This window comes from Brachybacterium sp. (assembly GCF_036379615.1).
Lineage (GTDB): Bacteria > Actinomycetota > Actinomycetes > Actinomycetales > Dermabacteraceae > Brachybacterium.
The window spans coordinates 1-56555 of sequence record NZ_DASVGJ010000074.1 but is presented as its reverse complement, the minus strand read 5'-3'; the positions used below and the strand labels follow the sequence as shown (position 1 = coordinate 56555).

Sequence of the window (56555 nt, the reverse complement as noted above, 5' to 3'; positions counted from 1 at the left end):
GGACTTCAGGCCCGCCTCCTCCGCGTAGGAGGTGTCCATGACCTTGGCGGCGTGGCCGTGGCGCTCGGCCCAGCGCAGATACATGCGCATGAGCATCTCGGCGAAGTCCGCGGCGTCGACACCGCCGGCGCCGGCGCGGATCGTCACCACCGCATCACGCTCGTCGTACTCCCCGGCCAGCAGCGTGCGCACCTCGAGCTCATCGAGGGTCTTGTGAATGCTGACCAGCTCGTTCTCGGCCTCGGTGAGGGTGTCGGCGTCATCTTCCTCGGCGGCCAGCTCCACCATCACCTCGAGGTCCTCGATGCGGGAGGAGAGCTCCGCGATGCGGCGCCGCTCGGACTGCGCGTGCGAGAGGGCGGAGGAGACCTTCTGGGCGTTGTCGACGTCGTCCCAGAGATCCTGCGCCGAGGCCTGCTGCTCCAGATCGGCGATCTTGGCGTCGAGCGCCTCGACGTCCGTCACCTGCTCGATGGAGGACAGGGTGGAACGGAGCCGGGGGATCTCTACGGAGAAGTCGATGGAAGCCACGATGCGAGAGTCTACGGCAGGACTCTCCGGCGCACGCTCAGGCGGCTCTCCCCCGGCGGCCTCACACGGGCTCCGCGCCGTGCCTGGATCGTGCCGGAACCGTTCAGGACGGCGCGGTGACCGCGTCCGTGACGGCGGCGAGCCAGGAGCCGAGGTCGCGGCCCACCTCGACCAGCAGCTGCTCCCCCTCCTCGAGCGCCCGACGGGTCGAGCCGGCGCGGGAGGTGAGATCCCACGCCCGGTCGATGCCGGCCGCCGCGAGCTGCTCTTCGGTGAGGGTCAGCGCGCCGGCGACGGCGGCGACGGGCAGGCCCCGCTCACGTGCCCGACGGGCGACCTCGGCGGGACCCTTGCCGTGCAGGGTCTGGGCGTCGAGCTTCCCCTCGCCGGTGACGACCACGTCCGCCTGGTCCAGGAGCGCCTCGACGTCGAGCAGTTCGAAGACGGCGTCCGCGCCGGAGCGCTGGACCGCGCCCAGCAGCGCCAGAGCGAAACCGGTGCCGCCGGCGGCACCGGCACCGGGCAGCTCACTGCGGGTGCCCGCCGGGTCGAGGATCCCCGCGGCGGTGGCGAGCGATGCGTCCGCCGGGTCGATCTCCTCGGCGCGCAGTCCCTTCTGCGGTCCGTAGACGGCGGCGGCACCCTCCGGGCCGAGCAGCGGATTGGTGACGTCGTTCGCCGCGACCAGGGTGATGCCCTCCAGAGCGTTCAGCGCAGGGGTGAGGTCCGCGCTCGCCAGTGAGGTCAGGCCCTCGAGACCGGGGCGGATGTCGGTGCCGTCGGCGGTGCGCAGATGCGCACCGAGACCTTGGAGCATGCCGGCACCGGCGTCCGTGGAGGCGCTGCCGCCGAGGCCGACGATGACGGTACGGGCTCCGGCATCGAGCGCGGCGCGGAGCAGCTCGCCGAGGCCTCGGGTGGAGGCGTGGTGCGGGGCGAGGTCTCCGCCGGGAAGGGCGTGGAGGCCTACCGTCTCGGCGAGCTCGAGGACGGCGATCTCGCCCTGCTGCGCCCAGCGGGCGGTGCGGGCGGCGCCGGTGGGGCCGGTGACGGCGGCCCGATGCTCGGCGTACCCGGCGGCGAGCGCGGCGTCGACGGTGCCGTCCCCTCCGTCGGCGATCGGGCAGGACAGCAGGCGCAGCTGCGGGGCGGTCTGAGCGATCCCCACGCTCAGTGCGTGCACGACCTGAGCCGCGCTGAGGGTGCCCTTGAACTTGTCGGGCGCGAGCAGCACGGCGGGGGTGGTGGTCATCGGGCGCGGGCCTCTCCGTCGACGGTCAGCGGGATGGCGGTGTCCGTCCCTCGCGTGAACCATCCTGCCAGGGGCGGGTGGGTGCGCGCGGTGAGGACCACATGGACGGTCCCCTCCGGCTCCACCGTGACCTCGACGATGCGCAGGTCCTCCAGCCGAGAGCTCTCCAGAGGGTAGCTGCGCAGGTGCTCCTCGGCGGCCCGGCGGGCGGAGCCGGCATGGATCGCGGCGCCGTCTGCGTCGACATAGATGCGCGCCGGGTCCACGGCCTGGGATGCCGCGAGCGCGGCACTGTCCGCGGCGTGCTGGAGTCCGTTGCGCTCCAGCTGCACGCCGGTGATCGCGGTGCCCACGCCGATCACCATGAGGATCACGACGAGGACGCCGGTGGTCAGGATGGTCATCGATCCCTGGGCGTCCGCGCACCGCTCGCGCACCCTGTCGATGAGCCGGCGCATCATGCGCCCGCCCGGTACTGGTCGACCTGCACCGCATGGGACGAGCCGACCGCGACCGGGCCCACCTCGCCCAGGATCGGTCGGAGCCCGGGGACCTGCACCGGGATGCGGACCTGGGCGGTGACGGTGCCGCCCGGCGTCGAGCACGGGTCCTCGCTGCAGTGGATCTCGACCACCTGTCCATCAGGCAGTCCATGATCCTCCAGCACCATCCGGGAGTGTTCGGAGGTACGGACGGTGGCGAGGCCCGGATCGGTCTCGGTCGCGTGGATCCTGGCCGCGTCGCGGGAGATCGTGTCCGCGGCGAACACCGCGGCCTGGACGTTGCCCAGGGTGAGCACCAGATAGAGCGCGGGGATCAGCAGCGCAGCGGAGAGCACCACGAACTCGAGGACGGCGTTGCCGTCCTCGCCGGCGAGCCGTTCCCGGAACGGCACGGCACGTGGCTGGCTGGGGCGGGGCGGCGTCACCATGACTCCTCGGCGATGGCTCTGCCCTCGACGGTCATCGATCCGGTGGGGCCCAGGAGTCCTACCAGCGGCAGGGTGGAGCTCACGGTGACCCGGATGGTTCCATCAGGCTCCTGGACGGCAGTCGCCTCCGCGTCCAGTCCTGCGCCGAAGCGGTCCCCGATGAGTCGTTCAGCGCGCTCGGCACCGTCCTGTGGGGACGATCCGATCAGCGCTGCATGGTGGGCGCCCTGGACCGCCGCATCGACCAGGGTGTTGCGGGTGTGCACGATCAGGGCGGCCTGGACGATCATGAGGCCGATCATGATGATGAGCACCGCCACCATCGGGAACTCCGCCACGGCAGAGCCGTCGTCGTCCCGCAGCCGCCGTCGCAGCAGCTGCCGTCGCAGCAGACTCCCGCGATGCGACGGCATCGTGGCAGGCTCCGACTCCCCCGACCGCGCAGTGCGGCCGTGAGGTGCTCGGCGGCTGGCCCTCATGGTGTTCGGTCCCGGGGAGTCTGCGGCTCAGAGGCTTCCGCCGAGGAAGGGCGCCATCGCGTTCTGGAAGATCTGCACGATCTGCTCGGAGGCGACGGCCCAGAGCGCGACGACGATGCCTGCGGTCATCAGCGTGATCAGCACCCATCCCGGAACGTCGCCCTGGTCAGCGTTCAGTCGCGTCAGCAGTCGCTGAGCGGGGGACGGTCGGGCCGCGCGATGGCGGGCGCTGCGGTGGAGTCGGGAACGGTGGACAGTCATGTCGGCCTCCTCGGTGTGGGTTTCGGAGCGGACTCCGGGGTGGTACGGGTCAGGTCAGGAATACAGCCGTCGTCCGTGTCGGTGCCGACGACCGGCGCCTAGTCGGGGTCGGGGTCGGGGTCGGGGACATCGGAGCCTCACAGTCCGGAAGGTCATAGGGAGATCTCCAGAACGGCGAGCCCGGGGAAGATCGCGAAGACGATGACGAGCGGCAGCACGAAGAACACCACCGGGACGAGCATGAGGATCTCTCGCTGCCCGGCGGTCTCCATGAGCTCCCGCTTCGATTCCTCACGGGCGTCCTGCGCCTGCGCTCGGAGCACGTCGGCGAGCGGGGTGCCGCGCTCGATGGCGACGGAGACTCCCTCGCCGAAGCGCCCGAGCGACGCGAGCGGGGTCCTCGCCCCCAGGGAGGCCAATGCCTGGGACACACTGGTCCCGGCACGGATGTCGGCGACGGTGGCGGCGAACTCGTCGGGAAGCGCCCCCGAGGACGAGCGCGCCACTCGTTCCATCGCGGCGATCGGGCTCTCCCCGGCCGCGACCGCAAGGGCGAGCAGATCAGCGATGGTGGGGAACTCCCTCGCCATCCGCGCCGCCCGCCGCTTGATCTCGACCCCCAGCAGATAGTCGCGGAGCAGCACTCCGATCAGGGCGCCGAAGCCGACGATCAGCAGCCCCGCCAGCGGGCTGGTGCCGCGCAGAGCGATCGCGGCCACGGCCAGGACGATGCCCAGCACCAGTCCTGCGGCACCGAAGGCCACCTGCTCGACGCGGAAGGAGTCCGTCGAGGAGCGGCGGCCGGCGAGGCGCAGTCGCCGCTCGAGCTGCTCCGCTCCGCCGGTAAGCCTCTCGAGCACACCGAGAGCACGCACAGCGACAGGACCCATCAGGTTCTCGAACACCACCCGGACGCGGCTCGCACTGCGCGGGCTCGCGAACAGCGACATGGAGCGAGAACGGCGCAGATACGGATCGACTCGGGCACCCAGGTCGCGAGCACGCATCCAGGAGAGCTGTCCGAGGATCAGGAACAGACCGATGCCGAACAGGAGCCCCAGCACCGTGCCTGCCACGAGAGGTCCGGAGCCGGTCATCGCAGCACCCTCTCGTCCTGCGGCAGACGGGCGATCAGGAGCATCACCCGGTAGGCCAGGAGCGAGGCCACGGCGCCGACCACGATCAGCAGCAGACCCGTCGAGGAGTCGTAGGCCTGAGCCGCCTGGGGGCGCGTCGCCATCAGCCCCAGCACGATCCACGGTGCCGCGAGGGCGAGGCGCGCTGCGTTGACGGTCCAGGACTGGCGCGCCTCGAGCTCGGCACGTGTGCGAGCGTCCTCCCGAAGGAACGCCGACAACGTGCGCAGCAGTCCGCCCAGATCCGTGCCGCCGACGTCCCGGGTGATGCGGAGCGCTTCGACGATCCGATCACCGACAGGATCGGCCAGACGGATCTTCAAGCGGTCCAGGCATGAGCCGAAGTCGCCGCTGGCCTGATAGTCCAGCGCGTACTCCGTGAAGGCGGGGCGGAGCTCCTCCGGTCCCTTCCTGCTGAGCTGCACCAGCGCCTCCGGCAGCGACAGCCCGGCTCGGATCGCCGAGTTGATGTGGTCCACGGCCTCGGGCCACACCTCTCGCATCGCGGTGGTGCGGCGACGTGCCGCCGAGCGCAGCACCAGCGGCGGGAGCATCGAGGCGACGAGACCTATCGCCAGCGACGGGACCACCGCGCTGGAGAGCGCCCAGAGCGCGGCGGCCACCACCAGGCCCAGGCCTGCGCTCAGGGCCGGGACGGCGGCCGGGGGAACCGACGGCAGGCCCACCGTGATCAGATCGTCCCGGAGCCTGTCCAGCGCCCTCCCGATCACTCCTCGCCCGGTCGGCGCCTCGTCCTGCTCCCATGACGACCACCAGATCGAGAGCAGCCCGAGGCCGGCGATCAGTCCCAGGAACGCTCCGTCGCTCATGCGGCGGCCATCCCGCCGAGCAGCTCCGCGAGGTCGTGCCCCGCCCGGGCGAAGCGGTCCGGGTGGGGCGGTTGGCCCTCCCCTCGCACCAGTCGGTCCCCGCGCAGCGAGAAGATGTCCGAGACCTCGATGATCTCGTCCTCGACCCGGCCGCTGAGGCCGATGATCTCGCGCACCCGGCGGCGACCGTCGGCGAACATGTCCAGATGCACCACCAGATCTATCGCGCTGGCGACCGTCGGGACCACGAATCGACTGGAGACGTTCTCCCCGGCCAGCAGCGGCAGCGTGCACAGCTTCGTCACCGCGTCACGGGCCGAGTTCGCATGGATGGACGCCAGTCCCGGCAATCCGCTGTTCAGCGCGATCAGCATGTCCAGGCTCTCCGCTTCACGCACCTCCCCCACGATGATCCGACTGGGCCGCATGCGCAGGGCCTCCTTGACCAGGCGCCGCATCGAGATCTCGCCGGTGCCCTCGAGGTTCGCCTGGCGGGTCTGCATCGCCACCACGTCACGCAGGGCGAGGTTGAGCTCGAAGACCTCCTCGATGGTCACCACCCGCTCGCGCGCTCCCACCGAGCGGGCGAGGCAGCGCAGGAAGGTGGTCTTCCCGGCACCCGTCGCCCCCGAGGCGACGACGTTCAGCCCACTGGAGATCGCGGCGTCCAGGAAATCCGCGGCGTGGGCCGGGAGCGAGCCGAGGGCGACCAGGCCACGAAGGTCGTACGCCTTGGCGACGAACTTGCGGATGTTGATCGCCCAATGCTTCCGGGTGACGCTGGGGATCACAACGTGCAGGCGCGAGCCGTCCGGGAGCAGCGCATCCACGAACGGAGTGCTCATGTCCAGGCGCCGCCCGCTGCTGACGAGCATCCTCTCGACGATCCCGCGCACCTCCGTGTCGCTGAGCACGATCGTGGTCAGCTCGCTGCGCCCGTTGCGCGCACAGAAGACCTGCGAGGGCGAGTTCAGCCAGATCTCCTCGATCGTGGGGTCGTCCAGCATCTCCTGCAGCGGTCCGAAGCCGCCGATGCGGGCGGCGACCTCGGCGACCATGGTCTCGTCGTCCTCGCGCAGCACCGGCACCTCACCGGAGGAGGAGCGCCGGTCGTAATCGCTCATCACCTCGCGGATCAACGGCTCCAGCTGATCGGCGCGCACGTCGAGGCCGCGACGGCGGATCAGCTCCCGCGACTCGCTCTCGATGATGGTGGCGGCGTCCATCCATTCCCCCCAATGGTCCCGACCGGGCGGTCCTTCGGCACCCGCGATATGTGACGCACATCGCGACACCTCGGCCACTCTAGGGCGAATCGCCCTCGATCCGCCGTCACTCCCAGGAATTGTGGACAACTCTCCCCGGCCGCTCTCATGGCAGGATGACGGCTGTCCGTGAGTCCCCCGACCCCAGGAGCCCCCTCATGGCCGCTTCCTCCGCCGGCACCGATGACGATGCCCCTTCGCTGAACGGCCCCGCACTGAAGTACATGGCCAAGCGGGTGCTGAACGAGTTCCTGCGCGATGGCGGCACGGACCAGGCCGCAAAGCTCACCTACTTCATGGTGCTCTCGATCGCCCCCACTCTGCTGGCTCTGTTCTCGCTGGCCACGCTGCTGCTGGCGGGGATCAAGGACCAGATCGCCGCTCTGCTGGTCGACCTCATCAACCAGGCGGCCGGCGGCAGCGGGCTCGGTGCCGAGGATGCGGTGACCTCCACCGTGAACTCCCTGATGGGCTCCTCGACCGGCGGCACGGTCGCGCTGATCATCGGTATCGCGACCGCTCTGTGGTCCGCCTCCGCATACATCAAGGCCTACGGGAGGGTCGCGAACCACATCTACGAGGTGCCCGAGGGCCGCGGCCCGATCCGCATGAACGGCACCATGCTGCTGCTCACGGTCGCGATGATCCTGGGCATCCTGCTGGTGATGGTCTCGCTGCTGCTCAACGAGTCGCTCGTCCAGGGGCTGCTGGGTCCGATCGCCTCGCAGATCGGCGCGGAGGGAGTGCTGTCCTTCCTCGTGGGCTCGTTCCTGCCGATCTGGGCCTGGGTGAAGTGGCCGGTGATCCTGGTGATCGCCTTCGCGCTGATCTCGCTGCTGTACTGGGGCGCGCCCAACATCCAGAAGCCCTTCCGCTTCATCTCCCCCGGCGGAGTGTTCGCGATCCTCGGCATCGCCGTGGCCGCGGTGGCGCTGTCCATCTATATGGGCACGGTCGCCGGCTACTCCAGCTACGGCGCCATCGGCGGCATCATGGCCGTGCTGTTCGCGCTGTGGGTCATGAACATCGTGATCATCATGGGCGCCGAGGTCGATGCCGAGTACGAACGTGTCCGTGAGCTGGTCGCCGGCAAGCCCGCCGAGGACTCCCTGGCCCTGCCGATGCGTGATACCACCGCCGCGGAGAAGGCCGAGGAGAAGCGCGAGAAGATCGTCGACGAGGGCCGGGACATCCGCCTGCGCAACCTCCACCACGACTCCGACGCCTACACCGGCGAATCCGCACGCCTCACCCCGCGCCACGGGGTCCCCACTGTGGAGCCCGATACCGACACCGGAACCGGCGCCGGCACCGACGCCGACGCCGACCGGCGCATCACCTCCGCGAAGGACGACTGAGATGTGCGGGCGCTTCGCCTTCTTCCAGGAGATCGAGCCCCTGGTGGACGATCTCGGTGCCGTCGACCTCACCGACCCCCACCTGCGCAGCCGGTGGAACATCCCGCCCACCGCCCCGATCCACGTGGTCACCGAGTCGATCGACAAGGACACCGGAGAGGTGCTGCGGGCGCTGCGCGTGGCCCGCTGGGGCCTGCTGCCCCCCTTCGCGAAGGACGCCTCCTTCTCCTCCCGCACCTTCAACGCACGCCGGGAGACCCTCGGCGAGAAGCCCAGCTTCCGCGGCAGCCTGGGCAGGTACCGGGCGATCGTCCCGATGGACGGCTACTACGAGTGGGTGCGCGACCAGAAGGGCACGCGCAAGCAGCCCTTCTTCATCGCTCCGGCCGACGGGACCCCGCTGTACATGGCGGCTCTTGTCTCCTGGTGGAAGGGTCCCGGCGGCCACGAGGGCCCGGCGGCGAGCGAGGACGGCAGCGTCCTGCTCTCCGCCACGATCATCACCCGGGAGGCGAGCGGGGGTCTCGCCGAGATCCACGACCGCACCCCGGTGATGCTGCGCCGCGACCGGGTCGATGCCTGGCTGGACACGACCATGGACGATCGCCACGCCGCCCAGGAGTGGATCCTCGAGGACTCGCACCTGCTCGACGACGCGACGCTCGAGGTCCGCGAGGTGGATCCGGCGGTCGGGAAGGTCGGCAACGACGGGCCGGAGCTGCTGGAGCCCCCACAGACCCTGTTGTGACGTGCACCGCCCCGGTGCCGCGCCGGATCCGACCGCGGACTGACGCGCCCGGAGCCGTCACCGCCGTACCCTCGTGGCCATGACCGACGGCTCCGCACCCCCTCCGAGCTCGCCCTCGCGGCGCGCCCGGTTCCGCGACCCGTTCCGCTGGATCATCGAGAATCCCGGGACGGTCGACGTGATCGTGTTCGGCGGTGCCGCCTTCCTGGTGCTCATCTTCTCCCTGGGAGCCGGTGCCAGCGGCTGGTGGACGCTGTACTCGGCCGTGATGATCGCCACCGGGGCCCTGTGCCGGGTACGACCGCTGGTCGGAGTGGCAGTCATCGGCGCGCTCGCCGTGCTGCACATGCTGATGATGGTCCCGGTGATCCTCGGCGACGCGATGACCTTCTACGCGATGTTCTGCGCCGTCGCCTACGGCAGGCCGCTCGTGCACGGCATCGGGGTCGCCGCGGGCATGCTCGGCGTCATCGCACAGGCCCTTTTCTGGGGCATCAACTCCTTCGTCTCGGAGTACGGCGGCCTGGTCCCTGCCGCCACCAGTTTCGTGATGCTGATGGTGGTCGGCACCATCACCATCGTCGCGGTCTGGGCGCTGGCGAACCTGCAGCGGGCGCGCGTGCGCCAGCTCGCCCTGACCCGGGACCGGGCCGAGCAGGCGGTGCGCGAGCGCGAGCAGCGCACCGCGCTCGCCGTCGCCGATGAGCGCGCTCGTATCGCCCGCGAGATGCACGACGTGGTCGCCCACTCCCTCTCGGTGATCATCGCGCAGGCCGACGGCGGGCGGTTCGTCGCCGCACAGAAGCCGGAGAAGGCCGCCGAGGTGCTGGGCACCATCGGCGAGACCGGCCGAGCGGCGCTGGCCGACATGCGCTCCCTGCTGGGCGTGCTGCGCCAGGAGGACGAGACCAGCTTCGGGCCCCAGCCGGGCCCTGAGGTGCTGCCGGAACTGCTGGAGCGGGTGCGGAGCGCGGGGCTGTCCGTCGAGCTCGAACGCGACGGGGACCTGGACGATCTCCCCCAGGCGCTCGGGGTCTCGCTGTTCCGCCTGGTGCAGGAATCCCTGACCAACGTGCTCAAGCATGCCGGTCCCGGCGCCACCGCCTCCGTGCGGATGTTCCGCACGCCGCAGCAGCTGACCATCGAGGTGCTGGATGACGGGCAGGGCACCGACCCCGCCTCCGACGGACAGGGGCATGGCCTGACCGGTATGCGCGAGAGGATGTCGGTCTTCGGCGGGACGCTCCAGGCCGGTCCGCTGCCCTCCCGGGGGTATCGGGTGCGGGCCACGGTGCCGCTGACCGAGGGAGAGCCCTCGTCGCGCGAAACGGCCCGTCCGGTGCGATCGGCCGATGCGTCGTCGGCACCGGCGGCACCGGCCTTCGCGCCGTCGGTCCGCGCGCCCTCGCCCCAGGCCCCCTCGCTCCAGGCCCCCTCGTCCCGCAGGCCCTCGCCCCCCGCCCCGTCGTCCCGAGCGCCCTCCGGCGCCTCGCGTCCCGCCCGTCACCACCGAGGAGAAGCTCGATGAACGCATCCCTGGACCGCCCGCTCCGCATCGCGCTGGTCGACGATCAGCCGCTGGTCCGGGCGGGTTTCGCCATGGTCATCGACTCGCAGGACGACATGGAGGTCGTCGTCCAGGCCTCCGACGGCGTCGCCGCCGTGAGCGAGCTGCGGGGACGGACCGTCGACGTGGTGCTCATGGACGTGCGCATGCCGCGCAAGGACGGGATCGAGGCCACTGCAGAGATCCTCGCGCAGGTCCCCGAGGACAGGGCACCGAAGATCATCGTGCTGACCACCTTCGACCTCGACGAGTACGTGGTCGCTGCGATCCGCGCCGGGGCCAGCGGCTTCCTGCTCAAGGACGCCCAGCCCGAGGACCTGCTGGGAGCGATCCGCACGGTGCACAGCGGGGACGCGGTGATCGCTCCCTCGGCCACGCGCCGGCTCCTGGAGCGCGTGGTGCAGACCCCGGAGCCCGAGCAGCGGGACGACTCCGTCCTCGCCGCGCTCACCGACCGTGAGCGCGAGGTGCTCTCCCTGATGGGCCGCGGCTTCTCCAATCAGGAGATCGGAGCCGAACTGTTCGTCGCGGAGGCGACGGTCAAGACCCACGTGGGCCGCGTGCTCGCGAAGCTCGGTGCACGCGACCGCGTCCAGGCCGTGATCATCTCCTTCGAGACCGGGCTGGTGGCCCCCGGCTCGCACTGACCCGCGGTCCGGAGCAGCGCGTCCGTCCACGGTATGACACCGGCAGACCTCGGGCCGGACACTCGACATCCCACGCCCGACCACGGGGTGACGACACATGGGCGGGGTGCACGGAAGCATGGTCCCTGACCAGCTCACCTCCTCGTGAAGGACTCCCGATGACTTCAGCTCCCCAGGCCGCTCCCCCGACCACCACGGGCAGCCCCGCGCCCGCTCTCGTCGCTCGCACGGTGACCCGCCGCTACGGCAGCGGTGCCGGGACCGTCACCGCCCTGGATGCCGTGGATCTCGACATCGCTCGCGGTGCCTTCACCGCGATCATGGGCCCCTCCGGGTCCGGGAAGTCCACGCTCCTGCACGTGCTGGCCGGGCTGGACACGGTCGATGAGGGATCGATTCTGCTGGAGGGCACCGAGATCACGGGGCTGGGCGATGATGCGCTCACCCGGCTGCGCCGAGAGCGCATCGGCTTCGTCTTCCAGTCCTTCAACCTGCTGCCGATGCTCACCGCGGAGCAGAACATCCTGCTCCCGCTCGAACTGGCCGGCGCCCGGGTGGACCACGCATGGCTGGACACCATCACCTCCGCCTTCGGGATCGGCGACCGGCTCACCCATCTCCCCTCCCAGCTCTCCGGCGGTCAGATCCAGCGCGTGGCGATCGCCCGTGCCCTGGTCACCTCACCGGCGGTCGTCTTCGCCGACGAGCCCACCGGGAACCTCGACTCGCGCACCACCGAGGAGGTGCTGGAGTTCCTGCGGCTCTCGGTGGACGAGTTCGGGCAGACCGTCGTCATGGTCACCCATGAGCGGGACGCCGCCGAGCGCGCCGACCGCATCATCTCCCTCGCTGACGGCCAGATCGCCAGCGACGAGGACCTGCGAGGTCAGCGCTGATGGCCCGCCGCTCCCCCGTCAAGCTCACCCCGCTGCGGCGCCATCTCGCCGCTGTCATCACCATCGCCCTGTCCTGCGCCTTCGTCGCCGTGATGGTGCTGGCCGGGAACCTCATGCAGGCGTCCCTGAGCTCCCAGGCCGCCCAGCAGTACGAGGGCGCCGACCTGGAGATCCAGCGCCCTCTCACGGAGTCGGACTGGGCCGCCGAAGAGCCCCTGTCCGCGCCGCAGGTCCAGGGCGCCGAGGCGGTCTGGCCGCAGGTCTCCGGATATGTCGAGCTCACCACGGCAGAAGGCAGTGCCTTCCTCTCCCTGGCCATGATGCCTCCGGGCGAGGCCGGGGCCGCAGCCCTCGCCGAGGGCGTCCCCGCCGTCGACGACTCCGAGATCGTGCTCGGCCAGGACGCCGCCGACACGCTCGGCGTCGGCCTCGGCGACCAGGTCACCCTGCCCGCCGAGAGCTCCGGGTCCGGGAAGGAACAGCCCCTCACCGTGGTCGGCCTCGCGGGCACCCCGCAGGGCGCCGTCTTCGGCGGCACCCCGCGGATGCTGGTGAGCGAGGAGAACGCCGCCACGCTCCTCGGCCCCACCGCCGGGACCGTCACCGAGACCTGGCTCGCGACCGTCCCGGAGGGCTCGGACCCCGCCGCCGTCGCGGACTCTGCCAGCGGTGACGGTGTCACCGTGCGCAGCGTCGAGGAGGCCGAGCAGGAGGCCGCCTCGGACATCCTGCAGGGTTTCGCCGCGCTGGGCATGCTGCTCTCCGTATTCGTCGTGATCGCCCTGTTCACCAGCGCCGTCGTCATCGCCAACACCTTCGCCGTCACCGTCGCGCAGCGCACCCGCTCCCTCGCGCTCCTGCGCACGCTGGGCGCGACCCGCTCCCAGGTGCGCGCCGTGGTGCTGCGCGAATCCCTCGCCGTCGGCCTGCTCGGTGCGGGCCTCGGCATGCTCGGGGGACATCTCCTGGTCCAGGCCGCTCTCCTCGGAGCCGCGGGCCTCGGCTGGCTCGAGGGCGTGATGCTCGTCCCCGTCACTGCGCTGTCCGTGCTGCTGCCCGTGCTCGCGGGCGTGCTGATCACCCTGCTGGCGAGCCTCGCGCCGATGCGTGCGGCCACCCGCGTCGCCCCCCTGCAGGCACTGCGCCCAGCGCCTCCGGCCCAGCGCCGCGGGCTCGGCGTGCGCGGCGTGCTCGGCCTGATCGCCGTGGCGCTCGGGATCGCCGCCCTCGCCGGCGGCACAGCTCTGGCCCTGGCCGGTCAGGCCGGACTCGGCATCCTCGCCGCGATGTTCGGCGGCGTGGTCAGCTTCACCGGCGTGCTGCTGGTCCTGGTGGCGCTGACCCGCCCACTCTCGGCACTGGTGGCCCGGATCGTCGGCCGGCTCGGCGGGCTGCCGGCCCGGATCGCAGGCGCGAACGTCGCCCGCAACCCGCGCCGGAGCGCCGCGACCATCGCGGCCCTGCTGATCGGCACCACGCTCATGACGATGATGGCCGTCGGCGCCCGCACCGCCGAGGCGACCCTCACCTCGGAGCTCGACTCCCGGCGACCGATCGACCTCGTCGTCAGCGCCGAGGAGATGCCCGAGGACGCGGCCGACCAGGTCGCCGCGATCGACGGCATGGACTCCGCCCATCTCTCGGCCCGCGGCGACGTCGAGGTGGGCGTCACGGAACCGATGACGATGTACTCCGTGACGCCCGAGACGCTGCGGGAGACCTCCCATCGGCCGGAGATGGCGGACGAGCTGTCCGACGGCGTGGTGCTCCTGGGGCAGGAGCGCGCCGAACGATTCGCACTCGAGGACGGCCAGGTGCTCCGGATCGAGGCCTCCGACGGGACCGTGCAGGAGCTGCGCGTCCAGGTCGACGCGAACCTGCAGATGTCCCTGGTCTCTCCCGCCACCCTCGAGCTGCTGCTCGGGGACGGCACCCGGCCCGTGGTACTCGCCGACTTCGAGGACCCCGGCAGCCCCGCCCGCGGGGACGTCGACGTGCTGCAGCTGATGGGCTCGGTGGATGAGCTGACCACCGGACCCGGGTACTCCGAGGTCTCGATCGTCGCCGGCGGCGCCGAAAGGGAGTCCTACGGACAGATCCTGAACATCCTGCTGGGCATCACCGTCGCCCTCCTCGCGGTCGCGGTGCTCGTGGCGCTCGTCGGGGTCGCCAACACGCTCAGCCTCGGGGTGATCGAACGGACCGGCGAGAACGCGCTGCTGCGGGCACTGGGCACGACCCGCCGTCAGATGCGGGCGATGCTCGGCTGGGAAGGCGTGCTGCTGGCCCTCGTCGGGGCGGTGCTGGGCCTCGCGCTCGGCAGCGTGTACGGAGTGCTCGGGATCAACGCCCTGCTCGGTTCCATCTACCCGGTCTCGATCACGATCCCCTGGGTGCAGCTCGGTGTGGTGCTCGTGCTCGCCGTCGTGGCCGGGGCTCTCGCCTCGGTGCTGCCGGGCCGAGCCGCCGCGCGCACCGCTCCCGCGGCCGCGCTGGCCGGCGCCGACTGACCAGGCGCGGGCCGAACCGGCCGCGGGCGGCCGACGACACCGGATGGCTGGCGGTCCAGGACGGAGAACGGGCCCCACAGCGGAGAGATCCGCTGCGGGGCCCGTTCGCGATCGGTCGGAGCCGGAGGAGTCAGCCTCGACGGAAGACGTCAGCTGCGGTCGCCCGGCAGCGGAGTGGAGCTCACCAGACGGGTCAACAGCACGAACAGCACCACGGCGAGCAGGAGTGCGAGCCCGCCCTGCCAGTACAGAGCCCCCCGCAGCAGGCTCGCACCGACCAGAGCCTGGAACAGCTGCCAGGTGATCCCGAAGCCGAGGCCGAAGCGTCCCTTGGCCAGGATCGAACGCGCCGCGAGACCGACCCCGAGCGCGAACAGCAGCAGGAAGACCGCCAGCCCGGTGCCGAAACGAGCATCGAGGACACCACCGGAGACCGCGACGAAGCAGTAGGTGGCGGCGGCGGCGAGCATCAGCGCCTCGAGACCGAGCAGCGCGGCGGCCAGAGGACGGGTGCGGGGACCGGGATCCTCGGCATCGACGGCGGTGCGCGCGGAGGAGCGGGGTGCGGTGGGCATGATGGCACTGTAGTGGCAGCCACGGGCGCGAGCCGACGCCGCCCCGGGGGATCGGTGGCGAGCGCAGATCTCAGCGGTCGCGAGACCCGACGTGAAGCACTTTCCACGCCCTGATGCAACGCCTTCGTGCCCGGCATCACGGCTCCGGGGGACTCGCGCGGGACGGTGTGGGAAGTGCCACCAGGCTTGGGCAGGAAGCCCCTTGTCGCCGCCGCGACCTCCCCAGAGAATGGAACTCGGCTCGCCACGTCGGCGGACATCCCGGGAGCGCAATGCTCCCCGTCCACCACGTCGGGCCTGAGACCCGAGAACGCCCCCCGAGGGAGCGACCCTCGCCGCGTCGCGCCCCCTGGGCGGGGCGTGGCGTCCTGGAAAGAGAGAGTGACGATGGACTGGCGCCACCGTGCCGAGTGCCTCAACCATGATCCCGAGCTGTTCTTCCCGATCGGGAACACCGGACCGGCGATCACGCAGATCCAGGAGGCGAAGGCGGTGTGCCAGAAGTGCGACGTCATGACCGCATGCCTCAAGTTCGCTCTCGAGTCCGGTCAGGACTCCGGCGTCTGGGGCGGCCTGTCCGAGGATGAGCGCCGCTCCCTCAAGCGCCGCAACGCCCGCGCCCGTCGCGCCGGCTGACCGCCTCCCCGACCACCTCCGACGCTGCGCGGCGTCTCGCCGTGCGAGGCGCCGTCGGGCGGTCCCCCGTCTGAGGGGCGCACCGACCACGCCGGTCAGACGCAGGCGAGACGAGCCCGCCGGTCGGCCTCAGGCGCTGCGCCCCCATCGGCCGGACACAGCGACCGGGTTCAGAGGGTCAGCGGGTCCAGGTAGACGTCCACCATCGCCCGGGTCCCGCCTTCGGCTCGATCCTCCCAGGTGAGCGTCCCGCCCAGCTGACCCTGCACCAGGGTGAGCGCGATATTGGTCCCCAGCCCCGTCGGCTTCGCCGCGCCCATACCGCTTCCGTCGTCCTCGATGACGATGACCAGGTGCGAGCCGGTGCGCTCGCTGCGGATGGTGAGGGTGCCACCGGTCTCCGAGAGACCGTGCTCCACCGCGTTGGTGGCCAGCTCGGTGACGACCAGCGCCAGCGGGGTCGCCTCCTCCGCCCGGAGCGAGCCGACCCGTCCGATCTTCTGTGTGCGCACCTCCACCTGAGCATCGGTCAGCCGCGGGGTCCCCGCTCGATGGACGGTCGCGCTCGCGGCGTCGACGGCGAGCCGCAGGCAGCGGTCGATCACCTCGTCGAAATGCACCGCCTCCTGCGACCCCTGCAACAGCGACTCGTGGACCAGTGCGATGGTCGAGACCCGGCGCATCGCCTCGGCCAGCGCCTCGCGGGCCTCGTCGGTCTTCATCCTGCGCGACTGCATCCGCAGGAGCGCCGCGACCGTCTGCAGGTTGTTCTTGACCCGGTGATGGACCTCGCGGATCGTCGCGTCCTTCGTGATCAGCTCTCGCTCGCGGCGACGCAGCTCGGTCACATCGCGCACCAGGATGATCGCGCCGGTGCGCTTGCCGCGGTCGGTCAGCGGCACCGCGCGCAGGGACAGCGTGCCGCCGCGCGCCTGCATGTCCGAGCGCCAGGCGGCCCGTCCCATGAGCACCAAGGGGAGGGACTCGTCCACCGGGCTGCGGGACTGCAGCACCTCGGTGGAGAGCTCGGCGAGGGTGATGCCCTCCATACCGCCTTCGATGCCGAAGCGATGGAAGGCCGAGATGGCGTTGGGCGAGGTCCAGCGGACCACTCCGGCGTCATCGAGCTCGACCACCCCGTCACCCACCCGCGGGGCCCCGCGCCGCGGCGGGATCGGAGCACCCTCGATGGGGAAAGCCCCGCTCTCGAGCATCTGCAGCAGGCGGTGCCCGAGGCGTCGCTGGTTGATCTCGTTGTTGGACGGCTGATTGTCACCGTCCGGGCTCTCGGCCGCCAGCACCGCGAGGGTGCGCCCGTTCTTGCGCACCGGGACCAGCAGACCGGTCGCGGCCCGTCCCTCGCGCTCGACGGCGGTGGGGCTGGCCTGCGGGTCGCCGCCCTGCAGCAGCCGTGCGATCTCGGTGCCCTCGATCCCGTCGTCGCTCGGGCTGCCCACCGGGTCCTCGTAGTAGACCGTGGACCCGGTGGCGGGGCGGCAGTGCGCCACAGCCAGGGCGCCCGCCTCCTCCTGGATCCACAGCACGAGGTCGGAGCGCAGGAGGTCGGAGAGCAGGTTCCAGTCGCCGACGAGGTGCTGCAACCAGTCGGCCTCCTTCTCGGAGAGACCACGGTTGTCGGCGAGGAACTTGGACAGACTCGGCATGGGGACAGGATAGGGGCCGACGCGCGCTGCCCCGTCACCGTCCCACGGGTGCACCGCGTCGAGGTCGGGATGGCGGGCCGTCCGGAGTTCGGCGACTCTGCCCTAGGCTGAGGATGAACAGTTCCGAGGAAGGACCAGGATGAAGCTCCGCGAGACGTTGAACCTCCCCCTGTCCGCCACTGCGGCGGCCACCATGTATGCCGATCCGGAGTACACCGCGATCCGGCGCTCCACTCTCGGGGCGAATGCTGCCGAGTCGACCCTGGACGGGGACCCCGCCGGTGCCTTCACCGTCCGCACCGAGCTCTCCATGCCCACCGATCGGGTGCCGGACATCGTGCGGCCCTTCGTGGGCTCCTCCGTGACCATCCACGAGGTGCAGAAGTGGGAAGCGCCCGAGGCCGACGGCGGCCGGCGGGGAACCACCTCCCTCGAGGTCGCCGGTACCCCGGCGGGACTCACAGGCACGCTGCGACTGCTGCCCGGAGAGGGCAGCAGCTCACGCGTCGAGATCGACGGGGATCTGGTGGCGAAGATCCCGCTGCTGGGTCCGCGGCTGGAGAAGGCGGCCGTGCCCTACGTCTCCACGGTGCTGCGTGCCGAGGAGCGTTCGGCCGCGACCTACGCGACGTCCCACACCGGCTGAGCCACCGGAGCGTCAGCCGGTCGCTGCGGCGTCCAGGTAGTCGAGGGCATCTCGGCCCTCGCCGGCATCGAACCACAGCAGGGCGGGGTCGGTGTCATCCGCTTCCGCGGCGGCGGCATCCTGCTCGGTGACGTGGAAGCTGGCGATCTTCGCCGACGATGCCTCCCGCAGCCGGATGCCGAAGACGCCGCCTTCCTCGCCCGCGGGGACCACGGCGCGATCGGGGACGTCTGCGGCGATCACCAGCACCCTCGACATCGGGGCTGCGCCGGTGAAGGCGACATGGATGGCATCCTGCAGCGCCTCGTACTCGAGATCCTCCTCGTCCTCGCCGGGCCTGTCGCTGCGGGCCTCGGTGGTGACGGCCCACGCCGAGCGCTCCGCGGCGAGCTCGACGACTGCTCCAGCGGCCTCGAGCGCCGGTCGGTCCTGCGCGGTGAGCGGTAGATAGATCCTCATGGGGTCATCTTCTCACCGGCTCCGCCCCTCACCGGACTCATCGCCGCACCGGATCCGTTCCCTCACCGGATCCGTCCCCTCACCGGGTCCGCCGCTCCGGTCCTGCGCGTGCGGGCTCCGGCACCGCTGCGTCCGGCGCCCCCTGCACCGCGGGCGAGTCCGCGAGATCTCGCAGTCCCCGCCGCAGCGCGGAGCGCGAGGCGGACTCCGCCAGCAGCGCCCCGTCCCACGCCGCGGTGCGGCAGGCGACGGGATCATCGGGGAGCAGGTTCAGGGAGGCCACGGGCAGACGCGAGGCGATCAGATCCCGGATCCTGTCCCCCGGCACCGGGGACCCGATTCTGTTGACCACGACATGTAGCTCCTGGACCCCGAGCTCCTCGAGACGGGCCTGATCCCGCAGCAGTCGGGTGATGCTCACGGGATCCGCGGAGACCACGGCGAGCACTGCATCGGCGGCCTCCAGCGCGCTGATGGCCGCTGCGTTTCGCTGTGGTGCGGCGGTGTCGTAGCTGAGCTCCTCATCCTCCTCCAGCACGGCGGCGACGTCGGCGATCACCAGCTCGCCGCGACGTGCCAGTGCACCCCACACCCCGTCCAGCGCGGTGCGGCGCAGTTCCGCCCAGCGCCCGGGGACCCCGATCCCGCTCAGCAGGCGGAGCCTGGGCTGGACCAGCGGCAGCAGGGAGTCCAGCGCGTCCGAGTCCAGGGTGTCGCGGTCGTGGGCTCGCGCTGCCGCGACGATCCCGGGAGCCTCGTCGAGCACTCCCAGCATCTGGCTGAGCGCAGGTCCGTAGGTGTCCGCATCCACCAGGACCGTCTCCCGTCCCGCCGCGGCCGCCTCGGCGGCGAGATTCACCGCGATCGTCGACCGGCCCGGGGAGCCGACGGGCCCCCAGACGGCCAGCACACGACCCCGAGGCCCCGGCGAGTCAGGAGCCGCCTCCTGCACCCACGCCTCAGCATCCTCCTGCTCCCCGACCGACGCCGATTCGATGGCCGCGAGGATCTCCTGGACCGACGCCTCCGCCGGGACCACGTGACGCAGCCCCAGCGCCGTCGTGTCCGGGGCATCCACGGGTCGCATGCCGACCACCGCCGCATCCCTCATCATGGAGGTGAGGACATCACGGCCGAGCCCCCTGACCGTCACGTCGATCAGGACGACGTCGCCGATGCCGGCGGCGGTCACCGCGAGAGTCTCCGCGAGGTCGGCGCAGCGACGCACGACCCGCGCCGGGCGATCCCGGTCCACTGCGAGATCGTGGACGATGCGGACCTCATCGCTGCCGGAGGCGCACAGGACGATATCGATCATGGGGCGAGTCCGTGGGCTCCGGGGACGCCGATGACGTCCAGGCGCTCGTCCTTCGAGAGCACCTCGAGCACCTCTCCGAGGGAGTCCGCAGGCACGAGCACCTCGACGGACATGGCACGCATCCCGAGGGAGCTGCCTTCGTCGATGCGCCGGACCACGGCATCGGCGACCAGCAGCTGGGCCTCCGCGTCGGCACCGTCGTCGGTGGTCGGGGAGGTGTGCCAGAGCTCCACCGTCGCCCCGGGGACGACGGACTCGGCCACGGCCGCATCCACCGGGATCACCACCGGCCGCAGCGGCACGTCGTCCGACTGCCCGATGGCCGACATCGGCACCAGCTCCCCGGGCCGGATCGTTCGCGTGGCGACGGCGCCGTCCGGGATCGCCTCGAGCGTGCCGAGGTAGTGATCGGTCTGGTCGGCCAGGCGGAGATCGACCGCGACCAGGTCGGCGGATTCCAGGGAGTCCCCCGGAACGACCGCGGACCGTGCGATGAGCACCGGGGTCGTCTCCGACATCCTGGAGACCAAGCCGGCTCCCATCAGCACGCTCGCCACGACGAGGACGATCCCGACGATCAGTCGCGGGTCCTTCCAACGCGGCGTGCGCAGCCTCATCATCGCTGCGGTGGCCCCCACTGCGAATCCCTCCCCTCGCCCCGGCCGCTCTGGCCGCGGATCTGACCGGAGAGTACGTCAGCCGGGCCGCCGGTGGGGCGGATGCGGCGCATTGTGGAGAACTTCAGCCGGGGGGTTCGTCGCAGCGCGCTGGAGCACCGGCCGTCCACAGCCACGACGTCGAGACCGCCCGAAGATGAGAGACTGTGCATGTCCCGCCCCAGGTGCGACCCATAGGAAGGGCCGTCGATGCCTCCACGTTTCGTCCCGCTGAGCGATGTCGCGGAGATGCTCTCGATCTCCGCCTCGCAGGCCTATGCCCTGGTGCGCTCCGGAGAGCTGCGAGCGATCAAGGTGGGCGGCCGGGGGCAGTGGCGGGTGGAGGTCTCGGAGATCGAGTCGTACATCCAGCGCAGCTATGACGCCACGGCGAACATCCTCGAGGAGGAGCGACGTCAGGAGCGCGCGAAGGCCGACGGGAAGCAGTGAATCCCGCGCCCTCCCCGGAGCGTCCTGCCCACCCTGAACGCGCCTGAGCGTTCCGCGCGGTTGTTGATCATCCGATACTGCAGCTCACCATCCAGTGCAGCGGCTGATTGCTCGGCGCAGCCGCCCACCATCCAGTGCAGCAGCTGACCCTTCAGCGGAGCAGGACGGCGCGCAGCGCCGGGATCGTGACGGTGATCCGCGAGGAGCCCGGCACGGCCATCGACTCCCCCGTCGGCAGGGATCGCAGGTCGAGGGTGTCCGCGCCGACCGCTGAGATGCGCCCGATCACGCGGCCGGCTGCCGTCTCCAGATGCACCACGCTCCGGTCCCGGGCGATCTCGCGCAGCACGGATCCCAGCCCGAGGGGCGAGCGGAGAGACTCCTCGGCAGGACGCGCCCGGGAGGGCAGTCCCTCGACCAGGGCGATGGCGGCGAACGGGACGACGGCCTTCCTCGCACCTCCCTCGCCGGCGAGCGCGACCCATCCCTGACCGACCTCAGCGACCGTCCCTCCCACCCGCAGTGCCGCGTCGAGGTGCAGGGTCACCGGATGCGTGCCGGCTCCTCGCAGACGGTCCGAGAGGGTCAGCTGAGCCTGTTCCGCACGGGTGAGGTCCTCCGAGACCGCGCGCACCTCTTCCTGCTGCTGGTGCGCGAACTGGCCCTCGAGGTCGTCGAAGATCCGCTCGAATCGCATGGGACCACTCTAGGCCCGCCTGCTCGCTCCCCTCCGCAGGCCCTCCTCCACGGTCCCTCTCGCGATGTCTCCTCCCCGACCCGTCCGTGTCCACACGCGACCCGCCCGGCATTGCGAATCTCGTCACATGCGACTACTTTGCCCTTACAGAGAGTGACCACCATCAAACTCGATCAAACTGCATTGAATCGCCCAGTTGGTGTGATCTGCGGTCTGAACGTCCACTTCAGGGGGCTCCATGCGAGACGACACTTCAACACCGGAACCGGCCAGGCTCGGACCGAGCCTGGCGGGCGCGATCCTCGCCGCAGCGGGCGCACTGGCCATGGGGGCCGTGCTCGCCTCGATGCAGCGCACCGCCCGTTCCGCCCAGGGCGAGGACGCACTGATCTCGTGGGTGCTGATCGGCCTCGCCGGGCTGGGAGTGCTGCTCTGCCTCTATCTCGCCCTGATCTGGGGTCTCGCCACCGCGATCCTCGTGATCGGGCCGGCGACCCGCTCCGGGACCGCCCTGCTGGGGGCATTGCGGATCCTGGCGCCTCGCCTCGCACGTCGTCTCGCCACCGGTGCAGCGGTCGCCACGGCCGCCACCGCCCTGACGTTCACCTCCGGGATGGCCTCTCAGAACACCCAGACCTCCGAGCCCGCACCGGAGCCGGTCCCGATCGCCCAGACCGCGGAACTGGTCTCCACGGAGGGGCCGTCGACAGATCCTGCGCCGGAGGCCGCGGCCCAGGACGGCGAGGACGTCTCGGGTCAGGCGGAACCGGTAGCGCCCCTGCCACCCCTGGGCTGGGGCGATGACAGTCCCTCCGCCGCGGCGGCGACGGAGCAGGGCGATGATCACAAGGGCGGGGATGGTCAGCATGCCGGAGCAGCCACGTCGGAGCGGTCCCCACGCACTGTGGTCGTCCTGCCTGGCGACAGCCTCTGGAGCATCTCCGATGATCTGCTCGGACCCGGCACCTCCGATGCTGCCGAGATCGCCGAGGCCTGGCCCCTGCTGCACCACGCGAACCGGGACCTGATCGGTCAGGATCCGGACCAGCTGCGTCCCGGTCAGGAACTCACCGTCCCCGCCTCACTCATCCCTCAGGACACACCGTGACCACCACAGACCAGCGCCCTGCCCACGCCCTCTCCCGCTCCGCGGGCTTCGCCCCGGACGATCCTCGTTCCGTCGAGCAGCTGGTCGCCCCGGTGGCCCGGCGAGCGGTCGAGATCGTGCGGGACATGCGCCCCGAGAACTCTCTGTCCCGTCTCGTCACCCCCGAGGTCGGTCAGCTCCTGGCGCGGCGGGCGGCACTCACCCGCCGACTCCGCGCGACCACCGGTTTCGCACCGACGAGGCAGCTCATGGTCACCGGCGTCCGGATCTGCGTCGTCAATGCGCAGACCGTCGAGGCGAGCTGTGTGCTGCGAGAACCTGAACGCGCACGGTTCCTCGCCATGCGCTGGGAACTGCGCCACACGGGATGGCGCGTGACGGTGCTCGAGATCGGCTGACTCAGCGCCTCCTGCGCTTGGCCCGACGCTGGGCCCGGTTGCTCCCGTTGCCCTGCGGAGCGCCTTCGGGCTTGTCCTGCACCTTGTCGTGCGCGTCGGTGTGCGAGGCGTCGTCCCGATGATGGCGCTCATGGTGACGGCGCTGTGCGCGGGACATCGACCCGGTGTCCTGGACTCCGCTGCCCTCGGCCGAGGTGTACCTCAGCTGTCGTTCGGTGGGGCCGTCGTCCAGTCCCTTGGCGCGAAGCATCACGGTGTTCTCCTGGGCAAGCTGATCCGCTGCCTCGTCCGTGGAGTCGCCCTCCTGCACACCCGAGATGTTTGCGGAGGCGTCATCCTCGGACGCGGCATCGGCGTTGTCGTCAGCACCACCGTCAGCACCACCGTCGCCGGAGGTGCCGTCCGCCGCCGCCCGGGGGGTGTCGGAGCTGGACGTCGTGGTCGCGGTCGCCGCCACGGCAGCGCTCGCGTCGCTGGCGACCTTCGCCGCGCTGCGCAGCAGGTCGCTGACGGCCTTCGGTACCACGGGCTCAGCCTTCTCCACCTGGACCTCGAGGTGGTAGACGTAGCCGACCACGTCCTCCTTCACTCCGGCCATCATGTCGTTGAACATGAGGTGGCCCTCGCGCTCGTACTCGATGAGCGGATCGCGCTGGGCCATCGCGCGCAGCCCGATGCCCTCCTTGAGATAGTCCATCTCGTAGAGGTGCTCCCGCCAACGGCGGTCCAGGACCGAGAGCAGGACCCGACGCTGCAGCTGCTTGAGGCCCTCCTCGCCGAGCTCCTCACGACGCTTCTCATAGGCGACTCGGGCATCGGCGAGGATCTCCTCCCGCAGCACGCTCGCGGTGAGGTTCTCCTTGCCGTCCACCTCCTCGATCAGCTCCTCCGCGGTGAGCGAGACGGGATAGGCAGGCCGCAGAGCGCCCCACAGCTCGTCGAGGTCGACGTCCTCGGCCGTCTTGCCCTGGGTGTGGGCATCGACGGTGCCCCCGATGACCTCGTCGATGAAGCGCTCGACGTGCTCCTCGAGAGCCTCGCCCTCGAGGATCCTCGAACGCTCCTCGTAGAACTTCTTGCGCTGCTTGGTGAGCACGTCGTCGTACTTCAGGACGTTCTTGCGGATCTCGGCGTTGCGCGACTCGATCGAGTTCTGCGCACGCTGGATCGCGCCGGAGACCATCCGTCCGGTGAGCGGGATCGACTCGTCCACCCCGCCGCGTGCCAGCAGCGACTCCGCGGCCCCCGAGTTGAACAGTCGCATCAGGTCGTCCTGGAGCGAGAGGTAGAAGCGGGACTCGCCCGGGTCGCCCTGGCGACCTGACCGACCGCGCAGCTGGTTGTCGATGCGGCGTGACTCGTGACGTTCGGTGCCCAGGACGTACAGTCCCCCGGCCTCGACCACCTCGTCATGCTGCTCGGCCACGGCCTGCTTGGCCCGCGCGAGCTCCTCGTCCCAGGCGGCCTCGTAAGCCTCCTGGTCCTCTTCCGCGTCGAGTCCGCGCTTCTCGAGCTCCGCATGCGCCATGAACTCGACGTTCCCGCCGAGCATGATGTCGGTGCCGCGACCGGCCATGTTCGTGGCGACGGTGACGGCGCCCTTCGCTCCGGCCATCGCCACGATCGCGGCCTCGCCGGCATGGTTCTTGGCATTGAGCACCTCGTGCTCGACGCCCTGCGCGCTCAGCAGCTTGGCGAGATACTCGGACTTCTCGACGCTGGTGGTCCCCACCAGCACCGGCTGGCCCGTCTCATGACGTTCGACGATGTCCTCGACGACCGCATCGAACTTCGCCTTCTCCGTGCGGTAGATGCGGTCCGGCTCGTCAGCGCGCTGCATCTCCCGGTGCGTGGGGATCGGCACCACACCCAGGTTGTAGGTGTTCATGAACTCGGCGGCCTCGGTCTCGGCGGTGCCGGTCATGCCCGAGAGCTTCTCGTAGAGCTTGAAGTAGTTCTGGAGGGTGATCGTGGCGAGGGTCTGGTTCTCCGCCTTGATCTTCACCCCCTCCTTGGCCTCGATCGCCTGGTGCATGCCCTCGTTGTAGCGGCGGCCGGCGAGGATGCGACCGGTGTGCTCGTCGACGATCATCACCTCGCCGTTGAGGACCACGTAGTCTTTGTCCCGCTTGAACAGCTCCTTCGCCTTGATGGCATTGTTCAGGAACCCGATCAGCGGCGTGTTCAGCGACTCGTAGAGGTTCTCGATGCCGAGATGGTCCTCGACCTTGTCGATCCCCGACTCGAGCACGCCGACGGTGCGCTTCTTCTCATCGACCTCGTAGTCGCGATCCTTGCGCAGGAGCTTCACGACCTTCGCGAACTCGCTGAACCACTTGTTGGCGTCTCCGGACCCGGGGCCCGAGATGATCAGCGGCGTGCGCGCCTCATCGATGAGGATCGAGTCGACCTCGTCGACGATCCCGAAGAAGTGCCCGCGCTGGACCCGGTCCTCCGGCTTCAGCGCCATGTTGTCGCGCAGGTAGTCGAAGCCGAACTCGTTGTTCGTGCCGTAGGTGATGTCCGCGGAGTACTGCTCACGACGCTCGGCAGGGGTCATCCCGGACTTGATCACGCCGGTGGTCAGTCCCAGGAAGCGGAACACGCGGCCCATCAGGTCGCTCTGGTAGCCGGCGAGGTAGTCGTTCACGGTGACGATGTGGACGCCCTTGCCGGCCAGGGCGTTGAGGTAGGCGGGAAGGGTCGCGACGAGGGTCTTGCCCTCGCCCGTCTTCATCTCGGCGATGCGGCCGCGGTGCAGCGCGGCGCCGCCCATGATCTGCACGTCGTAGGGCCTCTGGCCGAGCGTGCGCAGAGCGGCTTCGCGCACTGCCGCGAAGGCCTCCACCTGGATGTCATCGAGGCTCTCGCCGTCGTCGAGGCGTTCCTTGAAGTGGTCCGTCTCGGCGCGGAGCTCATCGTCGGTGAGCTCCGCGAAGACGTCCTCCGCCTCTCCCACTCGCTGGGCGATGGCTTCGAGCCTGCGCAGTTCCCGGCCTTCGCCGGCGCGCAGGATCTTGTCGAAGAGGTTGACCACTCGTGCTCCCGTAGATCGCGGATCCGCCCGTGCGGGCGGCTGGTGCCTGACCCATCGTAAGCGTCACCGTCGGCGAAGGTGACCACCTGCGCGCATCGTCACGCCGATTCGGCTCAGCCACGAAGGGCCGCCTCCAGCGCGTCCGAGAGCTCGCCCGTCCCCGGGCCGGTGAGGACCTCGATGCCCGCCAGGCCCTGCCAGTCCGCGGCACGGCGGAGCTCTCCGGCGAGCGCTTCCGTGACCGCACAGTCCTCGGGCCGACGACGCTCGGGCAGGTGCGGCAGCGGCTCCTTGTACGCGCCGCGCACCTCGAGCACGCCTCGGACCCGGTCCGCTTTCAGATCCACACGGGCCGGGATCAGGTCGCCGAGCAGGAAGAGCAGAGCGTAATAGCCGGTGGTGCGCTTCGCGGCCGGGGTGTAGATGCCGATCCGATACTCGACGTCGAAGAGATGGGAGAGCCGCGGGCGATGGAAGACGATCGGATCGAACGGGCTGACCAGCGCGGCGACATCCAGTGGTGCAGGGGCCGGGGCCTCGCGGTGCAGCAGCATCGTGCGGTCCCCGGCAGGGTGGCCGACGACCACCTCCTCGAGCTCACCCTGCGCGACGAGATGCTCGACGGCGGGGGCGATCTCCCTCCGCCGGAGCCGGAAGTAGTCCGCGATGGATGCGATCTCCGCGATGCCGAGCGAACGGGCCGCCCGGCCGACCAGCTCGCGGATCGCGATCTCCGGCTCGGGTGGGGCGTCCTCGGCCGTCTCCAGCGAGTAGAGGCGCTCGAACTGTCCGGAACGGCCCACGCAGTCCAGCTCTCCGGTGCGGAACAGGTACTCCACCGCCCATTGCGTGGACGTGCGGCGCCACCCCCAGCCCTCGCCGCGCTCCGTGTCGCCGAGATGCTGGGTCACGGCGGTCGCGCTCGCGGGCCCGATGTCCGCCAGCACTTCCCGGATCCGCGGAAACAGATGCGGTGAGGAGGTCGCGATCTCCCGCAGCACGCTCCAGTCCCGTTCGGAGGTGGCGCGGCGGCGGAAGGCGAGCTGGCGATGCACCTCGGGGACGGCATAGGTCGCTTCGTGGGCGAAGCTCTCACGCAGCGTTCGCCGCGGTCCGGGACGGACGGCACTCTCCAGGATGGCGGGATCCCACCGTCCGGTGCGGGTGAAGACGGGGAGGTGGTGCGCCCGAGCGAACACGCTGACCGAATCGATCTGGAGCATGTGGGTGCGCTCCAGGGTGCGTGCGAGCGCGCGACGGCTGGTGGCCGGTGTCGGCGGATCGCTGCGACGAGCTCTCCCCATCCCCTGCGAGCGCAGAGCGATCCGACGAGCGCGGGTCCAGGTGAGGGTCGGGCTCATCAGCGATGTGCTCCTGCGGGGTCGGGCGCTGTGCGGACGTGGGAGGGCGGGAGGAGCCTTCTGGGCTCCTCCCGCCCCGTGGTCGATGAGGGGAGGTCAGGCGGTCAGCTCGGACTCCAGCTCGATGATGCCGTAGTTCCAGCCCTTGCGACGGTAGACGACCTTCGGGCTGCCCGAGTCGGCGTCGACGAAGAGGAAGAAGTCATGTCCCACCAGCTCCATCCGATTGAGCGCGTCGTCGATGCTCATCGGGGTGGCGGGATGCTTCTTCTTCCGGATGACGACCGGACTGCCGGCCTCCGCGAGGTCGATCTCGTTCCCGTCGACATCGGCTGCCGGCTCCGTCGCGGGCTCCTGCGGCGACTCCTCCTGCCGGAGGGCGGCGGGCAGGTCCTGATCGGCCGGCATGGTCCGCAGGCTCGCCGCGGTCTCCTGGTGCGCTCGGTCGCGGCCCCGGCGGTGGTCCTTGCGACGGTCACGGGCGCGCCGCAGGCGTTCGAGGAGTCTTCCGTAAGCGACGTCCAGGGCCCCGTACAGATCGTCCGCCCGCGCCTCGGAGCGGATCACCGCGCCGTTCTCGTGCACGGTGAGCTCGACCCTGTCGCTGAGCTCGGCCTGCCTGGGGTTCTTCTCCTGTGAGATCTCGACGTCCACGCGGAGTGCCGCGGGGGCGAACTGGGTGACCTTGTCGAGCTTGTCGGTGAGATGACGGCGGAATCGATCCGGGACGTCCATGTGGCGTCCGACGACATTGATCTCCATGAGTGGGTTCTCCTCCTATCAGGATGCGGCCGCTCTGAGCCCGGCCGCGATGGCTCTTCGGCTGGTGTCGCACCTCCTGAGGAAGGGGGTCCCGCGCTGATGTGGCGAGTGCCACCAGCATGCCACGATTCACTCCATGTTTCCTGTCCGTTCGTCCGGTCTCCTCCGGTCCTCCTCCGCCTCGAGGCTCTCCACCCGCCCGAGCCCGACACTCTCGCCGGGCAGCCGCGCGGAGGCGACCACCACTGCCCCCAGCACGTCCATGCCGGCGCCGGTGAGCGCCTCATGCATGCCCCGCAGCGTGGAGCCGGTGGTGACGACGTCATCGACGATGATGACCGGCTCCCGGCGGCGACCCGCGGAGCCTGCGCGACGCCCCTCGAGCCGGATCCTCCGGGTCCTGCGCTGCCTCGATCCCTGCCCTTCCTGACCCGTGGTGGGCCGGGCCTTCAGCAGCAGGGCGCTCCCGGCCCCCGTACGCTCGATCGCTCGGACCAGTTCGGCGGTGTGGTCCTCCCCGCGACGCAGCCGTGCACTGCGCCGGGAGGGAACGGGCACCAGCGACGGGCCGGCGACGCCGGTGGCCTCGGCGAGGCGGTGGACCGCCGGAGCCAGTGCGGGCGCGATCCGGCGCCCCAGGTGCAGCATTCCTCCGTTCTTCCAGGCCAGCACGATCCGCTGCAGATCCCCTCCGTACTCCCCCAGCGCCAGCACGGGCAGCAGCGGGCTGTGGTCGACCCCGGCAGGGAGCGGCGCACCATCGCGGCTCTCCTCCCGCACGCGAGCGGCGGAGAGCACCTGGAGCGCGTCGCAGCAGGTCTCGACCCGGCGGGGCCCGGCATGCAGCAGAGCCTCGCAGCCTGGGCACAGCCAGGTCCCCTCCTGGCCGCACGGGCACTGTCGCGGAGCGATGAGTCCGCAGGTCTGGGCGATCATCTCGTGAAGCGGGGATCCTCGATGCTCCTCGCGGGCACCGCGATGCCGAGTGCCCCGATGCCTGCCGCGCACGTTGTCGCCGCTGGCGGACGCCTCACCGTGGGCTGTACCGGTTTCCATGAGGCGATCCCAGCGCATTCCCGGCCGGCACGGGCCCGGACGCGGCGGGCGGTGGACGCGGTCGTGCTGGGGAGGAACCGTCGGCCCCCGGCTGCCGAGACCCCGGCAACCTGCAGTGCCTCAGCAGCCAGAGGCGACTCAGTAGAAGGAGGGGTCGCGACCTGTCTGGTCGACGGCAGTCCAGCCCTCCCCGTCGCTGCGCAGGAGTTCGCCGTCGCTCGTGCCGGCCCACACCGCATCGGCCACCACCGACCCGGCGAGACGGTCGGTCCCGGGCACCAGGAGCGGCAGGGACTCCTGCCCGCTCGCGAAGTCGACGATCTGCGCCCGGCGCTCCTCGGCCGAGGGCTCGGTGCCGAGCATGATCAGCGCGACCTCGTCATACCAGCTCACCTGGGTGACGTCGGTGAGGAGGGTGCGCACCGTCGTCGGTTCGGTGAGCGAGCTGGGCACTCCCTCGGTATCCCGCACCACCGCACACAGGTCTACTCGCGCACCCGCGGAGTCCGTGGAGAGCACGATCATCCTGGTCGCGTCGGCGGCGACGTCGAGGGTGCGGATCGTGCGCCCAGCGAGCCACGGCGCATCGACCTTCGCGTCGAGATCAGGACCCTGCCCGGACAGCGCGAGCAGCGCACCCGGGCTGGACCGGGTCGCAGTCCAGACGTATCCGGCATCGTCCACCCGGGGAGCGACGAAGGCGCCGCCGGTGGCCGCCTCCCTCATGGGCAGGGAGTCGTCCGTGGTGGCGATCAGGACGGTCGATCCCGCAGGATCCAGCGCCGCCGCGAGGATTCCGTCCTGACCGATCGCGGGAGCGGAGACCTCGACCTCGCCGAGCGCGGGGACCAGCTGCACCGCCGGGGCCTCCGCTCCGGCATCGGAGAGCGAGATGATCCCGGTGGGCCCCGCAGCGATCGGCCGATGGCCCGGGAGGGCTCTTTCGATCCGTGTGTCCTCGTCGAGCGTCAGCTCCTGACCGTCGTGCACCAGGCGCACCCCGGACAGGGAGCGCAGGGAGCGCAGCGAGGCCTCCAGCTGGAAGAGGGCGAGCGCCCGAGGACGGCTCGCCAGGTTCTGGATGGCGGTGGGCACAGTGATCTGCGCCGATCCGTCGGGACCGGTGGTCGTGGTGGCGTCGGTGACCCCGGAGGTCTTCGGCACCTGGCTCGTCACCGCCGACTCGAGGAAGGCTGACGGCCCGTCGGCCAGTCCCTCGAGCACTGCGGCGGCGCCGCGGCGCAGCGGGAACCAGCGATGATCGGGCACCAGATGCTGCTCGCGGGGATCGAGGAAGTACAGGCGGGCCGGACCGTACAGCGTCTCGAACGCCGCCTCGGACAGGAAGATCCCATCGGGGACCTCGCTCAGGCGCCACTGCCCCTCGACCTCCTCGATCGCGACCTCCATCTCACGGGAGGACGGGCTCGACAGCTGGTTCCGCACCCCCCGCGCGTCCACCAGCGCGACCACCTGGAGCACCACCGAGAGTCGGCCGTCCGCGGCCGGCTCCACCCGGAGCTCCTGGGACCCGGAGTAGATCGTGATCAGGGCGGACGGGTCCCATACCTCCGAGGCGGCTTCGGTGAGGTAGTCGCGGGCCACCGCGAAGTCGTCCTCCGACCCCACTCCCGCCTGGACGAACCCGGAGACCACCTCCTGCGCAGTGGCATCCGGTGCCGGCGGCAGCGCACGCACGTACGGGGCGCCGGGCTGGGACTTCCCGCTCAGGGTCCGGCTGGCGATCGGCGAATCCGTGGGGATCCGCGCACAGGCCGTGCCCAGCCCGAGCACTGCGGCGGCGCCGGCCGCTCGCAGCACATCTCGTCGTGCTGGTCTCATCGCTCGACCCCTCCGTCTCCGGATCCCTCGAACCGGTCTCCCTCGGCCTCGTCCAGGTCCGGGAGCATCTCCGGACCGATCCTGATCTCCCCCGTGGGAGTGGTGGAGACCGCCTCGTCGGCCTGGGTGCGATCGAAGGAGCGTTCGAGGTGGAGCGGCGAGCGGGACAGCACCGTCCCGGGACGGCGCGGGACGGTGAGCCGGAACACCGCCCCCTGCCCCTCCTGTCCCCAGGCCTGCAGCCAACCCTCGTGCAGGTGCGCGTCCTCGACCGAGATCGACAGGCCCAGTCCGGTGCCCCCGAGGGTCCTGGCCCGGGACGGGTCCGCCCGCCAGAACCGGTCGAAGACGTGCTGGGCATCCTCCGGCGAGATGCCGTGCCCATGATCCTGGACGACCACGGCCACGGACTCCTCGTCCGCCGCGGTCTGCACCAGGACCGGGTGGCCCGCGCCGTGCTCGAGAGCATTGGTGAGCAGATTGCGCAGGATCCGGTCGATGCGTCGCCCGTCCACCATCGCGCCCGTGTCCGCACCGGCCATGCGCACGTCCAGCAGGCAGCCGCGGGCGCTCGCCAGCGGCCGGACGTCCTCGAGCGCACGCTCGACGAGCGCGTCGATGTCCTCTCGATGCGCTTCCAGGACCGCCGCCCCGGCATCGAAGCGCGAGATCTCCAGCAGGTCCGCGAGCAGCACCTCGAAGCGCTCCACCTGGGTGGCGAGGAGCTCCACGGTGCGCTGCAGATCTCCGGGCAGGCTCTCTCGCCGGGCATCGAGCACCGAGGACGCCATGCGGATGGTGGTCAGCGGGGTGCGCAGCTCGTGGGAGACGTCGGCGACGAAGCGCTGCTGGACGTGGGAGAGCTCGGTGAGATCGTCGACCTTCTGCTCGAGGCTGCGCGCCATGTCGTTGAACGACTCGCCCACCCGCGCCAGCTCGTCCCCGCCGGAGACCTCGACCCGGCTGGTCAGATCTCCAGCGGCCATCCTCTCCGCCGCATGCGCCGCCCGCTTCAGCGGGGTGGTGACCATCCGGGCGACGACGATCGCGATGCCGACGATCAGCGCCAGCAGCACGGCGCCGCCGCCGAGGATCACTCGCTGGACGAAGGCGAGGGTCTCCTGCTCCTCCTGCATGGAGTAGACGAGATAGAGGTCGTAGGAGCCCGCGCCGGGAATCATCACCCGGGTGCCGACCAGGAGCGCCGGGGCGGTGTTCCCCGCCGCGTCCTCACGGCCGATCGAGCGCCAGGAGATCGAGTCCGGCTGCTCGGAGACCGTCGCCGCGAGACCGTCGTCGACCTCGTCGAAGAGGGTGCGATCCGAGGAGGCCACAGGGAAGACGGTCCCGGTGGTCTCCACCGGGACCAGTGCCACCTCGCGACGGTCGCCCCCGCCCTGTCCGCCCGTGGTCTGCACGAAGGAGCTCACCGCATCCTGCTGCTGAGTGCTGGTGGCGCCCGAGACCTGCGTGAGGGTGTCGGTGAGATCGTTCCTCACCTCGAGGGTCTCCTCGAGCACCCGGTCCCGGCGCTGCTCGTACAGCCCGTCGGCGATCACCGAGGACAGGTAGGCGCCCACCGTGAGGAGCGCGACGATCGACAGCAGGGTCGTCACCAGCACCACCCGCAGGGCGAGCGGCCAGCTGCGGGGATCGGCATCGAGAACCGCGCGCATGGTGTCGGGCGCGATCTCGCTGCCGCCGCCGGCGGTGCTCACGGATCGGCCGACGCTCTCAGGACGCGCCCCCGGCGCGGTATCCGACCCCGCGCACGGTCACCACGATCGAGGGGTTCTCAGGATCATGCTCGATCTTCGAACGCAGCCGCTGGACGTGGACGTTCACCAGGCGGGTGTCGGCGCTGTGGCGGTATCCCCACACGTCGCGCAGCAGCACGTCGCGGGTGAACACCTGCCAGGGCTTGCGGGCGAGCTGGGTGAGCAGATCGAACTCGAGCGGGGTGAGCGAGATCGGCTCCTCGCCGCGTCGCACCTCGTGCCCGTCGACGTCGATGGTGAGATCACCGATGGTGAGCTTCTCGGTGGTGGGCTCCTCGACCCGACGCACTCGGGCCTTGATCCGGGCCACCAGCTCCTCGGGCTCGAAGGGCTTGGTGAGGTAGTCGTCGGCTCCGGCCTCGAGTCCTTCGACCACGTCCGCCGTGTCGGTGCGGGCGGTGAGCATGATGATCGGGACCCCGGATTCTCGGCGCAATCGCCGGCACACCTCGATGCCGTCCATCCCGGGCAGCATGAGGTCCAGCAGCACCAGGTCGGGTCGCAGGCGCGGGAAGGTCTCCAGCGCCGAGGCGCCGTCGGGCGAGGTGGCGACCTCGTAGCCCTTGCCGCGCAGAACGATGCCGACCATCTCGGCGATCGCTTGATCGTCATCGACCACGAGGATCCGTGAAGGCGTCGTCATGGGGACATCATGCCACCGTACGGCGCCCGGACCTGGGAGGCCCGGCCGTCAGGGGTGTCCGCTCCGGCAAAGGGGCCGGAAGACGCCGGGTCTTCGACGTTCGTCGGATCGGCGCGGGGCACTCCACTCCGTACTGTCGTCACTGTCGTCACTGCATCACTGTGGTCCTCGGAGCTTCGGCCGACGTCCGGCCACCGGGCCAGGCGGCCGGGGCCCCGGATGATCATGAGGACGCGATCAGCAGGACACGGACCCGCAGGACACGACCAGCAGCACGCGATCAGCAGGAGGAACGATGAGCACGCAGTGGACCGCACCGGGGGCGACCGGACCCGGCGAGCCGTCCCCGTCGTCACCGTCCTCCGAGGACCGGACCAGCCAGGCGCACGGCGCGGACGCTCGGGCGCCGCACCAGGCCCCGCCCTCCGGTGCAGCCCCCGACGGTCCTGCGCCGAGGGGCCCCCGCCGTGAGCTGGTGCAGTCGATCCCGCTGTTCCCCCTGCGGCCGCTGGGACTGGGCGAGGTGCTGGGAGCCGCCGTGCGGATCTACCGGCTGCGGGCGCGGACCGTGCTCGGCGTCGCCGCCGCCGTCTACGGCGTCGCCTTCGTGGTCCTCACCCTCGCGACCGGGGCGAGCCTGGTCCCGATGATGGGGGACATGCAGTCGATGTTGGAGAACCCGGAGGCCACGTCCGAGGTGACCGGCCTGTCCACGGTGCGCGACGTCGTCCTGATGGTGCTGTCCTCCGCGGTGACGGTGATCGTCACGATGGTGTCCACGGCGCTGGTCACCGTGGCGCTGACCCGGGTCGCGCTGGGCGAGGCCGTCGGCCGGTCCGTCCCCGCCGAGGAGATGTGGACCACGATGCGCCGTCGCGGCCCGGCCGCCATCGGTGTCAGCCTGCTGATCGGGGTGCTGAGCATCGTGGCCTTCGTCCTGGCGTTCGGACTGGGCATGCTCCCCCTGCTCCTGGTCCAGGAGGCGTCATGGCTGACGATCGTCCCGCTGATCCTCGGCGCCGTGGTGGCCCTGCTGGCCATGCTGTGGATCTGGGCGCGCACCGTGCTCGCGATCCCGGCGCTCGTCCTGGAGGACATCGGCGTGATCAGTGCGCTGCGACGCAGCGTCGTGCTCACCCGGGGCCGTCGGCTGTGGCGGGTGCTGGGCACCTCGCTCCTGCTCTACCTGCTCTACACCGTCGCGGTCCAGATCATCGCGGGTGTGTTCAGCACGATCGCGGCCGTCCTCTACATCGCCATCCTGCTCGCGACCTCCTTCGAAGGGTTCGTGCTGGCCATGGTGGTCATGACGATCCTGATGATGGTGGGCAGCTACGCCGCGACCTTCCTGCTCGCACCGTTCCTCTCCGCCGGATTCGTGTCGATCTACGCCGATGCCCGGATGCGCCACGAGGCCTGGGACGTCGAGCTGACCCGCCAGGCGCGCGAGGCCTGGGCGGCGGACGGCGTGCGATGATCTCCGCCGCGCCCCCGCCGCAGGATCCGGACGAGGCCCGCTCCCGGATCCTCGAGGAGCTCTCGAAGCCCGAGTACGACGACTCCCCCGGTTTCATCCAGTGGCTCCTGGGCAGCATCGAACGCTGGATGATGAGCCTCCTGGACGGCATCGACGGCTCCTCCACGGCCCAGGCAGGCATCGCCGTGCTGCTGGTGCTGGTCCTGGTCGCCGTGATGCTCCTGGTGCTGCGACGCACCGGGCTGATCCGTCGCGGGCACACCCTCTCCGTCCAGTCGCAGCTCGATGCCGAGCCGGTGATCAGCGGCGAGCAGCTGCGCAGCGCCGCCCGGGACGCGATCCAGGCGGGACGCACCGACGACGGGACGGTGCTGGCGCTGCGAGCCCTGGTGCGTGATCTCGAGGAACGCACTCTGCTGGACGTGGCCGCCGGGATGACGGCGCACGAGGCGGCGTCGCGGGCGGCGGTCTCCTTCCCCGAACTGCGAGGCCGCCTCCAGCGGGGCGCCGACGCCTTCGACACCGCCGCCTACTCCCACCGTCCGGCGAGCGCCAAGCAGGCCGAGGACCTGCTGCGCCTGGCCGAGTACATCTCCGAATCCGCGCCCGACCTCTCGGACGCCGAGCACCCGGCAGAGGAGGACCCCACCCCGGCAGGGCGCGGGCCGCAGCACGGGAATGAGAACGGGACGCAGCACAGCGCGCAGCGCGGGGCCGTCCCCGGAGCTGGCGCATGAGCGTCGGACCCGCTCCCGCTGTCCCCGCCGCCCGCCCCACCGCGGGCGAGGCTGCGGGCGAGGCCGGGGCTGCCCGCAGGCATCCCTGGCTGGTGACCCTGATCGTGCTCGCGATGATCGCAGCGGTCCTCGCCTCCGTCGCCCGCGGCCTGTACCGGGACGGGCCGCTCGAGCCGGACGCCCCCACCGGGCAGGGCTCGAAGGCCGTGGTGGAGGTGTTCGGAGATCTCGAGGTCGAGGTGGACGTGGACCGGCACACCGCCGACGCCGCCCAGGCGCTGCGAGAGGGTGAGACCGTGCTGGTCACCGCCCCTTCCGAGCTCGGCGGCGAGCAGCTCGACGCACTGGCCGAGGCCCACGGGTCCGGAGACGGCACCCTGGTGCTGGTCCGGCCCGACTTCGTGACCCTGTCCTACTTCACACCGCGGATCAGCCCCGCCGGCTCGGTGCGCTCCTCCGCGCAGCTCGAGGCGGGCACCGAGTGCGGAGATCTCGCCCAGCAGGCGCGGACCCTCGAGGTCCCCGACGCGGACGAGGGCGTGTTCGGTGCCGCCACGCTGTACCGGATCGGGGAGGGCGCCGAGGGCTGCTTCCCCACCGGCGAGGGCGCCCTGGTGGCCGAGGACGACGGCGTGGTGGTGCTGGGCAGCGCGGATCTGCTCACCAATGACGGGGTGGGCCGCGCCGACAACTCGGCGCTCGTGCTCAACCTGCTCGCCGCCGACGGTCAGCTCAGCTGGTATGTCCCCTCGGCGAACGACCCGATGGCTCCCTCCTCGCAGACCCCGCTGGGGTACCTGCCGGACTGGGCGGGTCCGCTGCTGCTGTGGCTGCTGCTGGTGGCGACGCTCGCGCTGGTGGCCGTCGGCCGGCGTTTCGGGCCCGTGGTCATCGAACCCCTGCCCGTCACGGTCCGTCCCCAGGAGCTGGTGCTGGGCCGTGCCCGGCTGCTCCAGCGCGCCGAGGCCCGCGATGCGGCGGCCACCGCCCTGCGCTCCGCGGCCTCCTCCCGGCTCGCGGATCGACTGGGGCTGCGTCACGAGCCCGCGCTCGACGGTCTGCTCGCCACGCTCACCACGCATGTGGACCGCTCCCCCGAGCAGCTCCGCCAGCTGCTCGGCCCCACCCCCATCACCAGCGACAAGGACCTCGTCCAGCTCGCGCACGAGCTCGACCGTCTCGAGAAGGAGATCGACCGATGACCGACACCACCCCGGGCGCCGGCCCGCAGACCCACCCCTCACAGCCAGAGCCCGAGGTCGACGCGGGCACCCGATCCCAGCTGCAGCGGCTCTCCGCCGAGATCCACAAAGGGGTCGTCGGGCAGGACGCGGCGGTCACCAGCCTGGTGGTCGCGCTGCTCTGCCGGGGCCATGTGCTTCTCGAGGGGGTGCCCGGCGTGGCCAAGACCCTGCTGGTGCGCTCCCTGGCCGCGGCGCTCGATGTGCGGATGCGGCGCGTCCAGTTCACCCCGGACATGATGCCCGGCGACATCACCGGTTCCCTCGTCTACGACAACTCCACCAGTGACCTGGTCTTCCGCGAGGGGCCGGTGTTCACCAACCTGCTGCTGGCCGACGAGATCAACCGCACGCCCCCGAAGACGCAGTCCGCGCTGCTGGAGGCGATGGAGGAGCGGCAGGTGACCGTCGACGGCGCGAGCCGTCCCCTGCCCGATCCCTTCCTGGTGATCGCCACCCAGAACCCGATCGAGTTCGACGGCACGTACACGCTGCCCGAGGCGCAGCTGGACCGCTTCCTGCTCAAGGCCGTCATGCCCCTGCCCGAGCGGGAGGTCGAGGTCGACGTGCTGCGCCGCCATGCCGGCGGTTTCGACACCACCGATCTCACGGCGATGGGGCTGCGCGCCGTGGTGGACATCCCCTCGCTGCATCGCGCCCAGCAGGACGTCGCCCAGGTGGTGGCCGAGGATCCGGTGGTGCAGTACATCGTGGACGTGTGCCGCGCGACCCGCCGCTCCCCCAGCCTCGCCCTCGGCGTCTCCCCCCGCGGTGCGATCGCACTGCTGCGCACCGCCCGGGCCTGGGCCTACCTCACCGGGCGCGACTTCATCACCCCCGACGACGTCAAGACCATGGCCCCCTCCACCCTCTCGCACCGCGTACGGCTGACCACCGAGGCCGAGCTCGAGGGCACCCAGGTCGAGGCCGTGCTCGCCGCGACCCTCGCCTCCGTGCCGGTCCCCCGCTGAGGCGACGCCGATGAGGATCTCGCTGACCCCGCGCGCGGCCCTGGTCGCGCTGTTCGCGCTGCCGGTGATCGTGCTGTGGCCCACCTGGTGGGTGCTGCTGATCCTCGCCGCGCTGTGGACTGTGGTGGTCCTCGCCGACGCGCTGGCGGCGACGGATCCCCGGACGCTCCGGGTGCGTCGTGAGACCCCGACCCAGGTGCGACTGGGCAACACGGTCAGCGGCCGCCTGCTGCTGACCAACCCCACCTCCCGCACCGCCTCTCTCGAGGTGCGCGATGCCTGGAACCCCACCGCAGGCCTCGCCGAGCAGCGCAGCACCCTCCGCCTGCCCGCGCAGGAGCGGCGCGCCATCGCCCAGTCCTTCACCCCGACGCGGCGCGGCGAGCACCGCTCCCGGGAGCTGCTGATCGCCTCCCGCGGGCCGTGGGGGCTCGCCCGGCGCACGGCCCGGGCCACCGCTCCGGGACCGCTCCTGGCCCTGCACCCCTTCGGCGCTCGCCGCCACCTGCCCTCCCGGGTGCAGCGGCTGCGGGAGATCGAGGGGCTCGCCTCGATCCATCAGCGCGGCCAGGGCACCGAGTTCGACTCCCTGCGTGACTTCGTGGACGGCGACGACGTGCGTTCGATCGACTGGCGCGCGACGGCTCGGCGTCGCAGCGTGGTGGTCCGCACCTGGCGCCCCGAGCGCGACCGGCACGTGCTGATCGTGGTGGACACCTCCCGCACCTCGGCCGGCCGCCTCGGGGAGGCGACGCGGCTGGATGCCGCCTTCGATGCCGCCCTGCTGCTCACGGCACTGGCCGGTCAGGCCGGGGACCGGGTGGACCTGGTGTGCGTGGACCGCATCCCCCACGTCTCGGTGCTCGGCTCGACCCGCACCAAGGTGCTGCACGACATGGTCGCCGCCACCGCCGCGGTGGACCCGGCGCTGGTGGAGACCGATTGGGAGCTCACGGCGAGCACGATCGCCGAGCGCACCCGGCGTGGCTCCCTGGTCGTGCTGATCACCCCTGTCGAGTCCTCGGTGATCGACTCCGGGCTGCTGCCGGTGGCGGCCCGTCTGGCCAAGGACCACCCGCTGGTCGTCGCCTCCGTCTCCGATCCCGCCCTCGAGGAGCTCGCGGCCGGTCGCGGCGATCTCGAGGCCGTCTACCGTGCGGCGGCGGCCGAGCAGGCGCGCGCGGAGAGGACAGGCGTCTCGCAGGCTCTCGAACGGGTCGGCGCCCATGTGGTCGACGCCCCGCCGGAGCGTGCGCCGCAGGCCCTCGCCGATGCCTATCTGGCGCTCAAGGCCGCCGGGCGGCTGTGACGATGCAGGCCTCCTGCGCGCAGATCATCAGCGTCCTCGAGGAGCACCGCGAGCTGCTCACCGGGGCCTGGGCGACGTGACCGCGGAGCACGGGCCGCCGCACGGTGACTTCCGCCGGTGCTGCGGATCGGGCACCTGTTCGGGCTCGGGTCACGGGCGCCTCGCCAGGACGCGGAAGGTGTGCCAGTGCTTCGGGCCGCTGAAGGATCGCCCCTCGCGCTCCTCCTCTGTCAGCTCGAGCACCTCGAGGCCGTCGAGCAGCGACTCGACCTCGTCCCGGGAGAGATAGGTGCCCTCGGTCCCCGCCCAGTCGTCCCGCTCCCCGAAGAGGTCGACGGCGAGGATCCCCTGCGGTCGCAGTGCGCCGAGCACGGCCCGCCAGAGCCGGTCGAAGGCATCACGCCGGATGAACGGCATGGAGGCGCAGGCGAGGATCAGATCGGCGTCGGGCAGGGCGCGGATCTCGGCGAGGTCGACATGCCGGGGATGCACGGGCAGCTCGGCGGCCAGCGCCTCCAGCGCCTCGCTCACGCTCGGATCCGCATCATAGGCGTGGACCTCGTAGCCGTTCTCGGCGAGGTGGCGAGCCTCGATCCCGAGGCCGCATCCCAGGTCCACCGCGATGCAAGCTCTCGTCGCGGGACCGCCCCGAGCCACGGTGCGGGGCGGTTCCACCGGTCCGCATGCCGCCTCGACACCGGCGACTGCGAGAGGCCGCACCGCGCGCCCTGCCTGCGCGGCGTTGTAGGTGGAGAAGTCCCGGTCGGCGCTGCGGCTCTGCATGGCACCGAGCGTAGCGGCGCCCGCTCCCGCCCGGCGCGCCGGGTCCCCGCCGCTCAGCCGGCGGTGGCCACGCGCGAGCCGACCAGTTCCTCGGAGAGGTCCCCGGACACACCCGCGTGGTGCACCTGTCGACCGCGCCCGAGCATGAACACCAGGAAGGCGAGCCAGGCGAGGGCGCCGATGGCGATCCTCACCGCGGGCGGCAGCGAGCTCGGGGTCACGAAGCCCTCGATGAACCCGGAGACCAGCAGCACCGGCACCAGGCCGATCGCGACGGTGACCAGGGAACGGGCCGCCCGGGACAGGGCCCACAGCCGGGGCACCGGCCCGGGACGCACCCACGCCCAGAAGGTGCGCAGCCCGGCCCCGGCCCCCACCAGCACCGAGGTGATCTCCAGCAGCCCGTGCGGGAGGATGTAGACGAAGAACGTGCCGAGCCCGCCGTGGGCTCCCATCACTCCGGCCGAGAGGCCGATGTTCAGTCCGTTCTGGACCAGCATGATCACCGGCCAGATCCCGGTGACCCCGAAGACCACCGCCTGCACCGTGATCCAGGCGTTGTTCGTCCACACCTGCGCGGCGAAGCCCGAGGCCTCACCCTGGAAGTAGTAGCTGACGAAATCGCGCTGGACCAGCATGCGCTGCTGCGCCTCGGGGACCACGAGCCCCCGCGCGGTCTCGTCCAGGCCGAAGTACAGCCCCGAGGCCAGCGTCGCCAGCAGGAAGATCCCGGAGGCCAGCGCCACCGCCCAGCGGGACTCGTAGAGCGCGGCGGGCAGATCCTCCCAGAAGAAGGTGCGGGCGTGCTTCCACAGCGGGGTGCGAGCACCGGTGATGCGCAGTCGTGCCCGGTGCACCAGCAGGGAGAGCCGTGAGACCAGCGCCGGATCCGGGTTCGTGGAGCGGACTGTGGAGAGGTGGGTGGAGGTCTGCTGGTAGAGGGCGAGCAGCTCGTCGACACCGGCCGCATCGAGGGAGCGGCTCCGGGTCAGATCCCGGAGTCGGTCCCACTGCGGTCGGTGCACGGCGATGAAGGCGTCTGTGTCCACGACCTCAGGGTAGGGTCCCGCGCGCCGCGGGACGGCCGACGAAAGTCGGACCCCGCGCCGTCGGAAGCCGACGCTCGATGCTCACCCGGGAGACGCTCCGGTGCCAGGATGGGGTCATGGCATCCATGGGCACGGCCGCAGCGGCTTCCTCCCCTCGCGACCGCGACGCCCTCATCACGGGTGATGCGGTGCTCCTGGATCTGCGCACCGCCTCCTTCGCCGTGCGCATGGTGTCCGCCGCGATCGACGGCGTGATCCAGCTGGCGCTGCTCGTGGGAGGCTCGGTCGCCGTGGCCTGGGCGGCGGCGCGGTCGGATCTCGACGACGGCTTCGTCGCCGCCGCGATCGTGCTGATGTCCGTGCTCGCCTACGTCGCCTACCCGGTGCTGTGCGAGCTGCTGCTGAGCGGCCGCTCCGTGGGCCGCCTGGTGATGGGGACGCGTGTGGTGCGCGACGACGGCGGACCCGTGCACGTGCGACAGAGCCTGCTGCGCGCGGTGATGGCGATGCTCGAGATCTGGTCCACCTCCGGGGCGATCGCCCTGACCTGCTCGGTGATCGATCGCCGGTCCCGACGGGTGGGCGATCTGCTGGCGGGCACCATGGTGATCCAGGAGCGCATGCGCAGCCTCAGCCCGCAGCGCCGCGAGGTGCCGCCGGAGCTGCGGGAGTGGGTGCTGGGAGCGGACGTCGGCCGCCTGCCGCTGACCCTGATGCAGGACATCCGCTCGTTCCTGCCGCGCGCGACGAGCATCAATCCCGAGTCCCGCCGCCAGCTCTCGCGCGACCTGCTGCGGCGCACCCTTCCCCATGTCGCACCGGCGCCGCCCCCCGGCACCGATCCCGAGGCCTTCCTCACGGCGGTGATCGCCGAGCGCTCACGCCGGGACGAGGTCCGGCTGCGCCGCCGTCAGCAGCGACAGCAGGAGCTGGCGGCAGAGGTCCGCACGGTCCCCTTCACGGCCTGACCGGAGCACGTGCCGCCTCCGAGGGCGAGTCCCGTCGGCGTTCGCCGCACGCCGCCGCTCAAGAGGTCAAGGTCCCTCCGGAGCGCAGTGTCCCTCCGGAGGGCGAGGTCGCTCCCGGTCAGGGCGCCGACGGCGCCTCGTGCTGGCCCGCGATGAGCACCGGGATACCACCATCGACGGGATGCACGCGGGCACAGCCGGTGCACTGCATCGCGCGGTCGACGTCCCTCAGCTCGCCGCCGCAGTCCGGGCAGCGCAGGATCGCGCGGACCCATCCGGGGACGTCCGCACCGCTCGCCCCGGAGGGCAGGGAGATGTCCGTGGTGGTCGCTGTGGCGGGAGCACCGCCGGCGCCGGCCTGTTCGGTCTCCGCAGCGCCGCTCTCGTCCTGCACGATGTCCTCGTTCTGCACGGTCGCGAGGATCTGGTCCCGGATCCGGAGCATCGACTCCTCCTGCTCCGCTTCGACGTTCAGGCGCAGCAGCGGTTCGGTGTGCGAGGAGCGCAGGGAGAACCACCAGCGGTCCTCCGCCGGGAGCTCCCCGTCCCAGTGCACCGCGGTGAGTCCATCGAGATCATCAGTGCACACCCCGGGCCGGGACGCGATGTGCGAACGGACCCGTTCGCGAGCGGCCTCGGCATCCGTCACCCGGAGGTTGATCTCACCGCTGGCGTGGTACGGGGAGTGCGTCGCGACCAGCCCCGAGGCGGGACCGTCGCTCTCGACGAGAGCGGACAGCACATGCAGCGCCGCGAGCATGCCGGAGTCCGCGAAGAAGAAATCCCGGAAGTAGTAGTGGGCGGAGTGCTCGCCGCCGAACACCGCGTCCCGCTCCGCCATGATGGTCTTGATCCGGGCATGACCGACGGGGGTGCGCACGAACTCCCCTCCGGCCGCACGGACGGTCTCGGCGACGTGGCGGGAGGAGACCAGGTTCGCGACGGCGACAGGCTGCTCCTCGCCGGCGGCGCGAGCCCGGGCGATCTCGCGTCGGGCGATCAGCGCCGTGATCGCCGAGGGCGGGACCGCCGTCCCGTGCTCGTCTAGCACGACGCACCGGTCGGCGTCGCCGTCGAAGGCGAGTCCCAGGTCTGCGCCCTCGCCGAGCACCGCCTCCTGCAGATCGCGGAGGTTCTCCGGGCGCAGCGGATCGGCCGGGTGATGGGGGAAGCTGCCGTCGAGCGTGAAGTGGAGGTCGATCAGCTCGACCTGCGGCAGCCCGCCGAACACGGCCGGAGCGGTATGCCCGGCCATCCCGCTGCCCGCGTCCACGACCACCCGGATCCTGCGACCCTCTGGCAGGGGCGCCAGGTCACGCAGCGCCGCGGCGTAGCCGTCGAGCGTCTCGATCCCCTCGGCACGACCCTCGCCGTGCACCGGGATCTCTCCCGCAGCGAGGTAGGCCTCGGTGGCGTGCCGGACCTCCTCCAGGCCCGTCTCCCGCCCCACCGGGCGCGCGCCCGGCAGGCACAGCTTGAATCCGTTGTCCGCCCCAGGGTTGTGGGAGGCGGTGACCATCACGCCGGCGGCATGGTGCTGCCCCGAGGCGAAGTACAGCTGATCGGTCGAGGACAGCCCCGCATCGGCGACGATCGCGCCACGGCGCACCGCGCCCTCGATCACGGCCCGGGAGAGCTCCGGGGAGCTGAGCCGCATGTCATGGGCGATGATCATCGCCGGCGCGTCCAGGTGGTCCGCGAAGGCGGCACCGAGCGCCCGGGCGACCTCGGCCGTCAGCTCCACTCCTGCGCGACCGCGCACGTCATTGGCCAGGAAGAGGGCGGAGAGGTCGGGACGACCGGGCCCGGTGGCGGGCTGCGTCACGGACTGCTCAGTCATGGGTGCTCCTGACGACGTGGAGGTGACGGGCGGGCGAGGAGTCCTCCTCGCCGCCGGGGCGGGTGTCGCGGATCCTGCGCGAGGAGCGGGCATCCCCGGCGGGCAGGTCCGAGGCGGGCCCCGAGGCACCTCCCGTGCTCGTCGACTCGACGGCTGCGGAGCGGGGGCTCACGGCATCGGCGAGCGCGACCAGATCATCGCTGACCTGCTCCCCGCCGGCGACCCGCAGCAGCTCCCAGCCGCGCGGCGGAGTCATCCGGGAGGCATGCTCGCGGCAGAGGTCGTAGGCGTGCGGCTCGCTGTGGCGGGACAGCGGCCCCAGCACCGCGGTGGAGTCCTCGTACACGAAGGTCAGCGAGCTGACAGCGGGCCTGGAGCAGGCGGTCCGGGAGCATTCTCGAGCAGGCACGCCCCGCAGTCTACGCAGGCACCGGGCGTCCCGGCCGACGGCGCGCCCCGTGCACACCGCGGACCCGGCACCGTCTCGCTGCGGGCACTGAGCAGGGGGCGGATAGAGTGCGGCCATGGACGTCCAGCCGTTGCGCCCCGGAGCGCCGGGCCCGCGCCAGGGCCCTCCCCGCCGCGACCGCCGCGGACGCGGCCGTCGATGGGAGCTGATCCCACCGCACCTGCCCGGATATCGCACCCGCCGCGAACGGTTCGACGATCTCGTGGCCGATGCCGGGGCCGCCCTCGCCGAGCGGTTCCCTCGCCGTCTCGCCCACCTCCAGGTCATGGTCGAGGAGGTGCCCCCGACAGACCCCGCGCCGTGGGAGGAGGCGACGGTGCTGCTCGGTCGCGTGATCCCGCCCTCGCGCGAGCATCCTGCGCGGGTGATCGTCTACCGGCGTCCCCTGCAGACCCGCTGCGCGAACGAGGACGATCTGGAGACGCTGGTGCGTCAGGTGCTGTCCGAGCAGATCGGGTCCCTGCTGAACATCGCGCCGGAGGACGTCGACCCGGACGCGTGGGACGGCTGAGCTCCTCGATCGGCGCACGACCGCCAGCAGCCCGCAGCCCGCAGCGCGCGCACGCCGGCCCACAGTCCACAATTCGCAGTCAGTCGGCGCGCCGCACCGTGACGGACTCCTGACCTCCGCTGTCGGTCAGCACCGGCATGGAGGAGATCAGAGAACGGGTGCTGCCGTCGCTCTGTCGCTGGATCCAGCTCGCATGCACCGCGCCGGGGACGTCCGGCACCAGGGTGAGCCCGGCGGCGGACTCCCCGTCGACCTCCAACTGTCGGGACGAGAGCGACGTGGTCGCTCCCGCGGTGACCTCGACCTCGAGGGGTTCCCCGGCCGCACCGTCCTCGGCGATCGGGATCACCGTGACCGCCGAATCCTCCGTACCGGTCAGGGTGAGCTCGCCCGCGGTGCCCTGGGCAGGAAGCGCGGTGAGGCCATGTGTGCCGAGCGCCGGGGCAGGGGAGGTGAGGGCGAAGTCCATCGGGGTGCCGATGGTGTCACCGGGCAGGTCCCCGCCGGCCCGGCTGCTGCGGGTGACGGCGCTGATCGGGTCCTCGGCCGTGACGGTCACCGAGTAGGTGCCCTCGGGCAGGTCGTCGACGGGGACGCGCACCACGGTCCCGGCGGGCACGTCGATCCCTTCGACCGCAGCATCCTGGATCGGACCGTCAGGTCCGGCCACCTCGAGCGAGGCGGTCGTGTCGCCGCCGTGAGGGTTGGCGAGCACCACCGTGGGGGCGGCCTCGGTGACGTCCACCCCGGGCATGACCAGTTCATCGGCCACGACGGGCAGCGGGGACAGGATCTCGGCGCCGCCCGGGGTGAGGCCGTCGCGCTCGGTGGCCTGGACATGCATGGTCAGCGGCGAGCCGAGCACGGAGACGCCCACGCCCACGGCCTCCTGGCCCGGGACCACCGATTCCAGCAGCACCCGCTGCTCCTCCCCCGGTGCGACGACCACCTGGCTGCGTCCCTCCATGGAGGCCGGGCCGTCCTCGGACCACAGCTGGACCGAGGCGGTGGCGGGGCGCTCGGTCGGATTGCGCAGCACCAGCACGGCGCTGTCCCCGCTCTCCGTGGAGACGCCCAGGAAGGTGGCGTCGGTGGTCGGCTCCGCACAGCGCGTCAGCGACAGGGAGCGGAAGTCGCCGGAGCCGGTGAGGGTGCTCTGGAGCGAGTCGGTGACGGGACGGCCACCCTCGGAGGTCGCGCCGGTCACGTGGGGCGCGTCCTCGACGTCCTCGAGCCCCACCACGGAGACGCCCAGGTCGCGGGAGGCGGGGTCGTCCGCGAGGGCGGACCCGTCGGCGCCGTCGACCACGATCGACGGCGCACGGACGGAGCCGTCCTCCTCCTGCAGGGTCGAGGAGCCGCTGACGGTGCCGAACAGGAGCGAGGACGCGGGTTCGACCGCCACGGTGCGCAGGGTCACGGAGCTGGTCGGCGGGGTGACGGCGAGCTCGCTGTCCGGTCCGCCCTCGAGCACCTCCTCGGGCAGCTCCAGCGGACCGTGGCACCAGCGCGTGCTCGCTCCCGGCTGTGACTCGGCGGCGGCGCGCTCGACCGGAACGGGAGCGGGGGCCGGGGTGGTGCTCAGGGCACCGAGGGCGAGGACGAGCGGGACCAGCGAGGCCAGCGCGAACAGCGAACGCTGGGCGATCGGCCGGTGCCGGGGCCGGGGCGACTCGCCGTGGGCGGGGTGCTCAGCCATACATCTCCTCCACCGTGCGGGACCGGACTCGCCACGGGAGCGAGATCACGAGGGTCAGCGCGGTCGCGGAGTACAGCACCAGCTGCCAGAGCAGCGTGAGCGGCTGGTCGCGGCGCACGTCCACCTCTCCTCCTGCTCCGGCCGGGACCTCGAACCCCTGGGCCCAGCCCGCGACCTCGACGGGCTGCAGCTCGTCGCCGTCCAGGGTGGCCCGCCACCGGGTGTCATAGCGCTCGGCGAGGACCACCGTGCGGGCCTCGTCCTCGGCCGGCAGCAGGCCCGTGGCCTCGACGGCGCCGCTGTCCAGCGCGACAGGCTCGGCGCCGCCGACGACGACCGCACGGGGCATGGCGTCGATGACCCGCCACATCCCGCCCTGCGCGCCCTCGGTGACCTTCTCGAGCTCCGTGGAGGCATCCAGGCTCCCCCGCAGCCCGGCCTGGGCCTCGAGGTCCCCGCGCACGATCACGTAGGAGACCGCGAGTTCCGAGACCGCGCGGCGGTCCGACTCGTCACCGCCGGACGCGCCCGCGGACGAGAGCAGCCCCGCCACGGCCTCGCGCAATGCCTCGGAGCCGGCATCGGCATCCACCGGCCGGCCCGCGGAGACGGTGTCGACGTCACGGGCGTCCGCGATCACCGCGTGCTGGATCACGGTGTCACCGCCGTGGACGACCAGCCGTGCCTCCACCGCACCGTCCTCCTGCTGGGTGAGCACGAGCACCCGCGAGCGCGCATCGGTGCGGCCCTGGTCTGCTGCGGCGGCGGGGACCTCACCGGCCTCGGCCCGGTCCAGACGGAGCTGGCCGGGCAGCAGCACGATCCACCCCGCGACCGAGACGAGGCAGGCGGCGGCCACGACGGCGCCGATCGTCGCCACGGCCAGGCGACGCAGGCGGCCGTCGCGGACCTCGCGACGGGCGAGGGCGTCGAAGGTCGCCGCGGCGCCGACGGCCAGGGACAGCAGCACCCCGCTGAGCAGTCCGTGCAGCCAGGGGGTGACCAGCTGGTCCCCGTCGACGCCGGTCCAGGTCGAGCGTGCCAGCAGCACCGCCAGCACTCCCGTGGCCGCCAGCAGGAGGCCGAAGCGGCCCACCCGTCCGGCCGCTCCCGGCAGCACGGGCGCGACGAGGGCGGCGAGCACGACGGGGGCGACGGGCAGCAGCGGAAGCAGGGCTGCGGCGGTCCCGCCCACCAGGGGGGCGAGCATCGACTGGATGCCCGGGGCGACGGGCCACAGCGTCAGCAGATCGGTGCTCGTGGCGGTCAGCGCCGTGGGCGGGACCCCGGCCACCGCGAGCAGTGTGCCGGGCTGGCCGATGTAGGTGGGCAGATAAGGGGCATGCAGCGCGAGGGACGGCAGCAGGACCCACAGCAGTCGGCGCCGGCGGCCAGGCGCCGCGACCGCGATCATCACCAGCGCCACTGCGCACAGCAGGACCATGACCGGCTGCACGGCACCGATGACCAGCAGCAGGAGGCCGCCGGCGGCCGCGGCGGAGATGCTGGCCTGGGAGACCTTGTGGGGAAGTCCGACGGCCCGGCCGATGGCGAGGGCGAGCAGCGGCAGCAGCAGATGCACCAGCATCAGCGGCCAGGCCCCGACGGTGAGGGCGGTCAGCAGCGAGGGCGAGAGGGTCCAGACGCTCGCGATCACCAGCCGGGCGCCGACTGCTCTGGTCAGCGCGCCGGAGGCCCACCAGGCGAACAGGGAGCTCGCGGGGACGGCGGCGAACACGAGGATCTCGATCGGCAGCTGCCCGCCGACGGGGAGGTGCCCCAGCAGCCGCGCCAGCGCATCGCCGGGACCCCGCTCCCCCAATCCCCCGGGGATCCAGGTCGACCAGGCGGCGGCCCAGAGATCCGCCCGCTCCTCGGGGAGGGTGCGCAGCGCCGGGCCCACCAGCTCGCCGCGACCGAACAGCCCGCGCAGGGCGAACAGGCCGAAGACCGTCGCAGCCAGTGCGACCACCACGGTCCACACGATGTGGCGGCCGTAGTCGGCATCCTCGAGACCGTGCCGGGTCCCGGCGATGCCCCAGGTGGTGCGGCGGATCTGGCGCCGTCGGTCGTCGTCGCCGAAGTTCCTGGTCCAGGCGTCGTCCGCCCAGCGCCTCAGCCCTTCACCGCGCGGGACGTACAGCGGGGCCAGGCGCCCGCGCGGCACCCGCGCATGACGGCGCTCCCGCAGTCCCCGGGCGAGCACCCGATGCATCCGCGGCAGCACGCCGGCCGCGGCGCGCAGCTCCATCATGGCCATGCGCGGGGCGGAGCCGGCGACCGCTGCGAGCATGCGCACCAGGGTCACCAGCGGCAGCAGCATGAGGGTCAGCAGGGCGTGGGGCAGGGAGCGCTGCTTGAGCAGCACCAGCAGCTGTCCGGTGCGCTGTTCGCGGAGCCGTTCGAGCAGGGGCCTCGTGGGGTGGGGGTGCAGCACGCGGGCTGCGGCCTGCACCGCGACCCTCTCCCCCGAGCGCCAGATGCGACGGCACAGGTCGATCTCCGCCCAGGGGGCAGGCAGGTCGGGGTCGAGACCGCCGATCTCCCGGAGGGTCTGCTCCCGCACGAGCAGGCCCGGGAGCGGGACCGCGAGCACGTCGTGGCGCCAGTCCGCCTGTCCCTGGTCGATCTCACCGGGGTCGACACCGGTGATGATCTGTCCGCCGTGGGTCAGGGTGAGCCCGACGTCGACGAGCGCATCCGCGCCGTCCACGCTCCACTGCTGCGGCTCCTCGGCCTCCGCATGGCGCACCCGCTTGGCGCCGACCGCGGCCGTGTTGGGAGAGACCTCGGTGATCTCCAGCTGGCGGGCGAGAGCGTCGGGTGCGGGCGGCGCGCCGTCGAGGACGAACCAGAGCCAGGGCTCCCCCGCGGTGCCGTCCGCTGCGCCGACCCGTCGGCCCGAGCGGTAGCGCCGCCCGCGCAGGCGCAGCGGGATCCTGGCGAGGTCCTCCGCGCGCTGGGTCCGCTCGCGCTCGACGGCGGCGCTGTCGACCCGGCGGGCCCGCCGGCCCCCGCGGCGGGCGGGCTGCGGCTCCCCGTCGGGAGATCCCTCGGCCGCTGACCGCTCGGTCGGGCCGGCCGTGTCGGAGGTGCCCTCCGCATCGGCGGAGTCGTCCTCTCCCGTGACGGTGTCCGCTGCCGGGGCGCGCGAGGAGAGCACTTCGAGCGTCTCACGGATCGCACCGGCCCGGCTCAGGGAGGAGGAGACCGGGAGCAGCCGGTCGATCGTGCCGGCGGCGAGATCGGCCTCCAGGCTCTCGCGCACCTCTGCCGGGAGGTCGGAAGGGGCGATGACCAGCACCTCGTCCGGGCGGCGGATCTGCGACGAGAGCGCCTCACGGAGGGCGTTGTGGGTAGGCGCTGTCGTCGCCCCGCTCAGCAGGGCGACCGCGATGATGTGACGGTCGCTCACCGGGGAAGGATGTCAGACCACCCGGCGCTTGAGCTTGCGACGCTCGCGCTCGGAGAGGCCGCCCCAGATGCCGAAGCGCTCGTCGTTCTCGAGGGCATACTCCAGGCACTCCGCGCGCACCTCGCAGGAGACGCACACCTTCTTGGCCTCGCGGGTGGAGCCGCCCTTCTCCGGGAAGAACGCCTCCGGGTCGGTCTGCGCGCACAGGGCGCGCTCCTGCCATGTCAGCTCAGCATCGTCGGAGTCCTGCCCGGAGATGTCGAGCAGGGACAGCTCTGCACGCGCGTCGTCGTCGACACGATCCTCGTCCATCGCCACCACTCCTTCCACTGCTGCGTCGTCCTCTTGCGTCGACCACCGAAGGCCCGTCGGGGCCTAAAGTACACCGGTGTAGTTATGGTCCGTCAAGCGGCGTCGGCGCGTCGCCTTGCATGCCGTCACCGAATCACAGTCCCGGGAGGCCCTCGTGTCCACATCTCGCCACCCTGCGCAGGTCACCGCGGTCTCCGGCCCGGTCGTCCCGGAAAGCGGCGTCCGGGTGCTCCCGGTGTCCGGCCTCGGTGAGATCCGGGAGGGCGACGACCTGGTCGCGGAGCTGGCCGCGGCGCTGGTCCCGCTCTCCCCCCGCCCTGGCGACGTCCTGTGCGTCTCGACGAAGATCGTCTCCAAAGCGCTCGGACTGCGGGTCCCCGCCGAGGAGCGGGAGCGGGCGATCGCCGAGGCCGCCGTCCGCACGGTCGCTCGGCGCCTGCACACCCACGTGGTTACCTCCGTGGTGCAGATCCCCTCCGGGCCGATCATGGCCGCCGCCGGCGTCGACTCCTCGAACGCGCCGGACGGCCCGCTGCTGCTGCCCGAGGACCCTGACGCCTGCGCCCGCACTGTGCGCGAGGGACTGCTGGCCGCCCTCGGGGTGGAGCTCGGAGTGGTGCTGACCGATACCTCCTCGCGCATCTGGCGGGTGGGGGTGGGTGACATCGCGCTCGGCGCCGCGGGGGTCGCCTCGCTCCAGGACCTGCGCGGCGGGACCGATGCCGACGGCCGCCCTCTCTCCGTCACCGTCCGGAACCTCGCCGACGAGCTCGCGGCCGCGGCGGACCTCGTCAAGGGGAAGTCCAGCGGTGTCCCGGCGGCACTGGTGCGCGGTGTGCCGGAGGCGACCGGGCAGGACATCGCCGCCCGCGAGCTCTCCCGTACGGGCCCGGAGGACTGGTTCCGACGCCCCAGCCTGGAGTCCGTGTGGGTGGCGCTCGGGCTCGCCCCGGAGCAGGAGCCCGTCGCCCGGATGTCGCCGGAGCCCGCCGCGGAGCGGATCTCACGGGCGCTCGCGGTCGCGGCCGTGCCCCGCGACGCCGGGCGACCGTCGACGGCAGTGGCCCGCGTGAGCACACCGGAGGGACCGCGCCCGCATATCGTGGTCCACGCGGTGGGAGCCACGGCCGACGCCCTGATCGATGCGGCGACCCTCGCCGAGAGGATCCGCACAGCTCTCGGGGCGGAGTCGCTCGGCGTCCCGCTGCCGGAGATCACGCTCGAGATCGTCCACACCATCTCCGAGGAGGAGCAGCCATGAGCACCGACCCGGCCCCGCTGACCGATACCGGCACGCGTCTGCTGCAGGCGCTGGAGCGGACCGGCCCGCGACCCGTGCTCGCCTGGTACGGGGAGTCGGCGCGGATCGAGCTGTCCGGACACGTGCTGGCCAACTGGGTGATCAAGACGATCGGGCACCTGCACGACGAGATCGCCCTGGAGCCTGGAGACGCCGTGTTCGTGGACCTCGCGCCCCACTGGAAGCGCCTCGCCCTCGTGCTCGCGGCCCGCTCCCTGGGGGCCGAGGTCACGGTGCATGAGCGCACCGGCGGCGCCCCTGCCGACGACCCGGCGGCACCCGGAGCGGACCAGGAACCGTCAGTGGTGATCACGGACCGTCCGGGCTCCGCGCTCGCGCAGTCGGCCGACGAGGTGCTCGCCCTCGAAGCCGTCTCGCTCGCTCCCCGCTGGCCCGGTGCGCTGCCGCCGCTGGTCCACGACTGGCTCGCCGAGGTGCGCGGCAGCTCGGATCGGCTCGGCATCGAGCTTCCGGACTGGAGCGGACCGGCCCCGCAGGTGCCGCCCGTGACGCCGGAGGTCGCCGCCGGACCGGGTGAGGCGGTGCCGGACCGGGCAGTGCCGGACCGGATCGTGCCACGGGATGATGCCGGCCCGCCGCGGCTGCTCGTGGACGGGGACGGGCTGAGCGCGCTCCCGCATGTTCTCGGCACGCTCCTGGCAGGCGGCGGGATCGTCTGCCCCGCAGCGGCCGTCACCGCGCGAGCGGCCCAGGAGGAGGGCGTGACCGCGCGAGGCTGAGGCCGGGCGGGCCGGAGGCCGAACGAGGCTGCGGCCGCGCGACGACGGAGCCGCGACGGGGCGAGGCCGACCCGCGCGACAGACGACCCCTGCTTCAGACGGGCTGCGCACCAGCAGGCGCGCGCCGTCAGCTGGCGCGCAGCGTCGAGACCGCCTGCTTCGGATCACCGTCGAAGATCGTCCGGCCCTTGCGCAGCACGACGATGCGGGTGCACAGCTTCTCGAGCATCTCCAGCTCGTGGGAGACCACGATCATGGTGCGCCCGGCCTTCTGCAGCTCCCGGATGCGCTCGAGGCACTTCTTCTGGAACGGCTCGTCGCCCACGGAGAGGATCTCGTCGACCAGGAAGATATCCGGCTCGGTGTGCACCGCGACGGCGAACGCCAGGCGCAGGAACATGCCCGAGCTGTAGTACTTCACATCCGTGTCGATGAACTCCTCGATCTCGCTGAAGGCGACGATGTCGTCGAACTTCGCGTCGATCTGCTCCTGGGACATGCCGAGGATCGCACCGTTGAGGTAGACGTTCTCGCGCCCGGAGAGATCAGGGTGGAAGCCTGCGCCGACCTCGATCAGGCCGGCGACCCGGCCGCGCAGCAGCACCCGCCCCTCGTCGGGGTAGAGCACGCCGGAGATCGTCTTCAGCAGCGTCGACTTCCCGGAACCGTTGAAGCCGATCAGGCCTACCGTCTCTCCCGCGTGCACGGTGAGGTCTACGTCCTCGAGCGCGAGGAAGGTGTCGGCGAGCTTCTTGCGCTGCAGGGCCGAGAACACCAGCTCCTTGAGCGAGTGGTCATGGCGCAGCGAGAACTGCTTGGTGATGTGCTCGATGCGCACCATCTCGCGGTCGGTGGGGACCGCAGCGGATTCGGGCACGGAGTCGATGTTCGGGCTCATGATCGCGCTCCCCTCACATTTCCTGGGCGAAGCGTCGCTTGGAGCGCTCGAACACGACGGTGCCCAGCACGAACACGGCCAGGGCGATCAGCATTCCGGCCCACCACAGGCCGAAGGGCTCGCCCGGGGTCGCGAGGGTCTCGCTGCCGGGGACTCCCGAGGCGATCTCGTCCACGACGGGCTTCGAGTAGCGCCAGAAGGCGACGTGGAACAGCTCCACGACGATGGTCAGAGGATTGAGCTGGTAGAGCCACCACCACACGGTCCCGTCGATCGAGCGCTGCACCATGTCGATCCGGTAGAGCACCGGGGAGAGCCAGGTGGCGACCATGACGATGAGGTCCACGAAGTTCTCCACGTCGCGGAAAGCAGCATTCAGCGATGCGGTGAGCATGCCCAGCCCCATCGTGAAGATCAGCAGGATCAGCATGCCGAGGCCGAAGGCGATGACCGCCGTGGTCGAGGGAAGCCATCCGAACAGCAGCGCTCCGACCAGCAGCACCACCAGCTGCGGCAGGAAGTGGACCAGCGCCACGATCATGCTCGACCAGGGGAACAGCTCGCTGGGCAGATAGATCTTGGAGACCAGTGCCTGGTTGCCGGTGATCGATCGGGTCGCGTTGCCGAACACCTCTCCGAAGAGGTTCACGACGACGATCCCGCTGAAGAGATAGACCGCGTACGCCGGGGTTCCCTTGTTCAGCTCGAGGAACACACCCATCGCGATGTAGAACACGAGGAACTGCACGGCAGGCTTGACGTAGCTCCACACCATCCCCAGCGCGCTGCCGCGGTAGCGCACCCGCAGCTCCTTGCGCACCAGCAGGCGCAGCAGGAAGCTCTCCTTGACGGGGTTCAGCCAGCCGGCATCCTGCCCGGGAGCGCGCCAGCCCTCGGCCTGCTCCGCGCGGGAGGGCAGCTGCGCCGAGCGACCGTATCCGGCAGCGCTCACGCTGCGGAGCCTCCGCGACCGGGTCCCGAGGCCTCCGCACCGTCCGCGAGGGCATCCCCCGGACGCACCGGGGCGGGGTTCGCCGCGAACGTGCGCTCCCACGCCTCGAAGGAGGTGATCTGCTCAGCGGCCGCGCGGTACTGGTCGCGCAGAGAGTTCCACTGGGTCAGCAGCGCGGTGTGGGTCCTGAGGGTCTCGGCGAGCATCCGGCGCACCTTCTCGGGATCACGCTTGTACCAGGCGGCCTTGGTGCCCTCCGCATTGGAGACCACGGCGCTGTCGAATCGGCTCAGCCGCCACCACTTCGCGTCCTGGTGGGGGATCTCCGCCTGCGGATGCCGCCGGGAGAGCTCGGTCGCCGGGGCCGCGAGCTGGCGCAGCATCATCTTCACCGTCCATGCCGGCAGCAGGGCCCGGTGGGGGGCCCTGACCTCCCGGCCCTTGCGCGGAGGCTTCTCCATATGGATCCGGGGGAACGACTCCGCACCCTCCCGGGTGGTGGAGTCGTCGTACTCCGCGACCATCGCGCGGAGCTCGGGCAGGGTCGTGGAGATCTCGTCGTGGAGGTAGCCGGGCCCTCTCAGCACATCCGCCTGCGCCTTCAGGCGCGCGCTCTCCGTGTAGTACTGCATCGAGATGAGGTGCTTGATGTCGATCGACTGGGACTCCGTCAGCACGCCGCCCCCGCGCTCGTAGTGCGAGTGCAGCAGCGCGGTGATGAGACGGTTCCGCTCGTGGAAGTAGACCTGCCAGTCCAGGGCGTCGTTCTTGTCTGCCCAGGTCACGTGCCACACAGCCGCGCCGGGGAGGGAGACGGTCGGGTATCCGTGCCGGCGAGCGCGCAGCCCGTACTCGGTGTCGTCCCACTTGATGAACACGGGCAGGCTCAACCCGATCGCCCGGACGGTCTCCGTGGGGATCAGGCAGGTCCACCAGCCGTTGTAGTCCACATCGGTCCGGCGGTGCAGCCACGGCGTCGAGCGCAGAGGGCTCTGGGCGAAATCGTGCTGCATCTCCGGCGCGGAGGTCGGGAGGGAGGGCTGGATGACCCACGGGTCCACGATCTCGCCGAAGGCGTGCAGCACCGAGCGGTTGTTCAGATCGAACATGTGCGCGCCGACCAGGGTGGGGCGCGTGGCGAAGTCCGCGAAGGTCACCATCCTGATGAGCGACTCCGGCTCGATGACGATGTCGTCGTCGCAGTTGATGACGTACGTCGAGGTGCCTCCGGTGGACGCCTCGTACATGCCTCGGGAGAAGCCGCCGGAGCCGCCGATGTTGCCCTGCTCGATGATCTGCAGCTGAGAGCCCATCTCCTCGCGCAGGGGATCGACGGCATCGGGGTGATCGTTCAGGCGGTCCGAGCCCTGGTCGATGACGTACATGACATCCAGCAGCTCTCGGAGCCCCGGATCCGCGGCGACGGTGCGGATGTTCTCCAGGCAGTACTCGACCTTGTTCATCGTGGTCATCCCGATGGAGAAGCTTCCCTCGGTGCGGGCGAGATCGGCATCGGCCGTCCACTCCGCCCCGAGGATGGTGAAGTCCTCGTTGCCCGCGTAGGCGTCGAACCAGTACCAGCCGCCGTCGCCGAAGGCCGTCAGCGGCAGGTCCACGACCTGCGTGCCGTCGGTCGTGACGTCGAGAGAGGTATGACGCTGCAAGCTGCCGCGGGCGGTGGAGCGCATGACGATCAGCTGGCCCCTGCCGACGGTGCGCACTGTCAGGCGGATCGCGCGCACCGGGGTCCAGCGCCGCCAGTAGCTCGCGGGGAAGGCGTTGAAGTACGTGCCGAAGGACCGCATCGAATGGGCCGGGATCGGCACGGCGTGCCGCTCGCTGAGCTCGTTCACGTCGACCCGGGCCTGCGCCCCCTTGCGCTCGACGACCTGGTCGTCGCCTCCGCCGGAGGCCCCGGCCTCGCCGCGCAGACCGAAGGACTTCCCGGAGACCGCGGAGCGGGTCTCCTCGGCCTCGATGTAGAGCGGGACGATGTCCGGCGAGACCTCCGCCGGGAGGATCAGACGCTGCAGCACCCGCTGCCGGGCCTCCTGTGCAGGCGCGGACGTGCTCGGCTGAGCGTCGGTGGCGGTGGAGTTCATGGGTGGTAATGCTCCTCGTCGGCGTGGATGGGTTCTCGCGCCCTCGCGGGGCGACGGAACCTCTCAGGCCCTCAGCAGGTCGGTCAGCTTGTTGTCAGCCATGGACAGGGCGGAGCCGATCGCCATGTGCATGTCCAGGTACTGGTAGGTGCCCAGGCGCCCGCCGAACAGGGTACGCGGCTCTCCGTCGGCGAGCTCTCGGTACGCCAGCACGCGCTCACGGTCACGGCCGGAGTTGATCGGGTAGTACGGCTCGTCCCCGGACTCGGCGAAGCGGGAGAACTC

Annotated in this window: 53 protein-coding genes (1 of these 53 running past the window's edge); 20 read left to right on the top strand and 33 right to left on the bottom strand. The window is 71.4% G+C overall.

What is annotated here, in order from left to right; all coding sequences use genetic code 11:
- The 9 genes from prfB to VF289_RS17825 form a co-directional block, all read right to left on the bottom strand.
- On the bottom strand, positions 1–531 hold the 5' end (the start) of the coding sequence (prfB, locus tag VF289_RS17865) for a peptide chain release factor 2 (RefSeq protein ID WP_330885537.1). The gene continues 585 nt to the left of window position 1, outside the view; 531 of the gene's 1116 nt are visible here — the first part of the coding sequence; the start codon lies at positions 529–531; its stop codon lies off the left edge, out of view.
- Positions 532–634: 103 nt separating this feature from the next.
- Positions 635–1783, bottom strand: a complete 1149-nt coding sequence (locus VF289_RS17860) for a glycerate kinase (protein ID WP_330885535.1) — start codon at positions 1781–1783, stop codon at positions 635–637.
- Complete coding sequence (locus VF289_RS17855; protein ID WP_330885533.1) at positions 1780–2187, bottom strand: pilus assembly protein TadG-related protein; 408 nt, start codon at positions 2185–2187, stop codon at positions 1780–1782. The genes VF289_RS17860 and VF289_RS17855 overlap by 4 nt, the downstream gene beginning before the upstream one ends.
- Before the next feature lie 53 nt (positions 2188–2240).
- Positions 2241–2714 carry a hypothetical protein gene (locus VF289_RS17850; protein ID WP_330885531.1) on the bottom strand — a complete coding sequence of 158 codons (474 nt, stop codon included), beginning with the start codon at positions 2712–2714 and terminating at the stop codon, positions 2241–2243.
- Positions 2708–3127: a TadE family protein gene (locus VF289_RS17845; RefSeq protein WP_330885529.1), complete on the bottom strand. Its 420-nt coding sequence runs from the start codon at positions 3125–3127 to the stop codon at positions 2708–2710. The genes VF289_RS17850 and VF289_RS17845 overlap by 7 nt, the downstream gene beginning before the upstream one ends.
- 93 nt (positions 3128–3220) lie before the next feature.
- A complete protein-coding gene (locus VF289_RS17840; RefSeq protein WP_330885528.1) occupies positions 3221–3454 on the bottom strand; it encodes a hypothetical protein in 234 nt (77 codons plus the stop codon).
- A 152-nt stretch (positions 3455–3606) separates the two neighbouring features.
- Positions 3607–4551 (bottom strand): type II secretion system F family protein, encoded by a 945-nt coding sequence (locus tag VF289_RS17835; RefSeq protein WP_330885526.1) that lies wholly within the window; start codon positions 4549–4551, stop codon positions 3607–3609.
- On the bottom strand, positions 4548–5420 hold the full coding sequence (locus tag VF289_RS17830) for a type II secretion system F family protein (RefSeq protein WP_330885523.1): 873 nt from the start codon (positions 5418–5420) through the stop codon (positions 4548–4550). The genes VF289_RS17835 and VF289_RS17830 overlap by 4 nt, the downstream gene beginning before the upstream one ends.
- Positions 5417–6646: a CpaF family protein gene (locus VF289_RS17825; protein WP_330885521.1), complete on the bottom strand. Its 1230-nt coding sequence runs from the start codon at positions 6644–6646 to the stop codon at positions 5417–5419. The genes VF289_RS17830 and VF289_RS17825 overlap by 4 nt, the downstream gene beginning before the upstream one ends.
- A 197-nt stretch (positions 6647–6843) precedes the next feature.
- On the opposite strand from VF289_RS17825, the gene VF289_RS17820 reads away from it, so the two are divergent.
- The 6 genes from VF289_RS17820 to VF289_RS17795 all read left to right on the top strand — a co-directional run bounded on the left by VF289_RS17820 (position 6844) and on the right by VF289_RS17795 (position 14411).
- Positions 6844–8043, top strand: a complete 1200-nt coding sequence (locus VF289_RS17820; protein ID WP_330885519.1) for a YihY/virulence factor BrkB family protein — start codon at positions 6844–6846, stop codon at positions 8041–8043.
- 1 nt (position 8044) lies between these two features.
- Positions 8045–8791, top strand: coding sequence for an SOS response-associated peptidase (locus VF289_RS17815; RefSeq protein ID WP_330885517.1), 747 nt, complete (start codon positions 8045–8047; stop codon positions 8789–8791).
- 79 nt (positions 8792–8870) lie between these two features.
- Complete coding sequence (locus tag VF289_RS17810) at positions 8871–10319, top strand: sensor histidine kinase (RefSeq protein WP_330885515.1); 1449 nt, start codon at positions 8871–8873, stop codon at positions 10317–10319.
- Positions 10316–11005 (top strand): response regulator transcription factor, encoded by a 690-nt coding sequence (locus tag VF289_RS17805; protein WP_330885513.1) that lies wholly within the window; start codon positions 10316–10318, stop codon positions 11003–11005. The genes VF289_RS17810 and VF289_RS17805 overlap by 4 nt, the downstream gene beginning before the upstream one ends.
- A gap of 158 nt (positions 11006–11163) precedes the next feature.
- The gene (locus tag VF289_RS17800; RefSeq protein ID WP_330885511.1) at positions 11164–11901 is read left to right on the top strand and encodes an ABC transporter ATP-binding protein; all 738 of its coding nucleotides are present in this window, start codon (positions 11164–11166) and stop codon (positions 11899–11901) included.
- A complete protein-coding gene (locus tag VF289_RS17795) occupies positions 11901–14411 on the top strand; it encodes an FtsX-like permease family protein (RefSeq protein WP_330885509.1) in 2511 nt (836 codons plus the stop codon). The genes VF289_RS17800 and VF289_RS17795 overlap by 1 nt, the downstream gene beginning before the upstream one ends.
- Before the next feature lie 149 nt (positions 14412–14560).
- Here VF289_RS17795 and VF289_RS17790 read toward each other — a convergent pair whose 3' ends face one another.
- Complete coding sequence (locus VF289_RS17790; RefSeq protein WP_330885507.1) at positions 14561–14986, bottom strand: hypothetical protein; 426 nt, start codon at positions 14984–14986, stop codon at positions 14561–14563.
- Between the two features lie 387 nt (positions 14987–15373).
- Between VF289_RS17790 and VF289_RS17785 the strand changes: the two genes are divergently transcribed.
- Positions 15374–15622: a WhiB family transcriptional regulator gene (locus VF289_RS17785; RefSeq protein WP_015776066.1), complete on the top strand. Its 249-nt coding sequence runs from the start codon at positions 15374–15376 to the stop codon at positions 15620–15622.
- Positions 15623–15792: 170 nt separating this feature from the next.
- Here VF289_RS17785 and VF289_RS17780 read toward each other — a convergent pair whose 3' ends face one another.
- On the bottom strand, positions 15793–17286 hold the full coding sequence (locus tag VF289_RS17780; protein ID WP_330885501.1) for a sensor histidine kinase: 1494 nt from the start codon (positions 17284–17286) through the stop codon (positions 15793–15795).
- Positions 17287–17425: 139 nt separating this feature from the next.
- Between VF289_RS17780 and VF289_RS17775 the strand changes: the two genes are divergently transcribed.
- Positions 17426–17932: a DUF2505 domain-containing protein gene (locus tag VF289_RS17775; protein ID WP_330885499.1), complete on the top strand. Its 507-nt coding sequence runs from the start codon at positions 17426–17428 to the stop codon at positions 17930–17932.
- A 12-nt stretch (positions 17933–17944) separates the two neighbouring features.
- On the opposite strand, the gene VF289_RS17770 is transcribed toward VF289_RS17775, so the two are convergent.
- From VF289_RS17770 to VF289_RS17760, 3 genes are all read right to left on the bottom strand, one after another.
- Entirely contained in the window at positions 17945–18391 is a 447-nt protein-coding gene (locus VF289_RS17770; RefSeq protein ID WP_330885497.1) for a DUF6912 family protein, read from the bottom strand.
- 79 nt (positions 18392–18470) lie between these two features.
- Positions 18471–19709 (bottom strand): AAA family ATPase, encoded by a 1239-nt coding sequence (locus VF289_RS17765; protein ID WP_330885495.1) that lies wholly within the window; start codon positions 19707–19709, stop codon positions 18471–18473.
- Positions 19706–20347: a flagellar biosynthesis protein FlgA gene (locus VF289_RS17760; RefSeq protein WP_330885493.1), complete on the bottom strand. Its 642-nt coding sequence runs from the start codon at positions 20345–20347 to the stop codon at positions 19706–19708. The genes VF289_RS17765 and VF289_RS17760 overlap by 4 nt, the downstream gene beginning before the upstream one ends.
- 228 nt (positions 20348–20575) lie before the next feature.
- Here VF289_RS17760 and VF289_RS17755 point away from each other — a divergent pair, with 228 nt between their 5' ends.
- Positions 20576–20815: a helix-turn-helix domain-containing protein gene (locus VF289_RS17755; RefSeq protein ID WP_330885491.1), complete on the top strand. Its 240-nt coding sequence runs from the start codon at positions 20576–20578 to the stop codon at positions 20813–20815.
- Positions 20816–20966: 151 nt separating this feature from the next.
- Here VF289_RS17755 and VF289_RS17750 read toward each other — a convergent pair whose 3' ends face one another.
- Entirely contained in the window at positions 20967–21512 is a 546-nt protein-coding gene (locus VF289_RS17750) for a hypothetical protein (protein ID WP_330885489.1), read from the bottom strand.
- 238 nt (positions 21513–21750) lie between these two features.
- Between VF289_RS17750 and VF289_RS17745 the strand changes: the two genes are divergently transcribed.
- Both VF289_RS17745 and VF289_RS17740 read left to right on the top strand, forming a co-directional pair.
- The gene (locus VF289_RS17745; protein ID WP_330885487.1) at positions 21751–22620 is read left to right on the top strand and encodes a LysM domain-containing protein; all 870 of its coding nucleotides are present in this window, start codon (positions 21751–21753) and stop codon (positions 22618–22620) included.
- On the top strand, positions 22617–23018 hold the full coding sequence (locus VF289_RS17740; protein WP_330885485.1) for an Rv3235 family protein: 402 nt from the start codon (positions 22617–22619) through the stop codon (positions 23016–23018). Before VF289_RS17745 ends, VF289_RS17740 begins: the two co-directional genes overlap by 4 nt.
- Position 23019: 1 nt before the next feature.
- Here the strand turns inward: VF289_RS17740 and secA are convergent, their stop codons facing one another.
- From secA to mtrA, 7 genes are all read right to left on the bottom strand, one after another.
- Positions 23020–26055, bottom strand: a complete 3036-nt coding sequence (secA, locus tag VF289_RS17735) for a preprotein translocase subunit SecA (protein ID WP_330885483.1) — start codon at positions 26053–26055, stop codon at positions 23020–23022.
- Positions 26056–26168: 113 nt separating this feature from the next.
- Positions 26169–27416 carry a winged helix-turn-helix domain-containing protein gene (locus VF289_RS17730; RefSeq protein WP_330885482.1) on the bottom strand — a complete coding sequence of 416 codons (1248 nt, stop codon included), beginning with the start codon at positions 27414–27416 and terminating at the stop codon, positions 26169–26171.
- A 96-nt stretch (positions 27417–27512) separates the two neighbouring features.
- On the bottom strand, positions 27513–28178 hold the full coding sequence (gene hpf, locus VF289_RS17725; RefSeq protein WP_330885480.1) for a ribosome hibernation-promoting factor, HPF/YfiA family: 666 nt from the start codon (positions 28176–28178) through the stop codon (positions 27513–27515).
- Between the two features lie 129 nt (positions 28179–28307).
- Positions 28308–29114: a ComF family protein gene (locus VF289_RS17720; RefSeq protein WP_330885478.1), complete on the bottom strand. Its 807-nt coding sequence runs from the start codon at positions 29112–29114 to the stop codon at positions 28308–28310.
- A 258-nt stretch (positions 29115–29372) separates the two neighbouring features.
- Positions 29373–31076: an LpqB family beta-propeller domain-containing protein gene (locus VF289_RS17715; RefSeq protein ID WP_330885476.1), complete on the bottom strand. Its 1704-nt coding sequence runs from the start codon at positions 31074–31076 to the stop codon at positions 29373–29375.
- Positions 31073–32794 carry an MtrAB system histidine kinase MtrB gene (gene mtrB, locus VF289_RS17710; protein ID WP_330885474.1) on the bottom strand — a complete coding sequence of 574 codons (1722 nt, stop codon included), beginning with the start codon at positions 32792–32794 and terminating at the stop codon, positions 31073–31075. Before mtrB ends, VF289_RS17715 begins: the two co-directional genes overlap by 4 nt.
- A 16-nt stretch (positions 32795–32810) precedes the next feature.
- Positions 32811–33497: an MtrAB system response regulator MtrA gene (gene mtrA, locus VF289_RS17705; protein WP_330885471.1), complete on the bottom strand. Its 687-nt coding sequence runs from the start codon at positions 33495–33497 to the stop codon at positions 32811–32813.
- A 295-nt stretch (positions 33498–33792) separates the two neighbouring features.
- Here mtrA and VF289_RS17700 point away from each other — a divergent pair, with 295 nt between their 5' ends.
- Genes VF289_RS17700 through VF289_RS17680 form a run of 5 tightly spaced genes read left to right on the top strand, consistent with a single transcriptional unit; the run spans position 33793 to position 39232 of the window.
- Positions 33793–34974, top strand: coding sequence for a glycerophosphoryl diester phosphodiesterase membrane domain-containing protein (locus tag VF289_RS17700; protein WP_330885469.1), 1182 nt, complete (start codon positions 33793–33795; stop codon positions 34972–34974).
- Positions 34971–35711: a DUF4129 domain-containing protein gene (locus tag VF289_RS17695; RefSeq protein WP_330885467.1), complete on the top strand. Its 741-nt coding sequence runs from the start codon at positions 34971–34973 to the stop codon at positions 35709–35711. Before VF289_RS17700 ends, VF289_RS17695 begins: the two co-directional genes overlap by 4 nt.
- Complete coding sequence (locus tag VF289_RS17690) at positions 35708–36913, top strand: DUF4350 domain-containing protein (protein ID WP_330885465.1); 1206 nt, start codon at positions 35708–35710, stop codon at positions 36911–36913. The genes VF289_RS17695 and VF289_RS17690 overlap by 4 nt, the downstream gene beginning before the upstream one ends.
- On the top strand, positions 36910–37923 hold the full coding sequence (locus VF289_RS17685) for a MoxR family ATPase (RefSeq protein WP_330885463.1): 1014 nt from the start codon (positions 36910–36912) through the stop codon (positions 37921–37923). The genes VF289_RS17690 and VF289_RS17685 overlap by 4 nt, the downstream gene beginning before the upstream one ends.
- 10 nt (positions 37924–37933) lie before the next feature.
- A complete protein-coding gene (locus VF289_RS17680) occupies positions 37934–39232 on the top strand; it encodes a DUF58 domain-containing protein (protein ID WP_330885462.1) in 1299 nt (432 codons plus the stop codon).
- Positions 39233–39382: 150 nt separating this feature from the next.
- On the opposite strand, the gene VF289_RS17675 is transcribed toward VF289_RS17680, so the two are convergent.
- Positions 39383–40015 carry a class I SAM-dependent methyltransferase gene (locus tag VF289_RS17675; protein ID WP_330885460.1) on the bottom strand — a complete coding sequence of 211 codons (633 nt, stop codon included), beginning with the start codon at positions 40013–40015 and terminating at the stop codon, positions 39383–39385.
- 53 nt (positions 40016–40068) lie between these two features.
- Entirely contained in the window at positions 40069–41064 is a 996-nt protein-coding gene (locus tag VF289_RS17670; protein WP_330885458.1) for a stage II sporulation protein M, read from the bottom strand.
- A gap of 116 nt (positions 41065–41180) precedes the next feature.
- On the opposite strand from VF289_RS17670, the gene VF289_RS17665 reads away from it, so the two are divergent.
- On the top strand, positions 41181–42032 hold the full coding sequence (locus VF289_RS17665; protein ID WP_330885456.1) for an RDD family protein: 852 nt from the start codon (positions 41181–41183) through the stop codon (positions 42030–42032).
- Positions 42033–42150: 118 nt separating this feature from the next.
- On the opposite strand, the gene VF289_RS17660 is transcribed toward VF289_RS17665, so the two are convergent.
- Both VF289_RS17660 and VF289_RS17655 read right to left on the bottom strand, forming a co-directional pair.
- Positions 42151–43872 carry a phosphomannomutase/phosphoglucomutase gene (locus tag VF289_RS17660; RefSeq protein WP_330885454.1) on the bottom strand — a complete coding sequence of 574 codons (1722 nt, stop codon included), beginning with the start codon at positions 43870–43872 and terminating at the stop codon, positions 42151–42153.
- Positions 43865–44281 carry a DUF3499 domain-containing protein gene (locus tag VF289_RS17655; protein WP_414644523.1) on the bottom strand — a complete coding sequence of 139 codons (417 nt, stop codon included), beginning with the start codon at positions 44279–44281 and terminating at the stop codon, positions 43865–43867. The genes VF289_RS17660 and VF289_RS17655 overlap by 8 nt, the downstream gene beginning before the upstream one ends.
- Before the next feature lie 115 nt (positions 44282–44396).
- On the opposite strand from VF289_RS17655, the gene VF289_RS17650 reads away from it, so the two are divergent.
- Positions 44397–44852 (top strand): metallopeptidase family protein, encoded by a 456-nt coding sequence (locus tag VF289_RS17650; RefSeq protein ID WP_330885452.1) that lies wholly within the window; start codon positions 44397–44399, stop codon positions 44850–44852.
- A gap of 79 nt (positions 44853–44931) precedes the next feature.
- Here the strand turns inward: VF289_RS17650 and VF289_RS17645 are convergent, their stop codons facing one another.
- Genes VF289_RS17645 through VF289_RS17635 form a run of 3 tightly spaced genes read right to left on the bottom strand, consistent with a single transcriptional unit; the run spans position 44932 to position 50278 of the window.
- The gene (locus VF289_RS17645) at positions 44932–46551 is read right to left on the bottom strand and encodes a DUF5719 family protein (RefSeq protein ID WP_330885450.1); all 1620 of its coding nucleotides are present in this window, start codon (positions 46549–46551) and stop codon (positions 44932–44934) included.
- Positions 46544–49966 (bottom strand): hypothetical protein, encoded by a 3423-nt coding sequence (locus VF289_RS17640; RefSeq protein ID WP_330885448.1) that lies wholly within the window; start codon positions 49964–49966, stop codon positions 46544–46546. Before VF289_RS17640 ends, VF289_RS17645 begins: the two co-directional genes overlap by 8 nt.
- A gap of 12 nt (positions 49967–49978) precedes the next feature.
- A complete protein-coding gene (locus tag VF289_RS17635; RefSeq protein ID WP_330885447.1) occupies positions 49979–50278 on the bottom strand; it encodes a WhiB family transcriptional regulator in 300 nt (99 codons plus the stop codon).
- A 154-nt stretch (positions 50279–50432) separates the two neighbouring features.
- On the opposite strand from VF289_RS17635, the gene cofE reads away from it, so the two are divergent.
- The gene (gene cofE / locus VF289_RS17630) at positions 50433–51539 is read left to right on the top strand and encodes a coenzyme F420-0:L-glutamate ligase (protein WP_330885445.1); all 1107 of its coding nucleotides are present in this window, start codon (positions 50433–50435) and stop codon (positions 51537–51539) included.
- Positions 51536–52318, top strand: a complete 783-nt coding sequence (locus VF289_RS17625) for a TIGR03089 family protein (protein ID WP_330885443.1) — start codon at positions 51536–51538, stop codon at positions 52316–52318. Before cofE ends, VF289_RS17625 begins: the two co-directional genes overlap by 4 nt.
- 127 nt (positions 52319–52445) lie before the next feature.
- Here the strand turns inward: VF289_RS17625 and VF289_RS17620 are convergent, their stop codons facing one another.
- The 4 genes from VF289_RS17620 to VF289_RS17605 form a co-directional block, all read right to left on the bottom strand.
- Entirely contained in the window at positions 52446–53216 is a 771-nt protein-coding gene (locus tag VF289_RS17620) for an ABC transporter ATP-binding protein (protein WP_330885441.1), read from the bottom strand.
- Positions 53217–53229: 13 nt separating this feature from the next.
- Complete coding sequence (locus VF289_RS17615; protein WP_330885440.1) at positions 53230–54168, bottom strand: ABC transporter permease; 939 nt, start codon at positions 54166–54168, stop codon at positions 53230–53232.
- Positions 54165–56270: a glycosyltransferase gene (locus tag VF289_RS17610; RefSeq protein WP_330885438.1), complete on the bottom strand. Its 2106-nt coding sequence runs from the start codon at positions 56268–56270 to the stop codon at positions 54165–54167. Before VF289_RS17610 ends, VF289_RS17615 begins: the two co-directional genes overlap by 4 nt.
- A 63-nt stretch (positions 56271–56333) precedes the next feature.
- A partial coding sequence (locus VF289_RS17605; protein WP_330885436.1) for a UDP-galactopyranose mutase occupies positions 56334–56555 on the bottom strand: 222 nt, incomplete at its 5' end.

Coding starts and splice junctions, on each gene's coding strand:
- VF289_RS17860 (WP_330885535.1), bottom strand. CDS start 1,783: ATGACCACCACCCCCGCCGTGCTGCTCGCGCCCGACAAGTTCAAGGGC.
- VF289_RS17855 (WP_330885533.1), bottom strand. CDS start 2,187: ATGACCATCCTGACCACCGGCGTCCTCGTCGTGATCCTCATGGTGATC.
- VF289_RS17850 (WP_330885531.1), bottom strand. CDS start 2,714: ATGGTGACGCCGCCCCGCCCCAGCCAGCCACGTGCCGTGCCGTTCCGG.
- VF289_RS17845 (WP_330885529.1), bottom strand. CDS start 3,127: ATGCCGTCGCATCGCGGGAGTCTGCTGCGACGGCAGCTGCTGCGACGG.
- VF289_RS17840 (WP_330885528.1), bottom strand. CDS start 3,454: ATGACTGTCCACCGTTCCCGACTCCACCGCAGCGCCCGCCATCGCGCG.
- VF289_RS17835 (WP_330885526.1), bottom strand. CDS start 4,551: ATGACCGGCTCCGGACCTCTCGTGGCAGGCACGGTGCTGGGGCTCCTG.
- VF289_RS17830 (WP_330885523.1), bottom strand. CDS start 5,420: ATGAGCGACGGAGCGTTCCTGGGACTGATCGCCGGCCTCGGGCTGCTC.
- VF289_RS17825 (WP_330885521.1), bottom strand. CDS start 6,646: ATGGACGCCGCCACCATCATCGAGAGCGAGTCGCGGGAGCTGATCCGC.
- VF289_RS17820 (WP_330885519.1), top strand. CDS start 6,844: ATGGCCGCTTCCTCCGCCGGCACCGATGACGATGCCCCTTCGCTGAAC.
- VF289_RS17815 (WP_330885517.1), top strand. CDS start 8,045: ATGTGCGGGCGCTTCGCCTTCTTCCAGGAGATCGAGCCCCTGGTGGAC.
- VF289_RS17810 (WP_330885515.1), top strand. CDS start 8,871: ATGACCGACGGCTCCGCACCCCCTCCGAGCTCGCCCTCGCGGCGCGCC.
- VF289_RS17805 (WP_330885513.1), top strand. CDS start 10,316: ATGAACGCATCCCTGGACCGCCCGCTCCGCATCGCGCTGGTCGACGAT.
- VF289_RS17800 (WP_330885511.1), top strand. CDS start 11,164: ATGACTTCAGCTCCCCAGGCCGCTCCCCCGACCACCACGGGCAGCCCC.
- VF289_RS17795 (WP_330885509.1), top strand. CDS start 11,901: ATGGCCCGCCGCTCCCCCGTCAAGCTCACCCCGCTGCGGCGCCATCTC.
- VF289_RS17790 (WP_330885507.1), bottom strand. CDS start 14,986: ATGCCCACCGCACCCCGCTCCTCCGCGCGCACCGCCGTCGATGCCGAG.
- VF289_RS17785 (WP_015776066.1), top strand. CDS start 15,374: ATGGACTGGCGCCACCGTGCCGAGTGCCTCAACCATGATCCCGAGCTG.
- VF289_RS17780 (WP_330885501.1), bottom strand. CDS start 17,286: ATGCCGAGTCTGTCCAAGTTCCTCGCCGACAACCGTGGTCTCTCCGAG.
- VF289_RS17775 (WP_330885499.1), top strand. CDS start 17,426: ATGAAGCTCCGCGAGACGTTGAACCTCCCCCTGTCCGCCACTGCGGCG.
- VF289_RS17770 (WP_330885497.1), bottom strand. CDS start 18,391: ATGAGGATCTATCTACCGCTCACCGCGCAGGACCGACCGGCGCTCGAG.
- VF289_RS17765 (WP_330885495.1), bottom strand. CDS start 19,709: ATGATCGATATCGTCCTGTGCGCCTCCGGCAGCGATGAGGTCCGCATC.
- VF289_RS17755 (WP_330885491.1), top strand. CDS start 20,576: ATGCCTCCACGTTTCGTCCCGCTGAGCGATGTCGCGGAGATGCTCTCG.
- VF289_RS17750 (WP_330885489.1), bottom strand. CDS start 21,512: ATGCGATTCGAGCGGATCTTCGACGACCTCGAGGGCCAGTTCGCGCAC.
- VF289_RS17745 (WP_330885487.1), top strand. CDS start 21,751: ATGCGAGACGACACTTCAACACCGGAACCGGCCAGGCTCGGACCGAGC.
- VF289_RS17730 (WP_330885482.1), bottom strand. CDS start 27,416: ATGAGCCCGACCCTCACCTGGACCCGCGCTCGTCGGATCGCTCTGCGC.
- hpf (WP_330885480.1), bottom strand. CDS start 28,178: ATGGAGATCAATGTCGTCGGACGCCACATGGACGTCCCGGATCGATTC.
- VF289_RS17720 (WP_330885478.1), bottom strand. CDS start 29,114: ATGATCGCCCAGACCTGCGGACTCATCGCTCCGCGACAGTGCCCGTGC.
- VF289_RS17715 (WP_330885476.1), bottom strand. CDS start 31,076: ATGAGACCAGCACGACGAGATGTGCTGCGAGCGGCCGGCGCCGCCGCA.
- mtrA (WP_330885471.1), bottom strand. CDS start 33,497: ATGACGACGCCTTCACGGATCCTCGTGGTCGATGACGATCAAGCGATC.
- VF289_RS17700 (WP_330885469.1), top strand. CDS start 33,793: ATGAGCACGCAGTGGACCGCACCGGGGGCGACCGGACCCGGCGAGCCG.
- VF289_RS17695 (WP_330885467.1), top strand. CDS start 34,971: ATGATCTCCGCCGCGCCCCCGCCGCAGGATCCGGACGAGGCCCGCTCC.
- VF289_RS17690 (WP_330885465.1), top strand. CDS start 35,708: ATGAGCGTCGGACCCGCTCCCGCTGTCCCCGCCGCCCGCCCCACCGCG.
- VF289_RS17685 (WP_330885463.1), top strand. CDS start 36,910: ATGACCGACACCACCCCGGGCGCCGGCCCGCAGACCCACCCCTCACAG.
- VF289_RS17680 (WP_330885462.1), top strand. CDS start 37,934: ATGAGGATCTCGCTGACCCCGCGCGCGGCCCTGGTCGCGCTGTTCGCG.
- VF289_RS17675 (WP_330885460.1), bottom strand. CDS start 40,015: ATGCAGAGCCGCAGCGCCGACCGGGACTTCTCCACCTACAACGCCGCG.
- VF289_RS17665 (WP_330885456.1), top strand. CDS start 41,181: ATGGCATCCATGGGCACGGCCGCAGCGGCTTCCTCCCCTCGCGACCGC.
- VF289_RS17660 (WP_330885454.1), bottom strand. CDS start 43,872: ATGACTGAGCAGTCCGTGACGCAGCCCGCCACCGGGCCCGGTCGTCCC.
- VF289_RS17650 (WP_330885452.1), top strand. CDS start 44,397: ATGGACGTCCAGCCGTTGCGCCCCGGAGCGCCGGGCCCGCGCCAGGGC.
- VF289_RS17645 (WP_330885450.1), bottom strand. CDS start 46,551: ATGGCTGAGCACCCCGCCCACGGCGAGTCGCCCCGGCCCCGGCACCGG.
- VF289_RS17635 (WP_330885447.1), bottom strand. CDS start 50,278: ATGGACGAGGATCGTGTCGACGACGACGCGCGTGCAGAGCTGTCCCTG.
- VF289_RS17625 (WP_330885443.1), top strand. CDS start 51,536: ATGAGCACCGACCCGGCCCCGCTGACCGATACCGGCACGCGTCTGCTG.
- VF289_RS17620 (WP_330885441.1), bottom strand. CDS start 53,216: ATGAGCCCGAACATCGACTCCGTGCCCGAATCCGCTGCGGTCCCCACC.
- VF289_RS17610 (WP_330885438.1), bottom strand. CDS start 56,270: ATGAACTCCACCGCCACCGACGCTCAGCCGAGCACGTCCGCGCCTGCA.